Genomic DNA, 56,797 nt, shown 5'->3' with positions numbered 1-56,797 from the left:
AGCAGCAGGGTCCGCCGCAGCGAACCCGGCGCGGCCGCTGCCGGGCGCGCGTCAGCCATCGCTGTCCACGCCTTCGTCGCGGGCCTCGAGCAGGTAACCGACGCCGCGCACGGTCGTGATGCGCAGCGGCGCGTCGGCGAGCTTCCTGCGCAGGCGGCCGACATAGAGCTCGATCGCGTTCGGCCCAGCCTCGTCATCGAAGCCGAACAGGCCGTTGCCGATCTCATCCTTGCCGACCACGTGGCCCAACCGGCCGACCAGGATTTCCAGCAGACGGTACTCGCGGTTGGGCAGCTCGATGGGCTCGCCATCCAGGGTGACCCGATGCGCAGCATTGTCGAACTGGAAGCCGCCCACCTGCACCACCTCACTGGCCTGACCGCGGGCCCGCCGCAGCAGCACGCGGCAACGCGCCTCGAACTCGCGGAAGTCGAAGGGCTTGCCGAGATAATCATCGGCACCCACGTCCAGCGCCTGCACGCGGTCCTCGATGCCGTCGCGCGCGGTCAGCATCAGCACCGGCGTGCTGTCGCCGCGCTCGCGCATGCCGGCCAGCACGCGTAGCCCATCAAGCTTGGGCAGGCCGATATCCAGCACCACCAGATCAAAACTCTGGTAGCGCAGCACGCTTGCGGCGGCCAGGCCATCGGCCTGCCAATCCACCGCGTGCCCACTGCGGCGCATGCGACGGATGATCGCATCGGCCAGATCCGGGTTGTCTTCAACCAGCAGCAGGCGCATGGGGACAAGCGTGGGAGGGGAAGCGAATGCTACCGCATGCCGCCCGGCCTGCCCGCCGGGCATGGCCTGGCGCTACCCGGGCGTCGCGGGGGGGGATGGATGGACCGGCGCGATCGGGGAGCCTGCACGGGGGTAGCGCCGGGCCATGCCCGGCGAGCGCAGCGGCCGCTTTTACGCTGCAACGCACAAACCGCTGACAGGCGGATGACAGCTTGCGCGACCCAGACTGCGGCCGCGCACCATCCGGTGCCCACGATTGCCGCGCGCCTGGCGCGCACCTGGGAGGGTTTGTGGAATTCACGTTTGCCTGGCCGCGTTCCGCCGCCATGATGGCCCTGGCTGCGTTGGCCGCGCCGGCCTTTGCCGCTGATGACGAGCGGCCGGTCACCGCCACGCTGGGCGGTCGCCTGCATCTGGACTTCGCCACGTTCGACAATGACAACCGCGGTACGCCGAACAAGGATGACACCGAGATCCGCCGCGCCTGGCTGGATGTCTCCGGCAGGTTCTTCGTGGTTGACTACAAGATGGAAGCCGACTTCTCCGGCGACCGTGTGGAAGCCAAGGACGTCTACCTGGCACGCAGCTTCGGCAAGGCCGGCAAGCTGACGGTCGGCCAGTTCAAGCAGTACTTCTCGCTGGATGACCGCACCAGCTCCAACTACGGCAGCTTCCTGGAGCGCGGCAATGCCGGTACCACGCTGGCGCCGCTGTACCGGCTGGGTGCCTCGTGGCAGGCCAATCCGGGTGACTTCACCTGGGCCGCCAGCGTCTACAGCCTGGAGAGCATCGATGCCTGGCAGGTGAAGGGGCGCGCCGCCGGTGGCCGCGTGACCTGGGCGCCCTCGCCCAGCGACGGCGATGTACTGCACCTGGGCCTGTCGCTGGCCCGTGAGGCATACGACAACCCTGGCGCCAACGGTGTGCCGGCACTGCGCATCCGCCCGCGCCCCGCCGGCCATCTGTCCGATGAGAGCCGCCTGACCCTGGTCGACTTCTCCGCAGGCCGCGATACCGACGTCAACAAGTGGTCGCTGGAGTACGCCCAGGTCCGTGGACCGTTGTCATGGCAGGGCGAGTTCAGCGGTGCGACCTTCGATGACGGCGCCCAGCGCGGCGACGTCATGGCCGGCTACGGCATGCTCAGCTGGTTCGTTACCGGCGAGAGCCGCGCCTACGACCGCAAGACCGGCCGCTTCGCCAGGGTGAAGGACATCCGCCACAAGGCCGGTGCCTTTGAAGTGGCGCTGCGCTACGACCGGATGTGGGGCGCGCAGCACCTCGACGGCGCTCCCGACCTGCGCCGCGGCAGTACCGAAGCCTGGACGCTCGGCGGCAACTGGTACCTGCGCGACAACCTGCGATTCATGCTCAACGTCATCGAAAGCCGCAACCGTGACCGCCTGGCCGGGATCACGGTGGACCGCACGCGCGCCGTGACCGGCCGCCTGCAGTACGACTTCTGAGCCTCTTCCGCGCCCCCCTCCGCACCCGCCCCTCCCTTTCCCACGTCCTGTTTTCTCAAGGAGTCCGCAGATGATGCTGAGCATCCTCGGCTTTGGCATGGTCATTACATTCATGTACTTGATCATGAGCAAGCGGCTGTCACCGCTGGTGGCCCTGATCACCATCCCGATCCTGTTCGCGCTGATCGGTGGCTTTGGCGCCGGCATCGACGAAATGATGCTGGAAGGCATCAAGAAGATCGCGCCGACCGGCGTGATGCTGATGTTCGCCATCCTCTACTTCGGCGTGATGATCGACGCGGGACTGTTCGATCCGCTGGTGCGGGTGATCCTGCGCTTCGTCAAGGGCGATCCGATGAAGATCGTGCTCGGCACCGCCGTGCTGGCGATGCTGATCTCGCTCGATGGCGATGGCTCGACCACGTACATGATCACGGTCTCGGCAATGCTGCCGCTGTATCAGCGGCTGGGCATGAACGCGCTGAACATGACCTGCGTGACCATCCTCGCCGGTGGCGTGATGAACCTGACTCCGTGGGGCGGCCCGACCGCACGCGCCGCCACCGCACTGCACGTTGATCCTGCTGATGTGTTCGTGCCGCTGATCCCGTCGATGGTGATCGCCTGCGCGGGCGTGCTGCTGCTGGCGTGGTACCTGGGCCTGAAGGAACGCCGCCGGCTGGGCGTGGTGACGCTGCCCAAGGGCGGCAGCTGGATGGACAGCAGCGTGTCCGACGACAGCAATGCGCTGCCGACGGTTGAGGATGCCGAGGACATCAAGCGGCCCAAGCTGCTGTGGGTGAACCTGGTGCTGACCCTGGTCCTGATGACCGCGCTGATCGTCGGCGTGCTGCCGATGCCGGTGCTGTTCATGGTCGGCTTCGCCATTGCCCTGGTGATCAACTACCCGAACCTGGCCGAGCAGCGCCGTCGCGTGGTCAACCACGCCGGCAACGTGCTGTCGGTGGTGTCGCTGATCTTCGCGGCGGGCATCTTCACCGGCATCCTCAACAACACCGGCATGGTCGAGGCGATGTCGCACAGCTTCCTGGCGGTGATTCCGGATTCGTGGGGCCCCTATCTGGCGGTGATCACTGCCGTGGCCTCGATGCCGTTCACCTTCTTCATGTCCAACGACGCGTTCTACTTCGGCGTGTTGCCGATCCTGTCCGAAGCCGCTGGCAACTACGGCATCACGCCGGTGGAAATGGCCCGCGCCTCGCTGGCCGGCCAGCCGGTGCATCTGCTCAGCCCACTGGTGCCCTCCACCTACCTGCTGGTGGGCCTGGCCAAGGTCGAGTTCGCCGACCACCAGAAATTCACCCTGAAGTGGGCCATCGCCATCTCGCTGCTGTTGATGGTCGGCAGCCTGCTGTTCGGCCTGTATCCCCTCGCCGCCTGATCCCGTTACCAAGGAGCGTTCCGCAATGACTCTTCGCATCGCTTACGTCACCAGCGGCATGGGCAGTGTCGGCACTGCCATCTGCCAGAGCCTGGCCCGCGCCGGCCATACGGTTGTTGCCGGCTGTGCGCCGAACTCGCCGCGCAAGGCCAACTGGCTGCGCGAGCAGCGCGAGCAGGGCTTTGACTTCATCGCCTCCGAGGGCAATGCCACCGACTGGGCCTCGACCAGCGCCGCCTTCGCCAAAGTGCGCGCGGAAGTGGGAGAAGTGGACGTGCTGGTCAACAACTCCGGCGGCAGCCGCGACCTGCTGTTCCGGCAGATGACGGTAGAGGACTGGAATGCGGTGATCGCCTCCAACCTCAACGCGCTCTTCAACCTGACCAAGCAGGTGGTCGATGGCATGGCCACGCGGGGCTGGGGACGCATCATCAACATCGGTTCGGTCAGCGCCCACAAGGGGCAGATCGGCCAGGTGAACTACGCCACCGCCAAGGCCGCCATGCATGGCTTCAGCCGGGCACTTGCGGCCGAAGTAGCGTCACGCGGAGTGACGGTCAACACGCTCTCGCCGGGCTACATCGCCAGCCAGGCCATCAGCAGTTTTCCTCCGGATGTCCTGGACCGCCTGGCCGCATCGGTGCCGGTGCGACGCCTGGGCCGTCCGGAGGAAGTCGCCGGCCTGTGCGCGTGGCTGGCCTCGGACGAGGCCTCGTATGTGACCGGCGCCGATTATCCGGTCAATGGTGGGCTGTACATGGGCTAATGAGCCGCCCTGGGTGCGCCGCCAACGTGGCGGCGCGTACCCGCATGGGTGTTCCGTAAAGAAGCTTTCATGTTCCGTTCGCATAGTGGGGTGGCATCGCGCACGCACGCCGGTGCCCATCCCCCATGCAACGGACCACCATGCAGACTCGACACCTGACGATCGCCGTAGCGATCGCGCTTTCCGCCGCTGCCAGCGCCTTCGCCGCCGATATCGACGCCGCGCCCAGCGCGCAGACGCTGGATACCGTCTCGGTGATCGGCCAGGGCGAGACCCGTCAGGTGCAGCGCATCACCAGCGTCGACAAGCAGGTGCTCCCGCCAGGCACCAGCGGCCAGAAGATCCTCGATCGGCTGCCGGGCGTCTCGGTGCAGTCCAACGATGCGTTCGGCGCCAATGAGGAGTCGCAGACCATCAGCCTGCGCGGATTCGACAAGAGCCGGCTGGGCTATACCCTCGATGGCATTCCGCTGGGCGACAACAGCTACGGCAACTACAACGGCCTGAGCATCGCCCGTGCGCTGATCGCCGAAAACCTGGCCGGCGCCGAGCTGTCGCAGGGCATCGGTTCACTCGGCGTGGCCTCGACCAGCAACCTCGGCGGCACCATCCAGTACTTCTCGTCCGATCCGTCCACCGAGTTCGGCGGCCGTGCCAGCGTCACCGTCGGCGACGACAATCAGCGCCGTGGTTACCTGCGCGTGGATACGGGCGACCTCAACGGCTTCTCTGCGTATGTCTCCGGCGTTCACCAGGACCAGGACATGTGGGCCGCGCCGCATCAGAACCAGACCACCCGCCAGTTCAATGCCAAGGCCGTGTGGAACGTGGGCGACCATCGTTTTGGCGCGTTCGTGGCGACCTCGCGTGCCAGCCAGGCCAACTACGCCTACCTGTCCAAGGACATGCTGGCCCGGGGCCTGGGCTGGGACTGGAACATCTATGCGCCGGACTGGAACCGCGCGGTGGCCGCCGCCTACTGCGCGCCGGCTACGCGTGATCCGGCGCGATGTGCCTACAGCGGCGGCGTGACCAGCATCGACGATGCGTACTACCAGAGCCGTGCGCTGCGCGATGACAACCTGTACTCGATCGATGCCGACCTTCGCCTGGGCGAGCAGGGCCGCCTGAAACTGCTGGCCTACCACCATGACAACCGCGGCCAGGGTCACTGGTGGGCGCCGGGCCAGCCGTCGTACCCCGGCACCGACCGGATGCTGCCGATCTCCATCCGCAGCACCAACTACACGATCAACCGCGACGGCGTGACCGCAGCGCTGTCATGGACGGCTGGCATCCACGAGTTGGAAGCCGGCCTGTGGTACGAGCAGAACGACCACAACGTGTCGCGCAATTTCTACTACATCAGCGGTCCGTTCCTGGACGACCTGTACCTGAAGAATCCGGACCGCCTGCTGTTCAACCAGGACTACGACATCCGCACGCAGCAGTTCTACGTGCAGGACCGCATGCGCTTCCTCGACCAGCGCCTGACCGTTGATGTCGGCATCAAGAGCCCGAACACCCGCATGCGTGCCACGGCCCGCCCGGGCGTGGAAACCCGCCTGGCGTCCGGCACGCTGACGGCCAAGGAGTCGGTACTGCCGCAGCTGGGCGTGGGCTTCAAGCTCAACGCCAACAACGAGCTGTTCGCCTCATACGCAGAGAACATCGCCGCCTTCGTCGGTGGCGGCAGTGGCGGCCCGTTGCAGGTGGCACCGGAATCGTTCGCTGCCAGCGCCGACCTGGAACCGGAAAAGTCGAAGAGCCTGGAAGCCGGTTTCCGCACGTTCGGCGAGAAGTACCAGGCCTCGATCGCCGCCTACAACGTCACGTTCGACAACCGCCTGCTGTCACTGAACCCGTGCTCCAGCATCGAAGTGGGCACCCGACCGGAGTGCGTGACACGCTTCATCAACGTCGGCTCGGTGAAGAGCCACGGCGCGGAACTGACCTTCATCCTCAAGCCGGTCGATGGCCTGCAGTGGTACAACGCGCTGTCCTGGAACAAGACCACCTACGAAGATGACTACATCTCCGGCGGCGCGGTGGTGCCGGTGGCCGGCAAGATCACGGTGGACACGCCGCAGCGCATGGCCTCCAGCGAAATCAGCTGGAACCGCGATGGCTTCTTCGCCAGCCTGCGTGCCAAGTACACCGGCAAGCGTTATTACACCTACACCAACGATCAGTCGGTGCCGGGCGTGACCACCTTCGATGCGGGTGCCGGCTATGACTTCGGCCCTGGGCTGGGACTGCGCAACGTGCGGGTCTCGTTGAACGCGACCAATCTGACCAACAAGCGCTACGCCGGCCAGCTGAGCTCGTTCGCGCCGACCGACCCGGAAGGCAAGCGCTACGCGATCCACGCCAGCGCACCGCGGCAGGTGTTCATGACGGTGGCGGCAGAGTTCTAAGTCAGAAGCGGGCGCTGCGGCGCATCGAGTGTTCCTGCATGGCGCGGGCAGGCAGGCCCATGCAGGATCCGCCAACGCATGTCACTCCGGCGCCAGCTGGTCCATCCGTATCCGGTTGGCAAACAGGGAAAACGCCAGCATGCCGGCCAGGCCATTGGCCCGGCTGACCCAGTGCGGCAGCCAGCGTGGTGGCTTCAACACCCCGGCCTGGAACAACGGCGCGAACGCGATGGCGTCCTGCAGGCTCATCTTGCCCGCGAACAGCCACCGGCAGACCTGCAGGCGATCCTCGGCCAGCATGTGGCGGAAGAAGGTGTGCACCGATACCAGCCCGCGCAGGTACACGGTGTCCTTGGTGAAGGCCAGCCCGCCGCCGGGGGGCACCCCGCGGAACACGCGCTGGGCCGATGCGAAGCTCTCTTCCGGGTTCTGCCCGGCATCGCAGAAGTAGCGGAACACCTCGATGAAGTCGGCGCCCTCGCGGGCCATCGCGATGGCTTCGGTACGCAGGCTGATCCGCTTCAGGCGCTCGATGTCGATGCTGCCGGTGATCTGCTCGGCAAACGTGGCCAACCCTTCCTGGGTAGCCGTCACCCGCGGTGAGGACAAGGCCAGGCTGGGCAGCACCGGTTGCTCCCGGCCATTCAACGCGGTCAGCGAATGCACCAGCGCTTCGTGATGGAACAGCTGTGCACGATCGTAGGCGCTGAAGCGCGCACTGGTACGCAGGCGGATCCGCGTCGGTCCGGCGGCCGCCTTGGACACCAGTTCCGGGTCCAGCTGCACCTGGATGATCCGCGATTCGAAGAAGGCATCCAGATCGTTCTGCAGCTGCAGTTGCAGCGCGATCGCAGACACCGGCACCTGTTCTTCCGGCGCCAGCAGTTCATGGTCCAGCTCGGCCGCGATCTGGATGAAATGGCGCGCTGCATCGCGCGTACTCGGGCCATTGCCCGGCAAGGGCTGTTCGGGGGCGCCGAACAGCTGCACCGAACAGGTGTCCACCGCTGCGGTACCCAGGCCCTCCAGCAGGCGTGCGGCCAGGTCCCAGCTGTGCGCGGACTGCTGCACGTAGTGGCCCAACGGATGCCCCGCGTCGCAGTCGGCGGCGATGGCCGCCAAGGTGCGGCGTTCCTCGCTGAAATCCAGCTTCGGGTAGTCCACCTTCGGCAACTGCGGCTGCCCGCGCGCGACGCTGTCCAGGAACGGTGCCTGCACCGTCGCCGGCCAGCTGGTCAGGCCCAGCAGGCGGATGCCACCCACGGCCTCGACCAGCCGCGCGTCGAGCGCCGCATGGTGGGCCACCTCGCGATCCAGCACGGCGGTCGTTTCCATGCGCGGACTATAGCGCCCTGCCCGGCCGTGCGCTGTCCTCCGCGGCCCCCGGCATCAGCGGAGGCGTTACCCCGGTATCCCGGGATGAATTTCCATGCAGCCGCGCCCATGGCCGGCTGCCTCATCAACGACGTCGCGGCTTTCCTGCCGGACGGAACTGCTGGCCCTTGCCTTTCCTGCCACCTCGTTCCTGCGCGGTCTCGGCCTGGCGCACGGCCAGCTTGGCGGCCGCAGCCGCCACTTCTTCCTTCAACTTGAAGTAGTTCAGCAGCCGGCTTTCCTCGATCTCACCCGCGTCGATGGCCGCCCGTACCGCACAACCGGGCTCCTGGTGATGCGAGCAGTCGCGGAAGCGGCACTGTTCGGCCAGTGCTTCGATATCGGCGAAGCCCCCTTCGGCCAGCGTCTCCTCGCCGGTCGGCTTGAGCTCGCGCATGCCGGGCGTGTCGATCAGGCAGGCGCCGGTCGGCAACGGCATCAGCGCACGATGGGTGGTGGTATGACGCCCGCGTGAGTCGTTGGCGCGCACCGCATTGGTCTTCATCCGCTGCTCGCCAAGCAGCGTGTTGGTCAGCGTGGATTTGCCGGCGCCGGAGGAGCCCACCAGCACCACGGTGCGGCCCGGCCCCAACCATGGCTGCAGCACAGCCACGCTGCCAGCATCCAGGCCATTGATGGCATGCAGGGCGATCCCCTGCATTTCCAGTTCTTCCAGCACCGCCAGCGCATCTTCGCTGTATTCGGTCTGGTCGGCCTTGGTCAGCACCACCACCGGTTCGGCACCACCGCCGCCCACCAGCAGCAGGTAGCGCTCGATACGCCGCGGATTGAAGTCCGCATCCAGCCCGCAGACGATGAACACCGTATCGATGTTGGCCGCGATCACCTGCTGGTGATAATGCTCGCCGGCGGCGCCGCGCTTGATCGCGGTGCGACGTGGCAGCAGCGCCACGATGCGGATGCCGTCGAGCAGCACCCAGTCGCCGACCGCCGGCCGCTCATGGCTGGGAAAGCGTGGCCGCTGCCATTCCGGCAGCGATTCGGCCTTGATCGCAGCGTCCGGGGCGTCGGCCACGACATAGTGCGTACGGTGCTGCTCGATCACCCGGGCCGGGCGGGCCTGCGGGTGCTCGGCCATCATGGCCTGCCAGTCGGCCTGCTGCGCCGGGCCCGGCCAGGGCCAGCCGATGGTCTGCAGGGCGGTGAAATCGGGGGTCTGGGTCATCGCCTCCATTCTACCCGTGCCAACGCCGCTCCAGCCCAGCAGCGGCGGGCCCTGGGGGCCTTGCCATGCAGTGCAGCAATTCCGCTACCATGGAACCTCCATGCCATCCGACGGCTCACCGACCATGTCAACCTCCGCGCCCAAGCCCCTGGCCACCCGCGAGCGCCTTTCCGAAGTGCGCTACGAAATCCGCGGAGAACTGGCCCGGCGAGCCCGGGAGCTGGAGGCGCAGGGCCGCAAGCTGATCAAGCTCAACATCGGCAACCCCGGCAATTTCGGCTTCCGCGCCCCGGAACACCTGCAGCGCGCGATCGCCGACGACATGGGTCGCACCGATCCCTATACCCACCAGCAGGGCCTGCCGGTGGCGCGCGAGGCGATCGCTGCCTACTACACCCGTCGCGGCGCTCCCGACGCGCACCCGGACCGTGTGTTCGTCGGCAACGGCGTCAGCGAACTGATCGACCTGTCGCTGCGTGCGCTGCTCAACCCCGGCGATGAAGTGCTGGTGCCGTCCCCGGACTACCCGTTATGGTCGGCCTCCACCATCCTCAACGACGGCCGGCCGGTGTACTACCGTTGCGCCGCCGAGAACGGCTTCCAGCCGGACCCGAGCGAGATCGAGACCCTGGTGTCCTCGCGCAGCCGCGCGATCGTGCTGATCAATCCGAACAATCCCAGTGGCGCCAGCTACCCGCGCGAACTGCTTGAACGCGTGGTGGACATCGCGCGCCGGCACAACCTGCTGCTGCTGGTCGACGAGATCTACGACCAGATCCTGTATGACGAGGCGGTGTTCCAGCCGGTCGCACCGCTGGCGGGCGACCATCCGTGCCTGACCTTCAGCGGGCTGAGCAAGGTGCATCGCGCCTGCGGCTGGCGCGTGGGTTGGGCGCACCTCAGCGGCGATGACGCACGCCTGGGCGACTTCCGCGCGGCGATGGACCTGCTCAGCGCGCTGCGCCTGTGCGCCAATGTGCCCGGCCAGTACGCCATCGAGGCTGCGGTGAACGGGCCCGACACCATTTCGGCACTGTGTGCCCCGGGCGGGCGCCTGTACGAAACCCGCCGCGCGGTGATCGAAGCATGCGAGGCCAGCGAGCATCTGTCGCTGGTGGCCCCCGCCGGCGCGCTGTATGCCTTCCCGGCGGTGGTCGGCGCTGCCGCCAAGGGCTTCGACGATCACACCTTCGCCCTGGACCTGATGGACAACGAGGGCGTGCTGGTGGTGCCAGGTTCCAGCTTCAACGTGCCCTACCGCAACCACTTCCGCGTAACCCTGCTGCCGGAGGCCTCGGTGATGCGCGATGTGTTCGCCCGCATCGACCGCGTGCTGGCCCGCCGCGCCGAGGATGCAACCAAGGTCGTACCGATCAAGCCACGCCGTTCGGTGGCCTGAGTCGTGGGCTTGTCCTATCTGGCGCTGGGCGACTCCTACACCATCGGTGAGGCCGTCGCGGTCGAAGGCCGCTGGCCCCATCAGCTGGCCGCCGCGATGCGCGCACAGGGCGTCGCGCTGGCCGATCCGCAGACCATCGCCACCACCGGCTGGACCACGGACGAGCTCGATGCCGGCATCGACGAGGCCGCCCCGCAGGGGCCGTTCGACTTCGTCAGTCTGCTGATCGGGGTCAACAACCAGTACCGCGGCCGCCCGCTCGACGAATACCGCACGCAGTTCCAGGCCCTGCTGCAGCGCGCGATCGGTTTTGCCGGCGGCCGTACCGATCGGGTGCTGGTGCTGTCGTTTCCCGATTGGGGCGTGACGCCGTTCGGCGCCAGCAGCGGCCGACACCGTGGCCGCATCGGCATCGAAACCGACGCGTTCAACGCGGCTGCGGAGCAGGTCTGCAGTGGCCTCGGTGTCGACTTCGTCGACATCACCGACATCAGCCGCGTCCACGGTCACGACCCGGCGATGATCGCCGAAGACGGTCTGCACCCCTCCGCGCGCATGTATGCATTGTGGAGCGAGCGCGCCTTGCCGGTCGCCCTGCGCCGGCTCGGCGACGCCGGCTGACCCGATGGACGGCACGCCACGGAATGGCACGCCCCTGCCCTGCTCCCCGCTGACCTCCCCGCAGGCCCGCGCGATCGCCGAGGCGTTCCGACCTGCACAGGCCTGGGGCAGCCGCCGCGACTATTACTACACCCGCGGCAAGCTCGGCAGCGATCCGTTGTACGACGGCGTGCTGCAACAGCTGCCCGAGGATGGCCAGCCGGTGCTGGACCTGGGTTGCGGACTGGGCCTGTTCGCGCATGTGCTGCGCCAGCGCGGGCGCGGCCAGCCCTACCTCGGGGTGGACGTGGACGCCGCCAAGATCGAGCGGGCGCGGCAAGCCGGTGAAGGCCTGCCGGCCGTGCGCTTCGAATGCCTGGATGTGCAGGCTGCGCTGCCGTCGCACGTCGGCCATGTACTGCTGCTGGACGTAGTGCAGTACCTGGATGCCGGACCGCAGCAGACGCTGCTGCGTGCCGCAAGCGCGCGGGTGTCCCCCGGAGGACGGCTGCTGCTGCGCACGCCGCTGGCGACCGGTGATGGCCGGGACCGCACCACGCGGGTCGCGGACCGCCTTGCCTGGCTGGTGGGCTGGATGGGTACCCGCCCGCGGCACTATCCCCAGCCGAAGACCCTGCTGGCGACACTGAGCGAAGCGGGATTGCGCGTCGCCGCACCACGGCCGCTGCACGGGCGCACACCGTTCAACAGCTGGCTGGTGGTGGCCGAACGGCCTGGGTGACGCCGCGCGTGGCCCGGCGGGTTCCATGCGCGCCGCTGCGCTCGCCGGGCGTGGCCCGGCGCTACCGGATGCCTGCCCATTCCCCTGGTAGCGCCGGGCCGTGCCCGGCGGATTCCGTGCGTGCCGCTGCGCTATACCGAAGGCAGCGTTGCCTTCAATCCACGCTGATCCAGTGCCTGCAGCACGCGTTCGATGATTACCAGGTTGTGGCCATGGGCGGCCCCCTCATGCAGCAGCACGATGGCGCCCGGGCGAAGATCCGGCAGCAGGCGCTCCAGCACGCGCTCGGGCGTACAGCCGACACCATCGAAGCCGCGGGCGCTCCATCCCACCCGCACCAGGCCCAGGCGGCGCAGCACCGGGCCCACGAACGGATTGGTCATGCCCACCACCGACCGGTACCAGCGCACCGGCGTGCCCGACAATGCCTGCAGCGCATGCTGGCAGCCTTCGATCTCCGCACGCATCGCCTTCGGTCCCAGCCGCCAGAAGCGCGCCTGCGGATGGCTGAAGCTGTGGTTGCCCAGATCGTGCCCGCGGCGCAGGATCTCGGCCACCAGCGCCGGCTGGGCCAGGGCCCGCTCGCCGACCAGGAAGAATGTCGCCCGCGCCTGATGCCGATCCAGCAGATCAAGCACGGCCAGCGTGTCCGCACCGGGACCGTCATCGATGGTCAACCAGACCGCGTCGTCCGCCTGCGCCAGGCGGCTCAGCACCGGCGTGTAGAAGCGGCTGTTGGGCAGGAACACCGGCACGATGAACAGCGCGTGGCTGGCCACCATCAGCGGCAGACCCCAGTGCCATCCCGCCAGCACCCAGGCCAGGATCACCCCCAACTGCGACGCCACCAGCCAGGGCAGCCAGCGCCATGGCCGGGGCGGAATGCGATGCAATGTTCCTGCGCTGCTCATACCCCATGATGCCATGAGGGGTAGAATCGAAGATTCGAATTACTGGACCCCCGACTTCCCATGTCTCTCGATCCTGCCCTGCGTTCGCGCATCGAATCCCTCCTCAACGCCAACCGCGTCGTGCTGTTCATGAAGGGCCAGCCGTCGATGCCGCAGTGCGGCTTCTCGGCCAAGGCCGTGGGCGCGCTGCAGGACCTGGGCGTCGAGTTCGCTCACGTCAACGTGCTGGCCGACCAGGAAATCCGTGAAGGCATCAAGGCCTACGGCGACTGGCCGACCATCCCGCAGCTGTACATCGACGGCGAACTGGTCGGTGGCAGCGACATCGTGCTGCAGATGGCCGCCAGCGGCGAACTGAGCAGCGTGCTGGGCCTGCCCGCGCCGGACCGCACCCCGCCGCGCATCACCGTCACCCCGGCCGCGGTGGAGATGCTCAAGGGCGCGCTGGCCGACGCCCCGGGCGCCGCCCTGCAGCTGAGCATCGATGCAGCCTTCCAGCCCAACTTCCAGCTCGCTCCGCATGACGAGGCTGCGATCGCCGCCGAATCCAATGGACTGCGCGTGCAGTTCGACCTGGCCAGCGCGCGCCGTGCCGAAGGCATCACCATCGACTGGGTGGACGACATCCGCGGCAAGGGCCTGGCCATCGACAACCCGAATGCACCCAAGCCGGTGCAGGAAATCAGCGTGCGCGACGCCGACGACCTGGTGCGCGCCGGCAACGCGATCCTGGTGGACGTGCGCCCGGCTGACGAGCGCGCCATCGCCGCCGTCGGCGTGCCGTTCAAGGTGTTCGACGGCAACGGCCGCGCCGAGCTGGAAGCACTGCCGAAGGACACCGCACTGGCCTTCCTGTGCCACCACGGTGGTCGCAGTGCGCAGGCTGCCGAGCAGTTCCGCGCGCTTGGCTTCACCAAGGTCTTCAACATCACCGGCGGCATCAACGCCTGGTCCGAAGAGGTGGACAACGGCGTGCCGAAGTACTGATCGGCTGCAGCGCGGAACAGGAAAACGCCGGCGCACGCCGGCGTTTTCCGTTTCCTGCCTGTCGCGCGCGTGGCCGGCCCCGCCCGGTCAGCCGGCAAACCCGCCTTCGGCCAGGTAGTCCAGTTCCTCCGGCGTGGGAATGCGGCCCAGCACGGCGTTGCGGTGCGGGAAGCGGCCAAAACGGCGGATGATGTCGCGATGCAGGTCGGCGTACTGCAGGTATTCCTTGTCACCCAGCACGTCGAACATGGCCACCGAACGGTCCTGGTCCAGCGGATCCTCGGAATGCTCGAACGGCAGGTAGATGAAGGCCCGCAGCTTCGGAACCAGCTGCAGGTCCAGCCCTTCCTCGATGGCACGCATGGCGTAGTGCCGGGCCAGCCCATCGGTGGCGTAGGAGTGGGCGGTGCCACGGAAGCAGTTGCGCGGGAACTGGTCCAACAGCAGCATCAGGGCCAGCGCACCCTCGGCGCTGCCCAGCCAGTGTTCGCGCGCACGCGCGGCCGCAGCGAAATGCTCATCGAGGAACAATCGGCGGAACTGCGCGTCGAACGCATCGTCGCGGGCGAACCACTTCGCAGGGCCCGCCTCCTTCCAGAATTCCACCACCTGCGCGGCAACGTCCATTACCTACTCCCGGGCCCGGACGTCCCGCGCCCGGCCCTCATCATCATTCGTCGAAGCGCAGATGGCGGACCGACTTGCCGTTGCGCCGGATAAGCTTAAGCGCCTCGATGCCGATCTGGATATGGTTTTCCACGAACTGGGAGCTGACCTTGGCATCGGAGGCTTCGGTCTTGACCCCGTCGGGAATCATCGGCTGGTCCGAAACCAGCAGCAGGGCGCCGCTGGGGATGTGGTTGGCGAAGCCGGCGGCGAACACCGTGGCCGTTTCCATGTCGATGGCCATGCAGCGCATCGCGCGCAGCCGTTCCTTGAATGCCTCGTCGTGTTCCCAGACCCGCCGGTTGGTGGTGTAGACGGTACCGGTCCAGTAGTCGTGCCCCAGATCGCGGATCATGGTCGAGACCGCGCGCTGCAGGGCGAAGGCCGGCAGTGCCGGTACTTCCGGTGGCAGATAGTCGCCCGAAGTGCCTTCACCACGGATCGCGGCGATCGGCAGCACCAGGTCGCCCAGCTGGTTCTTGCGCTTCAGGCCCCCGCACTTGCCCAGGAACAATACCGCCTTGGGCATCACCGCCGACAGCAGGTCCATGATGATCGCGGCATTGGGGCTGCCCATGCCGAAGTTGATCATCGTGATGCCATCGCTGGTGGCGCTGGCCATGGGCCGGTCCAGGCCGACGATGGGCGCACCGGTCAGTTCGGAGAAGGTGTGCAGGTAGCCGCCGAAGTTGGTCAGCAGGACGTGCGGGCCGAACTGGTCCAGGGGCACGCCGGTATAGCGCGGCAGCCAGTTGTCGACGATTTCCTGCTTGCTCTTCATGCTCGGTCCGGAACGGCGGGGACCGCCTATTTTCGGCCAGTGGGGCGACGCCGTCGAGGCACGCGGTCGCACCCTGTGAAGAAGGTCACTTGGCAAGCCCACCGCTGCCCGGCTAGCGTCAGCGGTTGCTTACGTAGCCGAGGGGATCTGCATGACGTCGACGTTGTTGCGCGCCGGGCTGGGGCTGGCGCTGGTTACGCTGGCCGCCGCGCCAGCACTGGGCGCCTCGCGCTTCATGGCCGATCCTTACCCCAGCACCTATCGGGCGCAGCCCGATGCGCCGGTGCTGATCCACAACGCAACGGTGCTGACCGGCACCGGCCAGCGCCTGGACAATGCCGACGTCCTGCTGCGTGAGGGCCGCATCGTTGCTGTCGGCCAGCAGCTGCAGGCCGAGGCCGATGTCACCCGCATCGACGCGCAGGGCAAGTGGGTCACCCCCGGGCTGATCGACGTGCACTCGCACCTGGGCGTATATCCCAGCCCGGGGGTGGGCGCCCACAGCGATGGCAACGAGATGACCGCACCGGTGACGGCCAATGTCTGGGCGGAGCATTCGGTGTGGCCGCAGGATCCCGGCTTCGCTGCCGCCCTGGCCGGCGGCGTGACCAGCATGCAGGTGCTGCCCGGCTCGGCCAACCTGGTCGGTGGCCGCGGCGTGACCCTGAAGAATGTTCCGGCCATCACCTACCAGGCGATGAAGTTTCCCGGCGCGCCGTGGGGCCTGAAGATGGCCTGCGGCGAGAACCCCAAACGCGTCTATGGCGAAGGCAAGGGTGTGACGCCTGCTACGCGGATGGGCAACGTCGCCGGCTACCGCGCAGCCTTCATCGATGCCGCCGACTACATCACCAAGAACACGCCCAAGGCAGCCAAGCGCAAGCGCTGGTTCGGCAGCGACAAAGGTGACAGCGCGGGCGATGCCGGTGGCAAGCGCGATCTCAAGCTGGACACCCTGGCCGGCGCGATCCAGGGCGACATCCGCGTGCACATCCACTGCTACCGCGCCGATGAAATGGCCACCATGCTCGACCTGGCCAAGGAATTCGGTTTCAAGGTGGCAGCGTTCCACCACGGCGTGGAGGCCTACAAGCTGGCCGACCGGCTGGCGGCGGACGGCGTCTGCGGTGCACTGTGGGCCGACTGGTGGGGCTTCAAGATGGAAGCCTTCGATGGCATCCCCGAGAACATCGCGCTGGTGGACCGGGCGAAGAACAGCTGCGCCATCGTCCATTCCGATTCGCCCGAAGGCATCCAGCGCCTGAACCAGGAAGCCGCCAAGGTCATGGCCGCCGCGCGCCGCGCACGCATGGCCCCGATCACTCCTGAACATGCGATCACCTGGATGACCGCCAATGCCGCCAAGGCGCTGGGCATCGAGAGCCAGACCGGCACGCTGGAGCCCGGCAAGATGGCCGACGTGGTGGTGTGGAACGGCAATCCCTTCAGCTCCTACGCATTGGCCGAGCAGGTCTATGTCGATGGCCGCCGCCTGTACGACCGCAGTGCGTTGCCGGCAACGCCGCAGTCGGACTTCCAGCTCGGGCAGGAGGTGCACTGATGGCCGGTTCCATGCAGATGGCAAGGTCTTCCAGCCGCAACCGGGCATGGCTCGGCGCTGCGATCATGGTGCTGGCAGCCATCACCGGCACGGCATCGGCACAGGATCTGCTGGTGCGCGGCGCGACGGTTCACACCGCCGGCGCACGCGGCAGCCTGCAGCACGCCGATGTGCTGGTGCAGGGCGGCATCATCCGTGCCGTGGGTACGGGCCTGGCCGCACCGGCCGGCACGACCGTGGTTGAAGCCGATGGCCGCCCGCTCACGCCCGCGCTGTTCGGTGGCATCGCCGAGATCGGCATCGAGGAAGTCTCGGGAGAAGCGAGTACGGTCGACAGCAGCCTGAAGATCGGCGAGCAACCGCTGCGTCCGGAGTTCGACGTGACCCTGGCCTACAACCCCGCGTCGGTGCTCATTCCGGTGGCGCGACTGGAGGGCATCGGCTTCACCGCGCTGGGCGCCGTCACCGGCGGTGGCTTCGTGGCGGGCCAGGGCGGGGTGATGCGGCTCGATGGCAGCGCCGACCCGCTGGGTCCACGTGCGCTGTTCCTGCGGCTGGGCGCCGCAGCGTCGGAACTGACCGGTCATTCGCGTGCAGCACAGTGGATGCTGCTGCAGCAGATGGTGGATGAAGCGCGCGGCCAGGTCGCCGCCGATTCACCGCACGCCGTGCTGACACCGGCCGGTCGCCGCACACTGTCGCGCTATCTGGCCGGCCAGGGCCGCATCGTGGTTGAAATCGATCGCGCTGCCGATATCCGCCAGCTGCTGCGCTGGGCTGCACGCGAAAAGGTGAAGATCGCCCTGTCTGGAGCCAGCGAAGCCTGGCAGCTGGCGCCGGAGCTGGCTGCGGCCGGGGTGCCGGTGTTCGTCGACGTGCTGGCCAACCTGCCGGCCAGCTTCGACCAGATCGGCGCCACCCTGGAAAACGCGGCACGACTGCAGCGTGCGGGCGTGCCCGTCAGCTTCGTGCAACGTGGCGATGCCTCGCACAACGCACGCAAGATCCGCCAGCTCGCAGGCAATGCGGTCGCCCATGGCCTGCCTTGGGCCGACGGGCTGGCAGGCCTGACCCGGGTTCCCGCACAGGCGTTCGGGGTGGCCGACCAGATCGGCAGCATCGAGCCCGGCAAGCGCGCCGACCTGGTGCTGTGGGAAGGCGACCCACTGGATGTGGCGCACTATGCCGAACAGGTCTGGATGGGCGGGCGGCCGATGCCGATGCGCTCGCGCCAGACCGACCTGCGCGACCGCTATCTGCAGCGCAACGCGCAGCCCTGACCGACGAGGAAAGCCCCATGGCCCCGCTGCACTGGTACTTCGATTTCGTCTCGCCCTACTCCTACCTGCACTGGCAGAAGGTCAAGCAACTGCCCCAGTTCGCACAGGTACAGCCGGTGCCGATCGCCTTCGGGGCGGTGCTGCAGCAGCTTGGCAATCTCGGCCCGGCCGAGATCCCGGCCAAGCGGCGCTTCATCTACCGCCAGTTGCTCTGGAACGCGCAGGCGGAAGGCGTGACGCTGCGCTTCCCGCCTGCCCACCCGTTCAACCCGCTGGCCGCCCTGCGGCTGTGCCTGGCCGCAGGCGGCGGCGCGCAGGCCGTGGACGTGCTGTTCGACTGGATCTGGCGCGAGGGCAACGCCGCCGACAGCGCCGAGGCGCTGCGCGAACCCGGCGCGCGGCTGGGCATCGCGGATGTGGCGGCCGCCACGGCAACCGCAGAGGTCAAGGAGCAGCTGCGGCGCAACACCGAGGCTGCGCTCGCGGCCGGCGTGTTCGGCGTACCGACCTTGGCCATCGGCGACGAGCTGTTCTGGGGCAATGACGCGCACCCGCTGATGGCCGCTGTGCTGGCCGATCCGGACCTGCTGAAGCAGCCGGAATGGCAGCGGGTGGAGGCCCTGCCGATCGCGGTACAGCGCAGACGCTGAACAGGGCGCCTGCGCTTCCCTCGCGCGCGGGCTCCCGTTTTGAGATATTTTTCACACTTCCGAACCAACAACCGCCCTGGAGGGGGAGCCGCGGATGCGCATCGGAATCGTCGTCGACTCGGCCTGCGACCTGCCGCAGGCGTTCATTGCCGAACACAACATCGTGCTGCTCCCGATCACCGTACGGATCGGCGAAGCCGTACTCGCCGACCACCGCGACGAACAGGCCACGCTCAGCTTCCTGCACGCACACGTGGCCGAACATGGTGCCGAGGCGGAGACCATCCCCTTCAGCGTCAACCAGATCCGTGACCTGTTCCTGCAGCAGCTGGTGATCGACTACGACCACGTCTTCTGCATGACCATCACCAAGACCCGCAGCCCGATCCACGACAACGCCCTGCAGGCCAGCTTCGCCATCCTCAACGACTACAAGCCGGTGCGGCAGGCCGCGGGCTACAACTCGCCCTTCGCACTGCGCGTGCTCGACACCCAGAACCTGTTCGCCGCGCAGGCGGTGACGGCGGTGGAAGCGGTGCGCCTGCGCGACAGCAACGCCAGCGTGCAGCAGATCCGCGAGCGGCTGGAGGAACTGGCCGGCAACGTGCATGGCTACATGGTCACCCGTGACCTGTATTACATGCGGGCCCGCGCGCGGCACAAGGGCGACCGCAGTGTCGGCCTGCTCAGTGCCGCGCTTGGCAGCGCACTGGACATCAAGCCGGTGCTGCACGGCTACCGCGGTGAGACCGGCCCGGTGGCCAAGATCAAGGGCTTCGACAATGCCGTGCAGAAGCTCTTCGCTGTGGTTGGCCAGCGCGTGCGCAGTGGACTGATGACACCGACAGTCTGCGTCAGCTATGGCGGTGAGCTGGAGGAGCTGCGCGCCCTGCCCGGCTATGCGCAGCTGACGGACGTCTGCGCCACCCACGGCGTCACCGTGTACGAATCGGTGATGAGCCTGACCGGCATGGTCAACGTCGGCAAGGGCGCCGTTACCGTGGGCTTTGCCGATGGACCGCATCGGTTCGAATGAGGGCGGGCGACGCCTGCATGCAGGTGCGCCGGATGTACACAAGCATTGCACCGCGTCTATGCCAGCCTTGCCGCACTTCAAGGAGATCACCATGCCTGCGCAGTACCACATCAGCCTTCCCGACCCGTCCAAGGCCCGCGGCAACGACCCCGACCTGTCCTTCCATTCGCAGGGCGCCGCCGGCTTTGCCGAAGAACTGCAGGACGCCCTGCGCAGCGGCGCGCTGTTCGAGCGCTGGAAAGCCAAGCAACCCGATCCGGATGCAGTGGAGCCGCAGTGGGGCGTGACCGACCCGGACGCCACCGTAACCGGTGAGCAGAAGGACCTGCGCATCAACCTGGTGGCCACCACCCGCATCGACAGCGATGTGTTCAAGCAGCGCCTGCGTCTGCTGGCCGGCCATCACTGGGAACTGCGCGACGTGCGTTGAGCGGCGAACACGCTGGCGTCTGCTGGGCTTCGCCCGTCGAAGCCCTCATCGCGCGGACGTCGGGCGGGCCTGGCCGTATTCGGCCCGCAGCGCATCGCCACGGATGAAGTCCGTCATCAGCTGGAAGTACCCGGCCGGCTGCCGTGTCGATACACGTTCCCCGGCCGCATCCAGCTCGAACTCGTACATGCCATGATCGGCGTCTGCATACACGGCCGTGTAGATCGGCCGTCCCTGGCCCTGCAGAACCGCAAGACGCCTGAGCGTCTCTACCGGCGGCGCATCGCGGTCCTGCCCGCCAAAGATCCACAACTGCGGCACCTGCAGATGCGTGAGCACCGGTAAAGGGTCGTAATGGGCCGGCACCCCGTCCAGCAGCCGCGGCCCCTGCTCGCGCGCAGTGACCTCCGGAGTCGACAACAGATACCCGGCAATGTTCCCGCGTACCGCAGGGAACCAGGGCGCATGCTGGTAACGCTGCTTCACCTCCGCCAGTACATCGAATCCCTCGCTGAATCCGCTTTCGACGATGGTCGCCACCGCATCGGCGATCTGCATCGCCTGCGCAGTGGCTTCCGCGCCCTGGCCGGCCCGCTGCATGTCGAAGGCGATCGCCTCGCGGTCTTCCTCCAGCGGCGAGACCGCCAGGCCGAAGCTGATCACGATGAAATCCACAGGCTCGATGCGTGCCGCCAGCGGCGCCACCCAGCCACCCTGGCTGCCGGCCTGGTAGCCGACCCGCTGCGCACGTGCCCCCGTCAACCGGCGTGCTTCGCGCGTGGCCAGGATCAGATCATTGGCCAGGGTCAGGTAGTTCTGCGTGTACCGCCCGCCAGAGCGTCCCGTGCCCCGCTTGTCGTACGCGAACACGGCGATGCCGGCACTGGCGAACTCGCGCTGCAGCGAGTAGCGCTCCAGCGCGGAGCTGTTCTCCGCACCATGCACCAGCACCACCAGTGGAACCGGCGCATCGCCCGGAGGCAGCGTCAGCCGCCCCTGCAGCGTTGCGCCGGCACCGCTGAAACGGGTGTCGATCTGCCGCAGCGGAATGCGCTCGCCCTTCATTCCATCGACGCTGATGCCGCGCTTCCCACAGTCCGTGAGCACCATCCGGTGCCCGTCCGGCTGCCCGGTCCAGCCGCGGGTACTGGTCCAGGCATCGCCCGCGGTGCGCTGCAGTGCGCCGCTGCGACCATCTGGCGTGCGCCAGCGCAGCTGATCGCCCGCACCCGGGCCGATGTCCAGCGTACTGCCATCGGCCATCCGGTAGCTCGCAGCGGCGCAAGGCGACGCCGCCGTGGCCGCGACCGCCTGCGCACTGAAGGCCATCGCGCTCCACGCGGCCAGCGACACCAGGGTTCTGTGCATGTCTGCTCCTCTCCACACTGATGGGTGACGGTGAACCGGCTCCCGCGTGATCGCCAGCGCGGTGCGACGGAGTGCGGGTACCGCCGACGAAGGCGCGTCCGCGGGCGACAGCCACCAGCGGCGGAACCGCGTTCCCCTGGCGAATGCGCGGGGCGGGGTCTAGCGGCGGTCTGCACCGGCCGGCGCTGCGCCCTGCATCGCCACACGATTGCGTCCCGCGCGTTTGGCCACATACAACGCCGCATCCGCATCGGCGAGCAGCTGCCCGGCATCGGCTGTTGCCGGCGGATGCAGGAATGCGATGCCGATGCTGATGCTGACCCGCCCTTCCGGCAGCTGCAGCGCTTCCACCGCGCGTCGCAGCCGCTCGGCCAAGGCCTGTACGCCGTCCAACGCCGTGCCTGGCACGATCACCGCGAATTCCTCACCGCCGTAACGCGCCACGCTGTCGCCCGCACGCCCGGCGCTGTGCTGCAGCAGCGCCGCCACGGCCTGCAGGCAACGGTCGCCGGCGGGATGACCATGGGCATCGTTGAACGCCTTGAAATGATCGATATCGACCAGCAGCAGCGCCAGTTCGCTGCCGCTCCGCCGCGCCCGGTTCCATTCGGCCTGCAGTTCGGCATCGAACTGGCGGCGGTTGGCTACGCCGGTCAGGCCATCCTGGCGCGCGAGCTGGTCGAGCCCGGCCTGCCGTTCCAGCAGATCGATCTGCAGAAGCGCACTGCGCAGGCTGAACCCCAACGTGGCCAGAACGAATCCAGCCAATGCCAGGGGCCTGGCATGGTCCACCACCAGGGTGCCCACCACCAGCAGCAGCAGCGGCAGGATGATCGGGCCGCCGGCCTGCACCAGCCGGGCCAGCCGCGGCTGCAGCACGAATCCGGTAGCTGGCGACCGCCGCAGTGCCAGCAGCGCGAGCAACAGGAACGGCACGTCGATCAGCAGATCGTTGTAGGCGCCGAAAGACTGTTCGGAGGTGAAGTGGTTGATGTAGTAGGCCACCAGCAGATAGGCCAGCGCGTACAGCGCCAGCGCGCGGAACACGCTGCGTCGCTCCGGGACATCACAGGACACCCAGCGCACGATGGCAAAGACAGCGATGCACAGGTTCTGGATATCGAACATGCGCTGCATGTTGGCCAGCGCCTGGTCGTCGATGCCGACATGGTCGGCAAATGACTGGGTATGCACGAAGAACAGCACGCCCAGCAGGGCCGCCATGATTCCGTCGATCACGCTGATGGCCCAGCGCTCCCGCCGCGAGCGGGCCAGGATGAACACCAGCGGCACGCCATACAGCACGTACAGCAGCAGGCTGGCGCCCGGGGTGATGTCGGGGCGGTCGGCACGGAGTGCATCGAGCATGTTGATGCCCATGCCCCCCGCCCACAGCAGCAGTGCCAGCGCGATGGCACGCCAGCCCAGCGCGGCGCGATCCGCACGCGCGCGCCACAGGCATGCGGCGGCGGCCAGCAGCGGCGCGCCGGTGAGGAACACGAACGAACCCAGGCCTGCCGGCCCCGGCCACAGGGCCACGACCAGGCCATGGCCGAACACGTACAGCAGCGCCAGCACTACCGGCATGCATCCCCCACTGCGCAAGCCTGTCTGCACGCACGATAGCGCGACAGGCCGCCATGGAGGCGTGATCCACGCCACACCTGCTTCCCCTGCCCCTGCGCCGGGCATGGCGCGGCGCTACATCGACGCAGGCGGTCCGTCGCGCCGGGGCATGCGCGGTTGCGTCCCGGGACCGCAGCTGTCACGCGGGCTATTCAGCCGTGCAGCGCGCGGGCGTGGTGAGCGATGTGCTCGCCGATGAAGCTGGCGATGAAGTAATAGCTGTGGTCGTAGCCATCCTGCAGGCGCAGGGTCAGCGGATGGCCGACGGCGTCGCAGGCCTGCTGCAGGCGCTGCGGCTGCAGCTGGCTCTGCAGGAACTCATCGGCCCCGCCCTGGTCCACCAGCAGCGGCAAGCGTTCGCTGGCCGCAGCGATCAGTTCGCAGGCATCCCACGCGGCCCAGTCGGCGCGGTTGTCGCCCAGATAGGCCTGGAACGCCTTCTGTCCCCAGGGCACCTGGCTGGGGGCAACAATCGGCGAAAATGCCGACACGCTGCGGTAACGCCCCGGATTGCGCAGCGCGACCACCAGTGCACCGTGACCTCCCATCGAGTGACCACTGATCGCGCGTGCCCCGGTCACCGCGAAGTTCGCCTCGATCAGCGCCGGCAGTTCCTGCGCCACATAGTCATGCATGCGGTAGTGCTTGGACCACGGCTCGCGGGTGGCGTTGAGGTAGAAGCCGGCACCCTTGCCCAGATCGTAGCCCTCCGCGTCGGCGACATCGTCGCCACGCGGGCTGGTGTCGGGCGCGACCAGAATCACGCCATGTTCGGCCGCATAGCGCTGCGCGCCCGCCTTGGTGATGACGTTCTGTTCGGTGCAGGTCAGTCCGCTCAGCCAGTACAGCACCGGCAGCGCCTGCGTTTCCGCCTGCGGCGGCAGGTAAACGGCGAACTGCATGTCGCAGCCCAGCGTGGACGAGGGATGACGGTACACGTCCTGCCAACCGCCGAAGCAGGCACGATGTTCGATGCGTTCCATGGTGTCTCTCCAGAAGGGTGGCAGCCCTGATGGCATGCCACCCGGAATGGCTCAGTAGTGCACGACCGAACGGATCGACTTGCCTTCGTGCATCAGATCGAAGGCATCGTTGATCCCGTCCAGATCCATGGTGTGGGTGACGAACGGCGCCAGTTCGATGTCGCCCTTCATCGCGTCCTCCACCATGCCCGGCAGCTGGCTGCGACCCTTGACGCCACCGAAGGCCGTGCCCATCCACTTGCGGCCGGTGACCAGCTGGAAGGGACGGGTGGAGATTTCCTGGCCGGCGCCGGCCACGCCGATCACTACGCTCTGGCCCCAGCCACGGTGCGCGCATTCCAGCGCCGCGCGCATCACGTTGACGTTGCCGATGCACTCGAAGCTGTGGTCCACGCCCCAGGTGGTCATTTCAACAATGACCTGCTGGATCGGCTTGTCGAAGTCCTTCGGATTGATGCAGTCGGTCGCACCGAACTCACGCGCCAGCTCGAACTTGGACGGATTGGTATCCACCGCGATGATGCGGCCGGCCTTGGCCTGGCGCGCGCCCTGGATCACGGCCAGGCCGATGCCGCCGAGGCCGAACACTGCCACGCTGTCGCCTTCCTGCACCTTGGCCGTGTTGTGCACCGCACCGATGCCGGTAGTGACACCGCAGCCGAGCAGGCAGACATGTTCCGGGTTCGCCTGCGGATTGATCTTCGCCAGCGAGACTTCGGCCACCACTGTGTACTCGCTGAACGTCGAGCAGCCCATGTAGTGATAGATCGGCTCGCCGTTGTAGCTGAAGCGGCTGGTGCCATCGGGCATCACGCCCTTGCCCTGGGTCGCGCGTACCGACACGCACAGGTTGGTCTTGCCACTCTTGCAGAACAGGCATTCGCCGCACTCGGCGGTGTACAGCGGAATCACGTGGTCACCCGGCTTGACGCTGGTCACGCCCTCGCCTACTTCCACCACGATGCCGGCACCTTCATGGCCCAGCACCACCGGGAACAGACCTTCCGGATCATCCCCTGACAGGGTGAACGCATCGGTGTGGCAGACGCCGGTGTGGGTGATCTTGACCAGCACTTCGCCGGCCTTCGGCGGGGCGACGTCGATCTCGACGATCTGCAGCGGCTGGCCGGGAGCAAAGGCGACGGCGGCACGGGATTTCATGGTGGGATTCTCCAAAGACAGGCAGTAACAGATGGACGACGCTATGCTGCGCCGTTGCTTATTTCAGGTACGAGCGGATCAGCCCGCTCATCTCGCGCACGCGCTCGGCGCGCTGTTCATCGGACGCTGCGGGTTGTCCGAACTCTTCGCGCAGGTGGGCTTCCATCACCTCGGACATCAGCCCGTTGACCGCCCCGCGGATGGCGGCGATCTGCTGCAGCACGGGCCCGCAGTCGGCGCCGGCTTCCAGCGCACGGTCCAGTGCATCGCACTGGCCGCGGATGCGGCGCACGCGGGCCAGGACCTTCTTCTTCTCTTCGGGAGAGTGCGGCATGGCAGGGCCACCCAGGAACTATACTGGGGGATAGTATACACAGGTGGCGGAAAGGTACATCCTGCGCCTCAGCGCAGGCGGTGCGCGGGTACGCCCTCGTGCGTCATCTTCACCGGCAGGATGCGGCCCTGCGCGTCGAAGTACAGGCGATCGATCGCGGTGACGCGGGCATTGCGGTCGGTCTGGTCGAGCGGCCGGCGGTGGTAGACGATGTACCACGTGTCATCGCCGGGCGCGTGGATCAGGGAGTGGTGCCCGGCGCTGGTCGCGATGGCCGGGTCCTGCTGCAGGACCCGGCCGATGCGTGTGAACGGCCCGGTCGGCGCGTCGGCGATCGCATAGGCCACCGAGTAGTCCGGCTCGCCCCAGCCGCCTTCGGACCACATGAAGTAGTAGCGACCGCCCCGCTTGAACATCAGCGGACCTTCCACGTACTCCGGCGCCGGCGTGATCTCCTTGAACAGCGTGCCGTCGTCCCAGGGCAGCAGGCCGCTGAAATCCGCCTTCAGGCGCACGATGTTGGCGTGCTTCCAGCCGCCATAGATCATGTACCAGGCACCATCGTCATCCTTGAACACATACTGGTCGATCGGCTGCGCGCCATTGTGGAACGCGCCCACCAGTGGCTTGCCGAGCAGATCGCGGTAAGGCCCTTCGGGCTGGTCGGCCACGGCCACGCCGATGCCACCGGTCTCGCCGTCGTTCTGGATGTCATTGGCGGAAAAGAAGAAGTAGTAGCGCCCGTCGTTGGCCACCACCGAGGGTGCCCACAACGCCTGCCTGGCCCAGGGAATGTTCTCGATGGACAGCACGCTGTCGTGCCGGCGCCAGTGCACCAGGTCGGGCGACGAAAAGGCATCGAAGGCAACCTGTTCTGCATAGGGCCGCGAGCGCGTGGGGAAGATCCAGTAGGTGCTGCCGAATACGGCCGCCTCCGGGTCCGCGTACCAGCCCGGCAGGATCGGATTGCCGGACATCACCGGTGCCTGGCTGTCACGCGCATCCGCGATGCCGACGCCAGTGGCTGCGAGCAGCACGGCCAGTGCGGCCCCCCTCCCCCATTCGCGCAGTCCCATCAGAGCCACTCCCATGCAGGTTCGATCGCTCGAGTCTAGAACGATCGCCGGCGCCTTTCCGCGACACGCTGCCTCAAACCGCGCACCCTCTTGATCGACGGGAATCATCGGCGCATGGTGCCTGGCACAACGCAGGACCCGGGCCATGATCCCCTTCATCATCAATCTGGACGTTCCGGACCTCGCGGCCGCCGAGGCGTTCTACACACGCGCCTTCGGCCTCCATGCCGGGCGCCGTCTCGGCCCGGAGGTGCTGGAACTGCTGGGCGGCCCGACCCCGCTCTATCTGCTGCAGAACGAAGCGGGCAGCGCGGCTACCGTCGACGGTGACGTGCGGGATTACGAACGTCACTGGACCCCGCTGCACATCGACTGGATCGTGGAGGACCTCGACGCCGCCCTTGCCCAGGCGTTGGCGGCAGGCGCGGCGCTCGAGCAGGCGCCACGCGAGCGTTCATGGGGGCGCATCGCAGTACTGGCGGATCCGTTCGGACACGGCTTCTGCCTGATCCAGTTCACCGGCCCCGGCTACGACGCCTTGCTGGATTGATCGGCGGAGTGCACCGGGCCCGCCGCCAGCATCAACGCACGTAGGCGAATGATTCGTCCAGCCGCTCGAATCCGATCAGCTGCTGCACCAGCGCCTGCGCCTGATCCTCATCGATCTCTCCCTGCTCGATCTCTGCGCTGCGTGCAAACAGGGCCTCCAGCGCAGTGGCCTGGTCGTCCCGCAGCCACGCGCGATGCGAGCCCAGCCAGCGCTGGAGATTGTCGGCCAGGTCACCGTGCGACAACAGCGTGTAGGGGGCCTCGTAGTCCGCCACTGCCTCCACCATCTTGCGGAACAGGAAATCCTGAAGGTTGCGGGCCAGTACGTCAGCGCGATCATCGTCGTGCCACACCAGCAGCACCGGCGGCTCGTCGCAGCCCGGCGCATTGGTCCAGAAGCAGTAGCTGTCACCGGCCCCCGTGCGGGCGAACGGCAGCAGCTGCAGATCCTGGCGCAATGGGTTGTAGTGATCCTCTGCAGTCAGCTCCTGCCAGGCCTCGAGCAGTTCGCCACGCTCAAGCGGCTCGTAATCCTGCGCATACAGCAGAATCGGCGGCACCGGTTGCAGCTCCGGAAGGAACACCTGCGCCCATTGCGGATGGGTCGCCCCCCAGCTCAGCCGGTCTTCCGTATCGAGCCGGTGGTAGAGAGCAGGAAAGGTCTGGCCGGTGGCCAGTTCGATCTCGGCAAGCGTATGCATGAACGTCCCTGTGATTGGATCGGCGCGCACTTTACCTCGACAGGCAGCGTCCGCGCAGGCATGGATCTATTCGCGCAGCATGTCCACGAATGCGCGCAAGGCCGACGCCATCTGCCGTTGCTTGGGGTAATACAGCACGAAGCCGGGAAACGGTTCGCTCCAGTCCTGCAGTACCGCCACCATCCGCCCGGCCTCGATGTGTGGGCGCGCGGCATCCTCAAGCACATAGGCCAGGCCGAAGCCATCCAGCACCGCGCGCATGATGGTGGTCTGCTCGCTCAGCGTCAGTCGCCCACGCACGTCGATTTCCAGCGACTGCCCATCGCGGTCGAACTGCCACTTGTACAGGTGACCGCTGGCGAAGCGGAAGCGGATGCATTCGTGCTGCAGCAGGTCGCGGGGATGCTGCGGTGCCGGGTGCTGGCGCAGATACTCGGGCGAGGCCACGATCATGCCGTGCAGGGCCGGGCCCAACGGCACGGCCACCATGTCCTCGGGCACGAACTCATGCAGGCGCACGCCGGCATCGAAGCCTTCGGCAACGATGTCCACCAGCCCATCGTTCTCGGTCAGCTCCAGGCGCACATCGGGGTGCGCGCGCAGGAAGCGGGTCAGGCGTGGGCCGAGCTGGGTCGGCACTGCGGCGCGGGCCGCGTTGATGCGCAGCAGGCCCGTCGGGCTGTCCCTGAACTGGTTCATTTCCTCCAGCGCCTCGTGCACCTGGCCCAGCGCCGGCTGCAACCGGTCCAGCAGGCGCTGCCCGGCCTCGGTCAGGGCCACGCTGCGCGTAGTGCGATGGAACAGGCCCACCCCCAACCGCTCTTCCAGTGCCCGGATCGCATAGCTCACCGCCGAGGTCGACAGGGCCAGTTCGGCGCCGGCCCGGCGGAAGCTGCGGTGGCGGGCCACCGCCGCGAAGGCGGCCAGGTGGGTGAGATTGTCAGTGGCCATGATTGTGCAGTCTGCCTTGATGAATCATGCCGATATCCACGCTTTGTGGGCGGGTATGAGGGGCGTATTGTAAAACGCCTTTCCACAAACCCCGCCAAGGATTCCCCATGTCCCTCGCCCATGGTTATGCGGTGCATACCAATACCGCTCCGCTCGAGCCCTTCACCTTCGAACGCCGCGCCGTCGGCGCCAACGATGTCCGCATCGAAGTGCTGTACAGCGGCATCTGCCACTCCGACCTGCACCAGGCCCGCGACGACTGGGGCGGCGCGGAGTACCCGATGGTTCCCGGCCACGAAATCATCGGCCGCGTGGTCGAAGTCGGTCCGGCCGTCACCCGCCTCAGCGTCGGCGATATCGCCGGCGTCGGCTGCATGGTGGATTCCTGTCGCCATTGCGATGCCTGCGACCACGACCTTGAGCAGTACTGCGAAAAGGGCCCGACCTATACCTACAACAGCCGCGACCGCAATACCGGTGAGCTGACAATGGGCGGCTACTCCGACCACATCGTGGTCGAGCAGCGCTTCGTGGTGAAGGTCTCCGAGACGCTGGACCTGAAGGCCGCCGCGCCGCTGCTGTGCGCCGGCATCACCACCTACTCGCCGCTGCGCCACTGGAAGGTCGGCCCCGGCCAGAAGGTGGGTGTGATCGGCCTGGGCGGTCTGGGCCACATGGGCGTGAAGTTTGCCAAGGCGATGGGCGCCACCGTAGTGATGATCACCACCACCCCGGAAAAGGGCGCCGACGCCAAGCGCCTGGGCGCGGACGAGGTGCTGGTCTCGCGCGATCCGGCGCAGATGAAGGCGCACGCCAACAGCTTCGACTTCCTGCTCAACACCGTGCCGGTCAGCCATGACACCAACCCGTACATGAGCCTGCTCAAGCGCGATGCCACCATGTGCCTGGTCGGCGTCATCACCGAGCTGGACCCGCCCCTGATGGGTGCCAGCGTGATCTTCGGCCGCAAGCACGTCACCGGCTCGGCCATCGGCGGCATGGCCGAGACCCAGGAAATGATGGATTTCTGCGCCGAGCACAACATCGTCAGCGATGTTGAGGTGATCGACATCAAGGATGTCAACCACGCGTGGGAGCGCATGGCGAAGAACGATGTGCGCTATCGCTTCGTGATCGACATGGCCAGCCTCAAGGCCTGACGGCCCGGCTGATGGAATGAAAAACCCCGGCGTCGAGGCCGGGGTTTTTTCTGCGCGCAACACCCGCCGGGCATGGCCCGGCGCTACCGGAATCATGGCGGGCATGGCCCGGCGGCCGCATTCAGTACGCGAATTCCCGGAACACCGGGTCCACGTTGCCGTGCCAGCGACCATGGAACAGCGCCAGCTTGCGCTCGGCCGGTGTCAGGCCGGATTCGACGATCTCCTGCAGCACATCCAGGAACTTGCTCTCGTCCTGGCCATCGGCATTGCGCGCGGCGCGGCGCTTCAGGCCTTCAACGGAAATCTTCACCGCCTCGCGCGCCAGATCGCGCACGGTGCCATCGCGGAACGGCAGGTTCATCGCATGCTTCGGCACGCCGTCGCGCAGGACATGGCGCTCGGCCAGGGTGAAGTCACGCACCAGATCCCAGGCCGCATCCAGCGCGGTGTCGTCGTACAGCAGGCCGACCCAGAACGCCGGCAGGGCGCACAGGCGGCTCCACGGACCGCCATCGGCGCCCCGCATCTCCAGATACTTCTTCAGGCGCACTTCCGGGAACGCCGTGGTCGTGTGGTCCGACCAGTCGCGCAGGGTCGGCAACTCGCCCGGCAGCACCGGCAGCCGGCCCTGCATGAAATCGCGGAAGCTCTGCCCGCTGGCATCGTGGTAGATGCCATCGCGGTAGGAGAAGTACATCGGCACGTCCAGCAGGTAATCGACGTAACGCTCATAGCCGAAGCCATCCTCGAACACGAAGTCGAGCATGCCGGTGCGGTCGGCGTCGGTGTCGGTCCAGATGTGCGATCGATAGCTCAGGTAGCCGTTCGGCTTGCCTTCGGTGAACGGCGAGTCGGCGAACAGCGCGGTGGCGATCGGCTGCAGTGCCAGCGAAACGCGGAACTTTTTCACCATGTCCGCTTCGCTGGCGTAGTCCAGGTTGACCTGCACCGTGCAGGTACGGGTCATCATGTCCAGGCCGAGCGAACCGACCTTGGGCATGTACGCGCGCATGATCCTGTAGCGGCCCTTCGGCATCCACGGCATCTCATCGCGCGCCCACTTCGGCTGGAAGCCCATGCCCAGGAAGCCCAGCTGGAGCTCGCCGGCCACCTGCGCCACTTCGTTCAGATGGGTACCGGTCTCCACGCAGGTCTGGTGGATGGTCTCCAGCGCCGCGCCGGACAGTTCCAGCTGGCCGGCCGGTTCCAGCGTCACCGACGCGCCATCGCGCAGCAGGGCGATGGTGTTGCCGTTTTCCTGCACGGGTTCCCAGCCGAAACGGACCAGGCCGTTGAGCAGGGCCTCGATGCCACGCTCGCCTTCAAAGGCCGGCGGTCGCAGGTCGTCCAGGCGGAAGCCGAACTTCTCGTGCTCGGTGCCGATGCGCCACTGCGCGCGGGGCTTTTCGCCGGAGGCGATCACCTCCACCAGCTGCGAGCGGTCGGTAATGGGCGTATCGGCGACGTGGCTGGGGCTCGACAAGGGGAAGACTCGCTGTACGGTGACGGGGGATGTGGGGCTGGGAGCCTTCCATCGCAAGGGCGCACTATAGCGTGGCGCCCCGTCGCAGCATGCGACGGAGACGGGTTTCAGCATCCTACCGACGACCTCTTGACCCTCGTACACTGCAAGGCATGACCCGTCATTCGCGCCATCCGGAACGACACAGGGCCGACCGCGTCGGCTGGCTGCGCGCCGCCGTGCTCGGCGCCAACGACGGCATCGTTTCAGTGGCAGGGCTGGTGGTCGGCGTTGCCGCCAGTGGCGCATCGGCCAGCACCCTGCTGGCCACCGGCCTGGCGGGCACGGTCGCAGGGGCGATGTCGATGGCCGCCGGCGAGTACGTCTCGGTGCAGACCCAGGCCGACACCGAAGGCGCCGACCTGGCGATGGAGAAGCGCGAACTGCAGGACGATCCGCACAGCGAGCTGGAAGAGCTGGCCGCCATCTACCGCCATCGCGGCCTGGCCCCGGCGCTGGCGCGGCAGGTGGCCGAGCAGCTCACGGCCCATGATGCCCTCGGTGCGCACGCTCGCGACGAACTGGGCATCACCGATACCCTGCGCGCCCGGCCGCTGCAGGCCGCACTGGCCTCCGCCGCAGCCTTCACCTGTGGGGCGGCCCTGCCGGTGCTGACCGCACTGCTGGCACCGGCCGACTCCGTGGCAGGGGTGACCACCGCCAGCACCCTGCTGGGCCTGTGCGTGACCGGCGCGATGGCGGCCCGCGCCGGAGGTGCGCCTGCCCTGCGCGGCGCCCTGCGCGTCATGTTCTGGGGCGCACTGGCAATGGCTGCAGCGGCCGGCGTCGGCCGGCTGCTGGGAGCCCACGTGACATGACCACGATGCTGCCCGCCGCAACGGCGCTGCTGGCCGAGATGTCTTCGCTGGCCGGTTGTGATCGCGCCGAGGGTTATGCCTGCGTCACCGCACGGCGCGAGCATGGCGCCAGCTCGGTGGAGATCCCGCAACCGCAGTTCGCGATCCTGCTGGAAGGACGCAAGCAGGTACGTACCGCACACCAGACGCTGGAGTTCGCGCCCGGCGACATACTGCTGCTGACCCAGCGTTGCCGCATCGACGTGGTCAACCGTCCAGACCCGCGCAGCGGCCGTTACCTCAGCGCCATCGTGCCGCTGTGTGCGGAAGTGCTGGCCGCGGCGCGGACACTGTGGAACGAGGAACTGCCCAGCGCCGGTCCGTCGATGGCGCGGTTGTCGCTGGCCGAACATGGCGCCGTGCTGCGCCGCTGGCGGCAATCGCTGCAGGACGGTCATTACAGCGACGCCCGGCTGGCCCTGGCCTCGATGGTGCTGACCCTGTGCCGGCAAGGCCACGGCAACCTGTTGCTGCCCACTGCACCGACGCTGGGTGAGCAGATACGGGATCGCGTCGCCGCTGAACCTGCGCGCGACTGGCAATCGCGTGATCTGGAGGAGCAGTTCGCACTCAGCGGCGCCACCCTGCGTCGCCGGCTGGCGGCCGAGCGTACCAGCCTGCGCCAGCTGCTGACCGAGGCACGACTGGCCCACGCCATGCAGTTGCTGTACACCACCGACCTGCCGCTGAAGACCGTGGCCGCACGCGCCGGCTACCGTTCGGCAGCCAGTTTCAGCAAGCGCTTCGCCGAGCAGTACGGACTGGCTCCTACAGACATCTGAGGGGGTCAGGCAGGGCTGCGCCCTGCACCCGCAGAGGCAACGGCCGAAGCAACAGCAACAGCGGGCTATCCGTGGGAGGGCGGGGCACTGTGGATGGCCAGGACACGCCGTAAACCCATCCATGGGGGCTCGATGGCGCCATCCATGGCGCCAACGGTCCTGCCCACCCACAGTGCCCCGCCTTCGACAGATTCCGGCGGCTGATCGAACGAATTTCCGGGGTCAGATCCGTTTTCCTGCGGAAAACGGATCTGACCCCAAGCGCATTTCCGACAGATCGCAGAAGACTGTCGAAGGCGGCGTGGGTCCGGTTGCGGGGGCGTAAGCGCCATGGATGGCGCGACCGAGCCTACAGGGACGTATTTACGGCGTCCCCCGCAACCGGGCCCACCCCGCCATCCCACGGACAGCCCGCTGTTGCTGTTGCTTCGGCCGCTGCCTCTGCGGTGCAGGGCGCAGCCCTGCCAGTCCCCTTCCCTTCCCTGAGCATTCCGCGCAGCGGTTTGAGCGCCGCGCGCACGCCGGCCACGGCACGCTAGCCGCAACGGAACCGCCCGTCCTCCATCGAGAACCCTCATGACCCTGCATCACCTGCCGCTGCGCGGCGCCCTGCTGCTGGCCCTGGCTGCGCTGCCGCTGACCGCACTCGCCGAAGCCACCTCACCCGCACCCACCCGGCAGATGCCCGGCGTCTATCACCACCGCATCGGCACCCTGCAGGTCACCGCCCTGTTCGATGGCGTGGTCGCACTCGGCCGGCAGGAAGTGGTCGACGTGCCGCCGACGCTGGTCACCCGCCTGCTGGAAGGCCGCTATGTCCCCGAAGACAGCAAGGGCCTGCAGACCGCGGTCAATGCTTACCTGATCCGCCAGGGCAATCACCTCACTCTGGTCGACACGGGCACCGCACAGTGCTTCGGTCCCGGCCTGGGCCAGGTACTGGGCAACCTGCGTGCCGCAGGCGTGGATCCCGCCGAGGTGGACGACATCCTGCTGACCCACGCCCATCCTGACCATCTGTGCGGCGTGCTCGACGCGCAGGGCAGGCCGGCCTATCCGAACGCGACGGTGTGGCTGTCCAGGGCCGACGCGGACTACTGGCTCAACCCGGCCAGCGAAACCACCGCACCGGAGGGCGTGCGCTTTGCCTTCCCGCTCGCCCGAACCGCCGTGGCGCCTTATCAGGCCAGCGGCCACCTGCGTACCTTCGAGCCTGGCGATGCCCTCCCCGGCGGTGCCCTGGCGATGGATACCCATGGCCACACCCCCGGCCACGTCTCTTACCGGTTCGACAGCCAGGGCCAGTCACTGCTGGTGTGGGGCGACGTGCTGCACTTCCACGCGGTGCAGTTCGCCCACCCGGAAGCCGCGTTCGAGGCCGATTCGGACCGCAAGGCGGCCACGGCCAGCCGCCGCAGTCTGTTGCAGCAGGCCACCGCCGGGGCGTGGTGGGTGGCGGGTGCGCATCTGCCTTTCCCGGGCCTGGGCCACGTGCGCAGGGAAGGCCAGGCCTATGCCTGGGTGCCGGCGGAGTATTCGCCATTGTGAGGGTGTGCCGACCAAGGTCGGCCCCCACCGATCCGGTAGCGCCGGGCCATGCCCGGCGGGCGAGAGGTTATTCCAGGCCCAGCCAGCCACCGATCACGGCACGGGCTTCGTCCACGCCGGTGCGGTCCTCACCGGAAAACACCTGCACGCTGACGCTGTCGCCGTAGGCCGACTGCAGTTCCTTGCGCACCTTCTGCAGCGTCTGCATCTGCTGGCCACGGCCCAGCTTGTCGGCCTTGGTCAGCAGCGCATGCGCCGGCAGGCCGCGCTGTACGGCGTAGGACAGCATCTGGCGGTCGTAGTCCTTCAGCGGGTGGCGGATGTCCATCACCACCACCAGCCCCTTCAGTGCCTCCCGGGTACGGAAGTACCTGTCGATGAAGGCCTGCCAGTGCGCCTGCAGCTCCAGCGGCACCTTGGCGTAGCCGTAGCCGGGAAGGTCGACCAGGCTTGCTTCCGGGGTGATCTGGAAGAACACCAGCTGCTGCGTGCGGCCGGGGGTCTTGGAGACGCGGGCCAGGGCATTCTGCCGGGTCAACGCATTGAGGGCGCTGGACTTGCCGGCGTTGGAGCGGCCGGCGAAGGCCACTTCGGCCCCTTCGTCGGGCGGCAGCTGCCGCGCGTTGTGGGCCGAGAGGTGGTAACGGGCGCGTTCAAGGAGCAATGACATGCGCATAGGATCGCATGTTGCGGCGCCGCGCGCCCGTGCCGACGGCCCCAGCGGGGATTTTGCTGCACTGCTTCGTTGACCGTGCGTGGAAACGCCGTTGATAATCCGGGCGATGCCGGCGGCCACCGCCCGGCCCGGTCCATACGGAGCTTTAGCATGCGCCACGCTCGCGTTCTTGCCGTATCCGCCCTTGCCACTGCTGTCGTTGTTGCCGCCGCTGCGTTCGCGCAGACCACGTTGACCCCGCTGCCCGACAACGGGCCGATCAACACCGCCTCGCTGGAGGTGGATTTCAGCAAGACGACCTGGGGCGATGCCAAGGCTGGCCAGGGCAAGGCTGCGGCCTGCGCGGCCTGCCATGGTGCCGACGGCAATTCCACGGTCGAGATGTACCCGTCCATCGCCGGGCAGAGCGAGCGCTATGTCGCCCAGCAGATGGCCCTGATCGCCAACGGCCAGCGCAGCTCCGGTGCGGCAGTGGCGATGGTGCCGTTCGTGCAGAACCTCACCCCGCAGGACATGCGCGACATCGGCGCGTTCTTCGCCACGCAGAAGGCCACCGCCGGCATCGCCGACGACACGGCGGTGACCGAAGGCCCCTACAAGGGCATGAAGTTCTACCAGATCGGCCAGCAGCTGTACCGCGGCGGCGACGCGTCGCGCGGGCTGCCGGCCTGCATGGCCTGTCACGGCCCCAGCGGCGCCGGCAACCCGGGCCCGGCCTACCCGCATATCGGTGGCCAGCACGCCAGCTATGTCGCGCGCCGCCTGCAGGAGTACCAGGCCGGGCAGACCAACGAAACCGACAAGGCACACTTCCAGATCATGGCCGCGGTGGCACAGAAGCTGACCGAACAGGAAGTGCAGGCGCTGTCCAGCTACCTGCAGGGCCTGCACAACCGGGCCGACGACGTGGCCACCGAAGCCACGCCGGCACGACCGGCCGCCGCCCCCTGACCGCCACTGGTCGGCCCGGGCCGCCACCGCGGCCCGCGCCTGCGGTATGTTTCCTTCACGCCGGCGACTGCGCCGGCGTTGCTTTTTCAACGGAGATGCGTGTCGATGAGGTTGATTCCCCGCCTGCTGTTGTCCCTGCTGGTGCTGCTGCCGATGGCCGCCAGTGCCGCCCCTGCCGCAGCCCCGCTGGTCGAAGGTCGCGACTACGAGCGCATCGCCCAGGCCGGTCCGTTCCAGCCGCTCGCCGGCAAGATCGAAGTGGTCGAGGTGTTCGGCTACACCTGCCCGCACTGCGCGCGTTTCGAACCGCAGCTGGAAGCCTGGGCGGCCAAGCTGCCGGCGGATGTTCGCTTCACTCCGGTGCCTGCGGCGTTCGGGGGCGCCTGGGATGCCTGGGCGCTGGCCTATTACGCCGCCGAAGAAGTCGGCGTCGCCAAGCGCAGCCATGCGGCCGTGTTCAAGGCACTGCACGAGCAGGGCACCCTGCCGATGCAGAATGTCTCGGCCGATGAGCTCGCCACCTTCTACAAGGGCTACGGCGTGGCGCCCGAGCGCTACATCCAGGCCCTGCGGGGCGACGCCGTGCAGAAGAAGGTCGATGCAGCGCGGGCATTCGCCCAGCGTACCCGCATCCCCGGTACCCCGGCGCTGATCATCAACGGCCAGTATCTGGTCCGCGGCAACAGCTTCGACGACCAGCTGCGCATTGCCTCGGCGCTGATCGCCCAGGTCCGCGCCAACCGCGGCCGCTGAACCAACGCCCACTCCCGACACGGCGCTGTCGCCGCCGCGTGTCATCATTTCCCCCTGGCCGGCGCCCGCCGCCGGCCCCACCATTCCAGATGCTGGAGACGCTTCCATGAAGATCCGCTACGCCCTCGCACTCGCAGCGCTGCTGCCGATCCTGGCGGCCTGCAAGGCCGACGACGGCACCGCCAACACCTCCGCCGCCCCGGCCGAGCCGACCACCGCCCCAGCCAGCACCGAGCCCGCTGCGGCACCGGCCGCTGACAGCGCAGGCGCGGCCCCGGCAGCCGAAGGCGAGAAGGCCGCCGAAGCCGCTCCGGCGGCCGCTCCGGCCCCGACCACCACCGCACTGACCGGTCCGGCGCCGGTGGCCGGTGAGGACTACCAGGAAATTCCGAACGGCCAGCCCTTCCAGCCGGTTGCCGGCAAGGTCGAAGTGGTCGAGATCTTCGGCTACGTCTGCCCGGCCTGCGCCGCCTTCCAGCCGCTGGTCGGCCCGTGGAAAGCCGGTCTGCCGGGCGACGTGAACTTCGTCTACGTGCCCGCCATGTTCGGCGGCACCTGGGACGACTACGCCCGTGCCTTCTATGCCGCGCAGACGCTGGGCGTGCAGGAGAAGACCCACGAGGCGCTGTACGCCGCCATCCACTCGCAGAAGACCCTGAAGGGCGAACGCGGCCGTGATTCGGTCGAGGACATCGCCAAGTTCTACGCCGGCTACGGCGTCGATCCGAAGCAGTTCGCCGCCACCATGGGCAGCTTCGCGGTGAATGCCAAGACCAACTCGGCCAAGCAGTTCGCGCAGCGCAGCCAGATCAGCGGCACCCCGTCGATCATCGTCAACGGCAAGTACCTGGTGAAGGGCAAGAGCTTCCCGGACATGCTGCGCATCGCCGACCACCTGATCGCCCGCGAGCGCGGTGCGGCCCAGGCTCACTGATCCAAGAGAAGCTGTCCCCGGCCGTGAATTCCCCCTCTACACGGACCCTGCGTCTGCTGACGGCCAACATCCAGGCCGGCTCCAGTACCCGCCGCTACAGCGACTATGTGACCCGCAGCTGGTCACATGCGCTGCCGGCGGGTCGCAAGCGCAGCAGTCTTGATGCGATTGCCACACTGGCGCGTGGGCACGACATCGTTGGCCTGCAGGAAGCCGATCCTGGCAGCCTGCGTTCGGGCTTCACCAACCAGACCCACTACCTGGCCCAGCGGGCCGGCTTCAACTACTGGAGCCACCAGCCGAACCGGCGCATGGGCGGGGTTGCATCCAGTGCCAACGGCCTGCTGAGCAAACTGGAGCCGGTGGAGGTGCAGGACCACGCCCTGCCCGGCCGCATCGGCGGGCGTGGCGTGCTGCTGGCCAGGTTCGGTGATGGCAGGGACGGCCTGGCCGTGGCCGTGGCCCACCTCTCGCTGGGTGCCGGCTCGCGGATGGCACAGCTCGGTTTCATCGCCGAGCTGCTGTCCGACCACCCCAACGCCGTGCTGATGGGTGACTTCAACTGCCTGGCCGAACGACCGGAAATGCAGGTGCTGTACCAGAAGACCCGGCTGCAGCCTCCAGGCTGCATCGTGCCGACGTTCCCCAGCTGGCGCCCGGACCGCGCCATCGACCACATCCTGGTCAGCAGCAGCCTGCAGACCCGCGCGGTCGAAGCCGTACCGGCGGCCTTCTCGGACCATCTGGCGCTGGCCATGGCCATCGACGTACCGGCCAGCGCCCTGCGCTGATCGGTAGCGCCGGGCCCTGGCCGGCGAACGGAACCCCATCCGCCGGGCCTGGCCCGGCGCTACCCGTAAAGCCCGGCGCTACCCCGCCAGCATCGCCGGCGCCGTCGACCGCCGCGCCGTCATCGTGCTCCCCACCGAAGCCACCACGGTGCAGCCGATCGCCAGCCACTGCAGTCCATGCAGGTGTTCGTGCAGCAGCAGCATCGCCCACAGTGCGGCCACCGCCGGCTCCATGCTGATCAGGATGCCGAAGGTTTCCTTCGGCAGGCGCTTGAGCGCCATCATCTCCAGCGACATCGGAATCGCACTGGACACCAGTGCCACCAGCAGGCCCGCCAGCAGGATCTTCGGATCGAGCAGGGCCGCGCCGGCATGGATCACCCCGACCGGCACCACCACCAGCGACGCCGCCAGCAGGCCCAGCGACACCGAATGGCCTGCATGCAGGTGGCCGGCGCGCTTGCCGAACACGATGTACAGGCCCCAGCACGCCGCCGCACCCATTGCATACAGCACGCCCACCGGGTCCAGTGCCGCCGCACCGCCCAGCGGTAACAGCAGGAGCAGGCCGACCACTGCGCATCCCACCCACAGGAAATCGATCGGGCGCCGTGACGACAGCATCGCCACGGTCAACGGCCCGGTGAACTCGATGGCCACCGCGATGCCGAACGGGATCGTGCGAATGGCCATGTAGAACAGCAGGTTCATCAGGCCCAGCGTGAGCCCGTAGCGCAGGATGGTGATCGCATCCGCGCGGCGGGTCTTCCAGCGCCAGGGTCGCCAGAACAGCAGCAGCAACAGTGCGGAGAAGCCCACGCGCAGCGCGCTGGTGCCCTGCGCGCCGATCAGCGGGAACAGGTGCTTTGCATAGGACGTGCCAACGGACAGCGCCGTTACCGAGCCGAGCACCGCCAGCGCCGGCAACATCGGCGCGAATCGTGAAGTCTGCATGCGTCCAGTCTATTGCGTCGACGGCGAGCACTTGGCTCAATTACCGGCCCGTCCATGCAACTTCTGCTCACCATGGCCACTGCCCCCGTGCTGGACAGCTTCGACCGCGCCATCCTCACCCTGCTGCAGCGGGACAACACGCTGCCACAGCGGGAGATCGCCGAAGCCGTGCACCTGTCGACGCCGGCGGTGCAGCGGCGGGTCAGGCGTCTGCAGGACAGCGGTGTGATCGCGGCCAATGTGGCCGTGGTGGCGGCGGCGCGGATCGGCCGACCGCTGACCCTCATCGTCGAGGTGCGCATGGTCAGCGAGCAGCGTGATCGCGTGGCGCCGTTCAAGCAGCGCGTGCAGGACGACCCGGCGGTGCAGCAGTGCTATGCCATCACCGGTGACGGCGATTTCCTGCTGGTGCTTTCGGCCACCTCGATGGAGGAATACGACGCCATCAGCGAGCGGCTGTTCGGTGGCGACGACAACATCGAACGATTCCGCACCGCGGTGGCACTGTCCACGCTGAAGCGCAGTTTCGAAGTCCCCCTGCAATGAACCGGCCTCGACACCCACCGCGCCATACTGGCGCGGCATGAATCCTTCGCCCCGCACACCCTCCACGTCTTCCGCCCGCCTGCTGCGCCGTTGGCTGCTGCGTGCGTTCCTGCTGGTCGTCACCGTCGTTGCCGCCCTGTCCGTCTGGAACAGCCGCTGGGCCGAAGCGCCGAAGATGCTGTGGTCATTGGCCCGGATGCCACCGGCCACCGAGCTGCCGGTACCGGTGGACGGCGTGCGGCCGGGCCAGATCGCCGATACCTTCGGCGCGCCGCGAGGGCGCGACCGCAGCCATGCCGGCATCGATATCTTCGCCGCGCGGGGTACCCCGGTCCGCAGCGCGACCCCGGGCGTGGTTGCCGAGGTGCGGGAAGGCGGCCTGGGCGGCCGTCAGGTCTGGGTGATCGGCCCCGGCCGCGAGCGCTACTACTACGCCCATCTGGAGAGCTGGGCCGCAGGCCTCGCCCGCGGCCAGGTCGTAGCCGCGGGCGATCTGCTCGGCCACGTCGGCGACAGCGGCAACGCCAAGGGCACTCCGCCGCACCTGCACTGGGGCATCTACGGCGCAGACGGCGCACGGGATCCTCTGCCACTGCTGCGCCGCTAAGCCGCCGGACGGCGGTCGTCCCACAGCAGCCGGACGATCCTGCCCGCGCGCCCCTGTTCATGATTTGTAAATAGGAATAGTTCGTATTAACATTCCTTTCGATTGCAGCGTCGCCAGGAAGGCGCGCCCGCCTTTCCCCTACCCTTAGCGCCTCGCCTCCTGGATGTCGGCCGAACGCGCATGCTCGTCCAGGAATCCCATGAACCGTCCTGCATTCCGTATCCCGCAGCCTCAGCGGCTGTCCGTTGCCGTGCTCGCCGCACTCTGCGCCATCGCCCCGACCGCCTTCGCAGAAACTGCCACCGATGCGACCACCCTCGACAAGGTGGTGGTCAAGGGCGAGCGCGCGGAGGGCTACTCGGTGCGCCGCACCTCGGCCGGTACCCGCTTCGACCTGACGCCGCGCGAGATTCCGCAGTCGGTCAGCATCATCAGCCATCAGCGCATCGAAGATCAGAACCTGGACGACATCATCGACGTGCTGGCCAACACTACCGGTGTGACCAGCACGCAATCGGACAGCGAGCGCACCGAGTTCTATGCGCGCGGCTTCTACATCGACAGTTACCAGTTCGATGGCCTGCCCACGCAGATGGTGCAGAACTGGAGCTACGGCGATTCCGGCCTGGACCTCGCCCTGTATGACCGCGTGGAGGTGGTGCGCGGCGCCACCGGCCTGCTCAGTGGCGCAGGCAACCCGTCCGCCTCGGTGAACCTGATCCGCAAGCATGCCGACAGCGCCGAGCTGGCCGGCAGCGTATCGGTGAACGTCGGCAGCTGGGGCCGTACCCGTACCACCGTGGACGTGGGCAGCGCGCTGAACACCAGCGGCACCGTGCGTGGCCGGGTGATCGGCAGCTACCTCGACACCGACGCGCAGATGGACCGCTATAACCAGCACAAGACGCTGGGCTACGCGGTGATCGACGCCGACCTGACTCCGGACACGCAGTTGAGCGTGGGCTACGACTACCAGCAGAAGCGCGCCAATGGTGCGACCTGGGGCGGCTTCCCGATGCTGTTCTCCGACGGCTCGGCCACCGGCTACGACGAATCGTTCAACGCCAGTCCGAACTGGACCTACTGGGACACCACCAGCAAGCGTGCGTTCGCCACCCTGCAGCACGCCTTCAGCAATGGCTGGAAGTTCAAGGTCGGTGCGACCCACGATGAGACCAAGGCCGACGACAAGCTGTTCTACCCGGCGTACAACGACTGGACCAGTGGTGCCTCGTTCTTCGACAGGACCACCGGCACCGGCATTTCGCCGTCGGCCGGCTTCTACAACACCGAGCGCAAGGTCAACGCAGTCGATGGCTATGTCGACGGCCCGTTCCGGCTGTTCGGCCGCGATCACCAGTTCATGGCCGGCCTGAGCTACAACAAGCGCGAGTACGCCAACTACGGCGACTACCAGATTGGCGGCCCCGGCCAGAGCTGGGACCCGTTCACCAGCTACCTTGGCTGGACCGGCGACATCTCCGAGCCGAACTGGAACCCGCTGGCGCTGGCCAGCGAAGGCACGATCACCCAGAAGGCCGGTTACATGGCCACGCGCCTGTCGCTGGCCGACCCGCTGAAGCTCATCGTCGGCGCACGCTACACCGACTGGAAGAGTGAAGGCGAAGGTGCGGACCGCTCGCACAAGGTCACCACGCCCTATGCCGGCCTGGTATTGGACATCAACGATACCTTCTCCACCTACGCCGCCTATACCGAGATCTTCCAGCCGCAGACACTGAAGGACCGCAACGGCAGCTACCTCGATCCGGTCGATGGCAAGAGCTACGAAGTGGGCGTCAAGGGCGCCTGGTTCGACAACCGCCTCAATGCTTCGCTGGCAGTGTTCCGCATCGAGCAGGACAACGTCGGCCAGGCCACCGGTGAGCCGGTGCAGGGCAGCCAGAACGAATTCGCCTACCGCGCCGCGCGCGGCACGGTCAGCCGCGGCTTCGAATTCGAACTGAACGGCGAGCTGGCCCCGGGCTGGAACGCGACCTTCGGTGCCTCGCGTTACGTGGCCAAGGATGCCAACGATGCCGACATCAACACCAACCTGCCGCAGACCGCGCTGAAGCTGTTCACCAGCTACACGCCGCAGTCGCTGCAGGCACTGACGGTCGGCGGTGGGGCGAACTGGCAGAACCGCATCTACTATGCGGTGCCGGCCTACGGCCGCATCGAGCAGAACGGCTATGCCCTGGTCAGCGCCTTCGTGCGCTACCGCATCTCGCCGGAGTTCAGCGTGCAGGCCAACCTCAACAACCTGCTGGACAAGCAGTACCTCTCGCAGATCAACGGCTACGGTGCGTACGGCGATGGCCGCAACGGCTCGCTGACGTTCACCTGGTCGTTCTGATCAGCTGCAGGTCGCAACCGCCCCGCTCCTGTAGCGCCGAGCATGGGCTCGGCGCTACCCGCAAGGCAGCGCCGGAGTGTCCGGCGCTGCCCCTCATCACATCAGAACCGCAGGTCCGCGCGCATGTACCAGTAGCGGCCACGCGGAATGTCATAGGTCGACGCGTCATAGCCGTTCAGCGAGCACGACAGGCAGATCGGCGGATCCTTGTCGAACACGTTGTTCAGGCCGGCGGTCAGCTGCAATCCCTTCATCCAATCGATCCTGTAGCCCACCTGCAGATCATGGAAGGTGGTCGCCGAGAGCGTATTGGTGCCCTCCACCTGGTTGCTGCACACCGGGAACGCCACGGCGTCGCCACAGTCTTCGGTCAACTCGGAGATGTGCCGCACCGTCCAGTTCGCGCTCCAGTTGTCCAGTGTCCAGCCGATGCTGGCGTTGCTGGTCCATTCCGGAATCGAGCTGTCGGCCACTTCCACGCCCGGCTTCTGTGGCTGCCGCTGGCCGGCCGCACCGGTGGCCTCGTAACGACCGACGAAGGTGTTCTTCCAGCCCAGCTTGAACTGGCCGATCGAGGTCTGCGGCAGGGTCCAGAACAGGTCCACGTCCCAGCCATCGGTCTTGATCGAACCCAGGTTGGTCAGTCGGTTGTTGAAGCTGCTGACCGCGCCGGTGCTGGCACGGGTGATGCCATCGCAGTACACCGGATCCAGCGTATCCACACACAGGTCCAGCTGGGTCTGCGCGTTGATCGCCTGGATCGCGCCATCGATGTTGTGGCGGTAGAACGTCACTTCCACGTCGAAGCGCTCCGACCAGGAGGTGTTGTTGCCGAACCACGGGCTCCAGACGAATCCGGCACTGAAGCTGCGTGAACGCTCCGGTTCCAGCTCGCGGTTGCCGCCGGTGGTCACCGAGATCTGCGAGTTGGCCTGCTGGAAGCCGGCCGGCACGCCCAGCGCGGCACAGTTGGCGGCGCTGCCACGCGGCGGCGTGCCGCCCAGGCCGATCGAGCACGGATCGAACAGCTGCAGGTCCGCGCGCGCGGCCGATCCGTACAGTTCGCCGATCGACGGCGCGCGGAAGCCTTCGGCATAGGTGGTGCGCAGCACGAAGTCATCGGTCACCTGCCAGCGCAGGCCGTACTTGGGCGTGAACTCACCACCGAAGGTGGAGTAATCCGAGTAGCGGCCTGCCAGACTCAGGTCGAGCTTCTTGCCCAGTGCCGAATCGGCGAAGATCGGCACGCTCAGTTCCAGGTAGGCTTCATTGACGTCGTACGAGCCGGAGGTCGGCTGCGACGGCACGCCGTTGTAGTGACCGATCACCGTCAACGGGTCGGGCTGGTACCAGCCTTCGTACTTGCGGTACTCGTAACCGGTGGCGAAGGACAGCGGGCCGGCCGGCAGGTTGAACAGATCGCTGGACAGATTGGCGGTGAACAGACTCAGCTCGTTCTGGCTGCGGTCGCGTACCACCGGCTGGATCCAGCGCAGCATGTCCGGGGTGATGGAACCGGCACCGCCGAAGATGTTCAGCGGCACGCAGCCCGGCGTCGCCGCACATGCGGCAGGATCGCCCAGCGCCAGGTTGACGTTGTAGATGTTGTAGCTGCCGTAGTTGGTCTGTTCGGCCTTGTTCTTGCTGTACATGCCGTTGACGTCCCAGAACCAGCTGCGGTCGGCCGCCTGGAAGTTGCCGACCAGGCCGGTGGCGAAGTACGTGGTGTTGACCTCCTGCTCGAACACGCGCGCGCCACCTTCCACCGGGCGGCGGCCGACCAGGCTCATGTTGCCGGACGACACCAGGTCGAAGCCGAACGGGTTGTAGGGATTGAGCGCCGAGATGGTGATGTTGTCGGCCAGCGGATTGCCGGTGGCGCCATCGGGGCCGAAGAACAGCGGCTCGGGGCCAGCCTGGTTGGTCGACTCGCGACGGTTGCCCAGTGCCTTGACGTACCACTGCACGTTGTCGGTGATGTCAAAGCGGAACTGACCGAAGAGGCCCTTCCGCTCCGACGGCGTCAGCACCATGTTGTACTCGGCGAAGTTGAAACGGTCAGCGCTGGTGAAGCAGTGGTAGTCGTCAGTGCGGTTGCAGCCGGCACTGCCGTCATAGCGTGGATTGCTCACGCCGGTGTTGGGCACGATGTTCTGCTGCGCGCCCGTGTTGGGGTCGACGAAGGCGAAGCGGCCCTGCGGAATGGCACCGCTGCCGAAGGCCAGGCCGGTACCGGGAATCGGGAAGCGCGACTGTTCACGGTCCTTCGCATACACCGGATCCTGCTTGGTCCAGCTGGCGCCGAGGAACAGACTGAAGCGATCACCGCTCTTGCCCCAGGCCAGGTCCACGCCCTTCTGCGTGCCGTCGCCCTTGCTGTATTCGCCGTAGTTCAGGGTCACCTGGCCGCCATCGAAATCACGGCGGGTGATGATGTTGACCACGCCGGCGATGGCATCGGAGCCGTACAGCGACGACGCGCCGTCTTCAAGCACTTCGATGCGCTCGACGATGGCCAGCGGAATGGTATTGAGATCGGTCGCGGCGCCGACACCCGACGCCGATGACTCATTGACCCAGCGGATGCCATCGACCAGCACAAGCACGCGCTTGGCCCCCAGGTGGCGCAGATCGACCTGCGCCGAACCCGCACCGACGCCGCTGCCATCCGGGGGGAAGCCGAAGTTGCCGGACGAATTGAACTTGGCATTGAGCGCCGAACCGGAGCCGGTGAGCTGCTGCAGCACTTCGCCGATCGAACTCAGGCCGGTGCGCTCGATGTCGCCGCGCGTCAGGGTCTGGATCGGAACCTGGCCCTCCACTTCAGCGCGCTTGATGCGGGTACCGGTGACCTCGACCGCGTCCAGGTTGGTGGTGGACTGTGCGGCGGCGCCCAGCGGTGCCAGGGCAGTCACGCACAGGGCGACGGCAACCGCCAGGGGGCGGTGGTGCAGGTGATTCATTCGCTCTCTCTCCAAAGGAATGTCGGGACATTGGCTGCCGTACGCCCCTCCTGCATGGCGGCAGCGTCTCCTTTGTAAACAAGTAGTCAAAATCACGGCGTGATGACCGACACCCTTTCACGCGGGCTTGACGCGATTGACGGGCAATCGCATCAGATAGCGACAGATTCTGTGTCGTGTTCCAGCCTTGGCGCGCTGACCACGCGCCTGTTGCGACAGCAGGTGCCGGCATCCGCGGAGTGCTCCAAAGCACTCTTGGTGGAGGGGCTGTCCATCGACAGCCCCTCGTCCGCTGCTCAGCGCACGAACGCAACGCGCTCCATGCCGGTGGCCTCGGCCGCCGCCAGGATGCGTGCCATCCCTTCGTACTCGGCCGCCGGATCGGTCGCGATGCGCAGCTCCGGCAGGTTGCCGGCATGCTCACCCGCCTGCGCCTGCAGGCGCGACTGCAGATCGGCAATGGCCAGAGGCTGGCCGTTCCAGCTGAGCTGGTTGGCTGCATCCAGACGCAGTTCGATCGGTGGCGGCGGGTCCGGCCGGGCGACCACGCGATCGGTCGCCTGCGGCAACTGCACTGCGATCGGCCGGGCCACGATCGGTGCGGTCACGATGAAGATGATCAACAGCACCAGCATCACATCCACCAATGGCGTGACATTGATCTCCGCCAGCGGGCCATTCCTTCCTGCGCTACTGAACGCCATGTGCCGCTCCCTGCAGCCGGGCGGTTCGCCCGGCTCTGACGTTACGCCGGCATCCCGCTGCTGCGGCAGAGGCTCCATGCACCTGCATTCAGCTGCCGTTGCCTTCGCCTGACGTGCACGCGATGCGAAACTGAATTCAGCCAGTGCCCGCTATGCTGGCGCCATGACCCGACGCTCCTCGACCGCTCTGTCCCTGCTCCCGCTGGCCACCCTGCTGCTGATCGGCTGCGCGGGTGCCCAGTCCCTCGATGCCCAGAACGCGCAGCTCAAAGCCGCCATCGCCGCGGCCGAACGCGGCCAGTTCGATCCCGGCCAGGCCGCCGCGCTCAGCCGCCATCCGGCCTATGGCTGGCTGGAGTACGCCAATCTGCGGCGCAACATCGACACGGTCGACACTGCGCAGGCGCAGGCCTTCCTCAAGCGTTACGAGGGCCAGGCCGTGGCCACCACCTTCCGCAGCGTGTGGCTGCCCTCGGTGGCACGCCGGCAGGACTGGCCCACCCTGCTCGCCAACTGGGCGCCTACCGACAATCTCGGCCTGCGCTGTGCGCAGTTGACCGCCCGACAGGTGACCGGCGGCGTCGATCCGCAATGGATCAGCGACGCCCAGGAGCTGTGGCGCCGGAACGGCAAGTCGCTGCCCGACGGCTGCGATGCGGTGTTCGCCGTGCTGCAGGCCCAGGGGGGCCTGAGCGACGCACTGCGCTGGGAGCGCATCGACGCGGCCGCCGACGCGCAGCAGCCGGCGGTGATGCGCAGCGCCGCGCGTGGGCTTCCCGCCGCCGACCTGGCGCTGGCCAACACCTATGCTGCGTTCGTCGACAAGCCCAATGCCAGCGCACTGAACTGGCCGCGCAATGATCGCAGCCGGCGCATCGCCACCGATGGCCTGGTCAAGCTGGCCAAGGCCGATCCGGATGCCACCGAGCAGCAGCTGCCGCAGTACGCGCAGGCCCTGGGCCTGAGTGCCGAGCAGCAGGCCCAGGTGCGCTACCAGATCGCGTTGTGGACGGTCGCCTCCTACCTGCCTGATTCCGCGCGGCGCCTCAATGCAGTCCCCGACGCCGCCTACGACGAGCGCCTGCATGAATGGCGCGTGCGCGAAGCGATGTCGCGTGGCGACTGGCCGGCGACCCTGGCAGCCATCCGCAAGATGGCGCCGAAACAGCGCAACGATCCACGCTGGCGCTATTACGAAGGACGCATGCTGGAGAAGACCGGGCAGGCACAGCAGGCACAGTCGCTGTTCCGGGAGGCCGCGCGCACGCCCACCTTCCACGGCTTCCTCGCGGCCGACAAGCTGCAGCAGGGCTACACGCTGTGCCCGTGGAAACCCAACGACAGCGAACAGGCCAAGGCCGCAGTGGCTCGCGATCCTGCCATCCAGCGCGCAGTGGCGTTGTTCCAGATCGATCGCGCGGGCTGGGCGGTGGCCGAATGGAACAGCGCGCTGTCGCGCTTCGATGACACCCAGCGCCGACTGGCCGTGCGGGTGGCCCAGGACAACGGCTGGTTCGACCGCGCGGTGTTCTCCCTCGGCAAGCAGCCGCAGGAACAGCGCCTGTATGACCTGCGCTTCCCGCTGCACCATGACGCCACGATCCGCCGCGAATCGGCGCGCAATGCCATCGATCCGGCCTGGGTCGCTGCGGAAATCCGCGCCGAAAGCATCTTCACTCCGCGCGCGCGCTCGCCTGCCAATGCGATGGGCCTGATGCAGGTGCTTCCGGCCACCGGTGCCGCCGTGGCAAAGTCCATCGGCCTGACCGGCTACGGCGGTGCCGACAGCCTCTACGACCCCGACACCAACATCGCCATCGGCACCGCCTACCTGCGCCAGCTGATGAACAAGTACGACGGCCTGCCCTATGTGACCATCGCCGCCTACAACGCCGGTCCGACGCCGACGGCACGCTGGCAGAGCCAGCGCCCCGGTTTCGATCCCGACCTGTGGATCGAGACGATCAGCTACAAGGAAACGCGCGAGTACGTCGCGCGCGTGCTGGCCTTCAGCGTGATCTACGACTGGCGCCTCAACGGTGACGCCCTGCCGCTGAGCGACCGCCTGATGGGACGCCTGGTCGACAAGCGCAAGAGCTTCAGCTGTCCGGCGGACGCGGGCCAGGGCGGCGACTGATTCGGCTCTGCGCGCCGGGCATGCCATCATCCCCGCCATGAAGATCTATCTTGTCGGCGGCGCCGTGCGCGACCGCCTGCTGCAGCGTCCCGCCGGCGACCGCGACTGGGTGGTGGTCGGTGCCACGCCCGCGCAGATGGAAGCGCAGGGCTTCAGCGCCGTGGGGCGGGACTTCCCGGTGTTCCTGCATCCGCAGACCGGTGAGGAATACGCCCTGGCCCGCACCGAGCGCAAATCCGGCCGCGGTTATCGCGGTTTCGTGGTCGATGCCGATCCGGCGGTAACGCTGGAAGAGGACCTGCAGCGCCGCGACTTCACCATCAATGCCATTGCCTGCGACGAAGACAGCGGTGCGCTGGTCGATCCTTACGGCGGCGTGCGTGACATCGAGCAGCGCGTGCTGCGCCACGTCGGTCCTGCCTTCGTTGAAGATCCATTGCGCGTGCTGCGCGCGGCCCGCTTCATGGCCCGCTTTGCCCCGCTGGGGTTCACCGTTGCCCCCGAAACCATGGCGCTGATGCGCGAGGTCGCTGCCAGCGGTGAGCTCGACGCGCTGGTACCAGAGCGCGTCTGGCAGGAACTACGAAGGGCGCTGGCAAGCGAACGGCCTTCGGCGTTCCTGCGCACCCTGCACGAGGCGCACGCACTGGGCCCGGTCCTGCCCGAGCTGGAAGCGCTGTATGGCGTTCCGCAGCGTGCCGAGTTCCATCCGGAAATCGACACCGGCCTGCACCAGGAGATGGTCAGTGACATGGCAGCGGCACTGGCCCCGGGCGATGACCTGGTCGGCTTCGCCGCGCTCACCCACGATCTCGGCAAGGGCCTCACCCCGCCGGAGGAATGGCCGCGCCACATCATGCATGAGCAGCGCGGCATCACGCCGTTGAAGGCGCTGTGCGCCCGCTTGAAGGTCCCGGCCGAACACCAGCAGCTGGCGGAAGCGGTCTGCCGCGAGCACTTGAACGTGCACCGCATCGACGAGCTCCGCGATGCCACCGTGCTGGAACTGCTCGGTCGCTGCGACGCGCTGCGCCGGCCCGAACGCATCGCGCGCATCGCAGTGTGCTGCGAGGCCGACAAGCGCGGACGGCTGGGATTCGAGGACAGTGACTACCCGCAGGGCGAAACGCTCAAGCGCCTGCATCAGGCGGCGCTCTCGGTACAGGCACGGGATCTGGATACGACGCACCTGAAAGGCCCGGCGATTGGTGAAGCATTGGCCAGGGCGCGGGTGAAGGCGATTGCGGCGGCACGGTAATCCCCGCCATTCTTAGGTTCTTCTCCCGTCTGAGGGGAGAAGGCTCATGGCCGACACGCCAGATCGTGGTTATCGAGACTACAAACCGGGGCAGGTCAATGCCGACGCGGCCGATCTTGCGTCAAGTCTTTGGAGCAGCCCACGCCTCAGACTCCGACAGCTTTCGCCCTAAGGCCGCCATTGCCTCATCCGGGAACTTGGGAAGTCGGCCCGTGCTGAAGGTCTTGAACTTTTCGCCTTGGTCCAAAGCCGGGCCGGCATCGTTCATGTATCGGCGAATGTGCTCCCAAAGCTGCAGCAGCTCGAAATCATCTCCCCAGCCCTTGAAACCGATGTTCATTTCACAGGCCACCTTTCGTGGATCACTCTCTTGACCAAAGACCAACGTCAGAATGTAGGTCCAGCGGGCAGAGCTCGCGCCCGGCGTAACCTCAAGAACCCGGTAGGTACGTGGCTTTAGATTGGCCCAACTATGGCGCTCGAAGACAATAGGAGCAAGTTCAAATATTCGAACGAATGACGGCATCTTTGGAACCGCGACCCACACATCCCGAGTCGCTCTATTAAATATAACTGGAAAATCGGAAGGCATAAATACCAAGACGCGAAACAGAACGCTGAAAGAGCTAATCCCGAACGCCGCACTCAGAAGACCTGCAAAAACAACACCAATTGTAAATCCAAAATTACTCCATGCAGCTTCACCAATCCGCCCAAGGACATACACACAATATCCACTTATTAGAATAAGGCAGAACGCTGGAAGAAGTCCAAACCAAGCAAGCACCGAAGCACCAAGCGAGCCTCTGAGTCCACCCACCATTATTCCATCGTCATATGCAGCAATCACTGAATCTGACGACGAAGGGCCTGTATGCACCCTGTTGGAATCAATGCTCTCAAGGATTCGTCTCGGCTGGGCCACCCCAACATGGGCTTCCCCTCGACTTCGCATACGCGCGAAAGCAGTGTCAAAGTAGGGCTCATCCCCCTCCCACTCCGGCACAACAACCTCTCCATACCTTTTAGACGAAGCACTCATTCAATCACCATATTCTCTTGAACGATAACATCCCCATCTTCAAGAGCATCTCGTACAGTCAACGCTACGGAAAGCATGGAGAATCTTCCGCTTTCGACATGTCCTGAAATCGCCAGAGCATCAAGGGCTGCATGATCAACTGTCCCCTTCGACACCCCCCGGCCCCAATTTTCTCCAGGACGACCGGTTGCATCTGTCGAGTAGACGACAATGGTTTCAGCACCAAAATTACTTCTACCACTGATATGAACATGAACTCCGAGCCGTTTTCGCATTTGCTCAACCAGCTTCAGCTTCACGACGAACTCTCTAGTAAATTCAGCATCAGACTGCTGGGCGGTTACCCTCCTGACAGCTTCACCAATGATGACATCACCGATGCTTGTGATGTTCTTGAGGCTCAGCGAGCTCCGGAACTGAGCATCAATCTCGATCCCGAGCAATACTTTATTTAGCTCCCGCAGCTCGATTTCATTTGTGGGCCACCTAGTGGCGACGCCGCCACCCCAAATGGATCTTGCCGCCCAGTCCTCTATGGGATGAGTCATAAATAGCGAAGCGACGAACCCCAAAGCAAATCCAATCACCACGAAAATTATTCCCCAGCCGAGCCAAGATGTCGAAACACCGAAGCCTTGGACAACGAGCGAAACAGCATAGATACTAAACGCAACGCCTCCAGCGAAGAAAGATATCGCCTGAAGAATATGCGCTATGAAGACCCCGCGACCGTTCTTCAGATCATCTGCCGAGGCCATAAAGCTCTGCGCAGAATCAATAAACGACCCAATCGCTGCAAATAGCGCAACGGTCATTTCCAGCCGCTTCGACAGAACTTTCTTCAAAATATTCTGTGCGTACGATTTAGCAACATCAACAAAGGCGGAAACGACGCCTAATCCCGCCGAAAAGAAACTGAAGATGGCATCTCTGCGCTCCTTCGCTGTGCCAACCTCCATCTTCTTCCATGCTTTGGCTACTTCCATCGCGTGAATGATGCCGGCACCGGCACTCATCACCGTGGGCACATCGGCAATCACCTTGGGGGTGGCCGAAGCCAGGCTCATCAGACCGCTGGACCCCATCGTGATGGGAGCAGCCGCAACTACAACTCCCGTCATCATCGATCCCGGTGCTGGCCGCGCATTTGCCACGGATTGCCCCGGCTGGACCGTGGATTGAAGCGCGCGCAGTTGCTCTTCACTCTGGTTGGTCCACAGATGCAGCTTCACTCGCGTATCAGCCGCTTCACCGGCACCTGCCAGCTGGAGAGAGCTTCCGCTTCCAATCACCAGGCTCTTCACGCCATTGCGCTTGCCGGCCGGCGTGTCGGCCGCAGCCGCAGTGAATGCCCTTGAGACCTCCCGCCACGCGCGCCCTGCCATCCGCAGAGGGGCATCAACAATCAGATGTGTAATCTGCGGGGCTGCTCGTTTGACCATACTGCTCAACAAGGCCATGACACGGTCGTACAGAAGCGGGGAGAGCGTCTTCTTCACTTTCCCTGCGCCAAGCGCTACGGCGCCCACCATCGCGATCAGCGGGCTGGCATACGCACGTGCAAGAATCCGCAGCGTGTCAACGTGCTTCACGGCCAACGCGGCCGCCTTCCCGCCCTGGTTGGACTCGCTCAGCTTCTCTGCCAGATCAAGCAGATTGTTGAGAACCTCAGTGGCCTTGTTTCTCTGGCCCTCTTCGACGCTCCACCCGGAAAACTGCTCAAACGCGTCTTTCTGATTGCCCAGCATGGCCCTGACCAGCAGATTGTCCTTGTTGCTGGGATCATCCTTTACGAAGGCGGCGTACCACTCCACAGCCTCGTCGTCGATGGGCCCGCCGTGCAACAGGTTGGCGACCACCTGGCTGTAATAGATGCCATCTTCGGGGCTCGTCTCATCGAAATCGAACCCGGTGACCAGCTTGCGGCCATTCCACGACAGAAGATCGCGGTGATCCCCCTGGATGTGCTTGCGCAGTGCCTTGTCTTCAGCGGAGTACCTACCAAACTCCTTCAGGTAGTCTTCCCAGCCCAGTGACTTTCCGGTGACGGTGTCGCGAGTTTTGCCGGACGCCTTCTTCTTGATCTTATCGATCAGCTCAAGCGCGTCGGCCTCAAAAGCGCCGCCGGCTACGTGCACAGTCCCGTAGCCGTTCTGTCCGCTTGAGGCGACGCCTTTACCCCACGGGCCGTTCATGGGAATGGCGAGCGGCGACCAGCTGGCGGACGAAGGAACGATGCCTGCCTTCTGGCGGGCCTCGAACTCTGTCTTCGTTATCATTTCCGCACGAAGATCCATTGCAGACATCGCAGGCGGATTGCGATCACGGAAGTCAGCCTCCCGCACCCTGGCCTGCTCAACCAGCATCTGCTGAAGCCCCACCAGCGTCACTGCAGTCTGCAGGCGTCGGGCACCGTCCTTCTGCGCCATCAACCACGTCACAGCCTTGCTGGGCAGTGTCAGGCGCAGATGCGCGGCTTCGTGGGCCATGCCGACCGGGTCGCTGACACCCAGGATCAGAGGCTGCCTGGCGGCTGGATCCCTGGATGCGCCCGCGATTGCAGCCGCCGCCGCGGCAACGTCCTTGGCGGACTCGCACCGCTCTTCGGTCTGCGCATCTTCCGAAGCCGGCTTCTCCGGGACCTTGCCATTCTTGTCCAGCGCTACCTGCCCTGGACGATGGGGATTTCCGCGCAGGCCTTCAAGCATGCGACCGCGCTCGACGTCGTAGTCCGCAATTGCGCCCTGTATCGCACCATCCGTGAGCGCCAGCGCACGGCTGCTTTGACCGGTGGACGCGTTCAGGCGAGTAAAACGCTGGTTCAGAAGCTCCGGGTCTGCCGCGTAGTTCTGCCTTACCTTCACGGATAGCGGCACTTCGCTGAAACCTATCCAGACCTCACCAGCACGGGAGGGCTCTTTGATGTTGATCAGCATAGCGGCGGCATAGCCCGCCGCGCGCTCACAACTGAAGCGCGGCATTTCCTCTGGCAGAGGTGGATTCTCCAACGGAATGGGGCTGACATAGCCTGCCTCGTCGACAGCGTAAGCCTCCCAACCTTCTCCACCGATCAGCGCATGCATTGCTGGAGTCTGATAGTAGACGTAGACGTACCCTGTCCTCAGCGCACGCATGACATAGTCGGAGAACTTCAGGTCGGGCGCGGAAATCCCGGCCATCAGTTGACGTGTCTGCACGGCTGATCTGGCCGCGTATCGTGCTTCCGCCAGCCCCGGCCGGGTAAGCAACACGGGCAGACCAGACTTGACACATGACGCGCAACCGCCAGCACCGCACGTCTTGGTTCTCCTGGCAGCGGTGATGGCGTTGCTCGAATATTGATCGCTATCACCTGAAGCCATGAATGCTCCCTCCTTGAGTGGCCTCCAGATAGCGAGCGCCGGATCCGCCTTGTCGGACAGACAGTGCCATGGCGTCCCACCTGCTATCGGGAATCGCAGCAAGGGCCAAAGCGAGATTCGTGGCCTGTGCCTGGGATGTGGCAACAAGTTGCCGAAGCTCCGGCGACCTGAGAACGTGATTGTCTACCTGCAAAGCGTACGCTCCGAGGAGCACTCGATCATGCAGGCTTTGGGCGCCAGCGGCCTGCGCCTCGGATAGCGCGAACTCGGCCAGATCGAAGTAGTTCGCCGGAACGGTTGGTGCGAATCGCCGCCATCCTCTGAGCATGCTCTGCACAGCCTCGCACTCGTCAAGCATGCTCCCATCGAACTTCCATAGGAGCTCAGTGCGCTCCCGCTGTGGTGTCATTGACACGCGGAGTTCAGCGACACTCGAATCTCGCCCCAACACCAGGATCTGCGTCATGGGTCCTGCCATGAAGGCCTGCTGGGCGGCGTCCAGGCGGCGCCAGAGCCACTTGAGTACCCGCCGATCCGCAAGGCGCAGATACCGGCGTCCCTGCCCGGCTACTCGAATCGTACAGATCGTGGCCCAATGTCTGGCCATCTCATCAGGCTCGGAGTCGAAGCCGACCCAAGGCCCAATGGCGAACCCGTGCTCTGCCTCACTATCGGGGTTCCGCTGCTCTTCCATTGCCTCAAGGCAGGTGGCGTGCAGCAGCGCGACGCCATCAGAGCTTGCTTCCAGCAGAAGCAGGTACGGAAGGCGCGACGGCGTTTTGTCACGAAGCGGCACATTGATTCTGAGTTTGGTTGCTCCCAGCTCCGCGACAAGCCCATCATCAAGTGGGTCGCGCACCAATGGATCGATGATTGCGCCTGCCCAGCGCGGCTGGCGCGGACCATGCAATCTTTCACCGACATCCCGGATCAACGATTCAAGCGAGTGATGATTCATTTCAGATAGTTGCAGCGCCGGCAGCTGCCAGCTGACTGTCCTTGGTTGGGCACGCTTTGAGATCTGCGGCAAGCACGGGGAGTTGCCCCACCACACTCGCCGGCCCCAGCCATTCGCGCTGGCTCGCCTTGAATTCCACCTTGCCCGGTGCGCCCAGTTCGATGTTGTCGCCCTCGATCCGGATGTAGGCCCCGGCCGCCGTCGCCAGCAGATGCTTGCTCGGTGCCGACAGCTGCACGTCCGCTTCGGTGCTCGCGATGCGCACCTGCGTCTTTGCGGCCACGATCGCCTGGTTCTTGTGCGCACGCGCACTCACCTTGCCCTGCGCCGCATGCAGCGCGATGCCGCGCTCCTGGTTCGGGCTCTCGCCGCTGGGTTCCATGCCGGCGGTGTACAGCACCAGCCCGCCGGCCACGGCCATCGTCAAGGAGCCCTGCGTCATCCAGTTCAGTGCCACGCCGCTGGCCAGCGTGGTATGCGTGCCACTGACCCATACCTGGTCGGCCGGGGTCAGGCTCAGCACGCCGGCCACGCCACTGCCCAGCAGGACCGGCGCACTCCAGCCCGGCGCTTCACCGTCGCCACCGGCAATGCTGCCCGCCGCGCTGCCACTGTGGGTGGCGCGCAGGGTCTCCTGCAGTTCGGTCAGCGTCGTGTCTACCGGCAGTTCGGCCGCCTCGCCAGGCAGCTGCGCCTGCTGCTTGCCTGCCGACTCGGCCAGCTGCTGCAGCAGCTGCTGGCTTTCCTGCAACTGGCTCAGTGCCTGCGGCGCCGCCAGCTGCGGCG

At 66.6% G+C, this 56,797-nt stretch carries 51 protein-coding genes (1 of these 51 cut by a window edge); 27 read left to right on the top strand and 24 right to left on the bottom strand.

Translation table 11 applies throughout. From position 1 onward, the window contains the following. Both IMX13_RS16990 and IMX13_RS16985 read right to left on the bottom strand, forming a co-directional pair. Nucleotides 1-59 carry the 5' portion of a sensor histidine kinase gene (locus IMX13_RS16990; protein ID WP_065181726.1) on the bottom strand. It extends 1,333 nt beyond the left edge of the window, so the window shows 59 of its 1,392 coding nt (coding positions 1-59); the start codon lies at nt 57-59; the stop codon falls past the left edge of the window. Further along, nucleotides 52-741: a response regulator transcription factor gene (locus tag IMX13_RS16985; RefSeq protein WP_053517418.1), complete on the bottom strand. Its 690-nt coding sequence runs from the start codon at nt 739-741 to the stop codon at nt 52-54. Before IMX13_RS16985 ends, IMX13_RS16990 begins: the two co-directional genes overlap by 8 nt. 326 nt (nt 742-1,067) lie before the next feature. On the opposite strand from IMX13_RS16985, the gene IMX13_RS16980 reads away from it, so the two are divergent. From IMX13_RS16980 to IMX13_RS16965, 4 genes are all read left to right on the top strand, one after another. Beyond that, the gene (locus IMX13_RS16980) at nt 1,068-2,207 is read left to right on the top strand and encodes a porin (RefSeq protein ID WP_065175123.1); all 1,140 of its coding nucleotides are present in this window, start codon (nt 1,068-1,070) and stop codon (nt 2,205-2,207) included. Between the two features lie 73 nt (nt 2,208-2,280). Next, complete coding sequence (locus IMX13_RS16975) at nt 2,281-3,609, top strand: CitMHS family transporter (RefSeq protein WP_053517450.1); 1,329 nt, start codon at nt 2,281-2,283, stop codon at nt 3,607-3,609. Nucleotides 3,610-3,634: 25 nt separating this feature from the next. After that, a complete protein-coding gene (gene phbB / locus IMX13_RS16970) occupies nt 3,635-4,375 on the top strand; it encodes an acetoacetyl-CoA reductase (protein ID WP_053517420.1) in 741 nt (246 codons plus the stop codon). Nucleotides 4,376-4,515: 140 nt separating this feature from the next. Continuing rightward, on the top strand, nt 4,516-6,792 hold the full coding sequence (locus IMX13_RS16965) for a TonB-dependent receptor (protein WP_193396789.1): 2,277 nt from the start codon (nt 4,516-4,518) through the stop codon (nt 6,790-6,792). A gap of 81 nt (nt 6,793-6,873) precedes the next feature. Here IMX13_RS16965 and IMX13_RS16960 read toward each other — a convergent pair whose 3' ends face one another. Both IMX13_RS16960 and rsgA read right to left on the bottom strand, forming a co-directional pair. Further along, on the bottom strand, nt 6,874-8,127 hold the full coding sequence (locus IMX13_RS16960; protein WP_065175125.1) for a flavohemoglobin expression-modulating QEGLA motif protein: 1,254 nt from the start codon (nt 8,125-8,127) through the stop codon (nt 6,874-6,876). 124 nt (nt 8,128-8,251) lie between these two features. Next, nucleotides 8,252-9,361 (bottom strand): ribosome small subunit-dependent GTPase A, encoded by a 1,110-nt coding sequence (gene rsgA / locus IMX13_RS16955; RefSeq protein WP_065175126.1) that lies wholly within the window; start codon nt 9,359-9,361, stop codon nt 8,252-8,254. A 115-nt stretch (nt 9,362-9,476) separates the two neighbouring features. Here rsgA and IMX13_RS16950 point away from each other — a divergent pair, with 115 nt between their 5' ends. The 3 genes from IMX13_RS16950 to IMX13_RS16940 are packed head-to-tail and all read left to right on the top strand — an operon-like array spanning nt 9,477 to nt 12,093. Further along, nucleotides 9,477-10,751: a pyridoxal phosphate-dependent aminotransferase gene (locus IMX13_RS16950; RefSeq protein ID WP_193396788.1), complete on the top strand. Its 1,275-nt coding sequence runs from the start codon at nt 9,477-9,479 to the stop codon at nt 10,749-10,751. Between the two features lie 3 nt (nt 10,752-10,754). Beyond that, a complete protein-coding gene (locus IMX13_RS16945; RefSeq protein ID WP_065175127.1) occupies nt 10,755-11,372 on the top strand; it encodes an SGNH/GDSL hydrolase family protein in 618 nt (205 codons plus the stop codon). Between the two features lie 4 nt (nt 11,373-11,376). Continuing rightward, on the top strand, nt 11,377-12,093 hold the full coding sequence (locus tag IMX13_RS16940) for a class I SAM-dependent methyltransferase (protein WP_053517426.1): 717 nt from the start codon (nt 11,377-11,379) through the stop codon (nt 12,091-12,093). A 131-nt stretch (nt 12,094-12,224) separates the two neighbouring features. Here IMX13_RS16940 and IMX13_RS16935 read toward each other — a convergent pair whose 3' ends face one another. Continuing rightward, complete coding sequence (locus IMX13_RS16935; RefSeq protein WP_053517427.1) at nt 12,225-13,004, bottom strand: polysaccharide deacetylase family protein; 780 nt, start codon at nt 13,002-13,004, stop codon at nt 12,225-12,227. A 60-nt stretch (nt 13,005-13,064) separates the two neighbouring features. Here IMX13_RS16935 and grxD point away from each other — a divergent pair, with 60 nt between their 5' ends. Continuing rightward, nucleotides 13,065-13,991, top strand: a complete 927-nt coding sequence (gene grxD, locus IMX13_RS16930; protein WP_193396787.1) for a Grx4 family monothiol glutaredoxin — start codon at nt 13,065-13,067, stop codon at nt 13,989-13,991. An 87-nt stretch (nt 13,992-14,078) separates the two neighbouring features. Here grxD and IMX13_RS16925 read toward each other — a convergent pair whose 3' ends face one another. Both IMX13_RS16925 and IMX13_RS16920 read right to left on the bottom strand, forming a co-directional pair. Beyond that, nucleotides 14,079-14,618: a DUF924 family protein gene (locus IMX13_RS16925; RefSeq protein ID WP_065175129.1), complete on the bottom strand. Its 540-nt coding sequence runs from the start codon at nt 14,616-14,618 to the stop codon at nt 14,079-14,081. 43 nt (nt 14,619-14,661) lie between these two features. After that, the gene (locus IMX13_RS16920; protein WP_053517431.1) at nt 14,662-15,438 is read right to left on the bottom strand and encodes an AMP nucleosidase; all 777 of its coding nucleotides are present in this window, start codon (nt 15,436-15,438) and stop codon (nt 14,662-14,664) included. A gap of 151 nt (nt 15,439-15,589) precedes the next feature. Between IMX13_RS16920 and IMX13_RS16915 the strand changes: the two genes are divergently transcribed. The 5 genes from IMX13_RS16915 to IMX13_RS16895 all read left to right on the top strand — a co-directional run bounded on the left by IMX13_RS16915 (nt 15,590) and on the right by IMX13_RS16895 (nt 20,395). Continuing rightward, a complete protein-coding gene (locus tag IMX13_RS16915) occupies nt 15,590-16,999 on the top strand; it encodes an amidohydrolase (protein ID WP_193396786.1) in 1,410 nt (469 codons plus the stop codon). Nucleotides 17,000-17,016: 17 nt separating this feature from the next. Further along, nucleotides 17,017-18,279, top strand: a complete 1,263-nt coding sequence (locus IMX13_RS16910; protein WP_164152840.1) for an amidohydrolase family protein — start codon at nt 17,017-17,019, stop codon at nt 18,277-18,279. A gap of 17 nt (nt 18,280-18,296) precedes the next feature. After that, entirely contained in the window at nt 18,297-18,929 is a 633-nt protein-coding gene (locus IMX13_RS16905) for a DsbA family protein (protein WP_065181734.1), read from the top strand. A 94-nt stretch (nt 18,930-19,023) separates the two neighbouring features. Continuing rightward, complete coding sequence (locus IMX13_RS16900) at nt 19,024-19,965, top strand: DegV family protein (protein WP_053517434.1); 942 nt, start codon at nt 19,024-19,026, stop codon at nt 19,963-19,965. A 91-nt stretch (nt 19,966-20,056) separates the two neighbouring features. Beyond that, the gene (locus tag IMX13_RS16895; protein WP_053443843.1) at nt 20,057-20,395 is read left to right on the top strand and encodes a hypothetical protein; all 339 of its coding nucleotides are present in this window, start codon (nt 20,057-20,059) and stop codon (nt 20,393-20,395) included. Nucleotides 20,396-20,440: 45 nt separating this feature from the next. Here the strand turns inward: IMX13_RS16895 and IMX13_RS16890 are convergent, their stop codons facing one another. The 6 genes from IMX13_RS16890 to IMX13_RS16865 form a co-directional block, all read right to left on the bottom strand. Further along, on the bottom strand, nt 20,441-21,763 hold the full coding sequence (locus tag IMX13_RS16890) for an alpha/beta fold hydrolase (RefSeq protein ID WP_227255491.1): 1,323 nt from the start codon (nt 21,761-21,763) through the stop codon (nt 20,441-20,443). A 159-nt stretch (nt 21,764-21,922) separates the two neighbouring features. Next, nucleotides 21,923-23,350 carry a GGDEF domain-containing protein gene (locus IMX13_RS16885; protein WP_111186171.1) on the bottom strand — a complete coding sequence of 476 codons (1,428 nt, stop codon included), beginning with the start codon at nt 23,348-23,350 and terminating at the stop codon, nt 21,923-21,925. Between the two features lie 191 nt (nt 23,351-23,541). Further along, nucleotides 23,542-24,372 carry an S-formylglutathione hydrolase gene (gene fghA / locus IMX13_RS16880; RefSeq protein ID WP_065181736.1) on the bottom strand — a complete coding sequence of 277 codons (831 nt, stop codon included), beginning with the start codon at nt 24,370-24,372 and terminating at the stop codon, nt 23,542-23,544. A gap of 51 nt (nt 24,373-24,423) precedes the next feature. After that, on the bottom strand, nt 24,424-25,533 hold the full coding sequence (locus tag IMX13_RS16875) for an S-(hydroxymethyl)glutathione dehydrogenase/class III alcohol dehydrogenase (RefSeq protein ID WP_065175135.1): 1,110 nt from the start codon (nt 25,531-25,533) through the stop codon (nt 24,424-24,426). 58 nt (nt 25,534-25,591) lie between these two features. Next, nucleotides 25,592-25,867, bottom strand: a complete 276-nt coding sequence (locus tag IMX13_RS16870; RefSeq protein WP_053517440.1) for a metal/formaldehyde-sensitive transcriptional repressor — start codon at nt 25,865-25,867, stop codon at nt 25,592-25,594. A gap of 68 nt (nt 25,868-25,935) precedes the next feature. After that, nucleotides 25,936-26,943: a glycoside hydrolase family 43 protein gene (locus IMX13_RS16865; protein ID WP_206733989.1), complete on the bottom strand. Its 1,008-nt coding sequence runs from the start codon at nt 26,941-26,943 to the stop codon at nt 25,936-25,938. Between the two features lie 145 nt (nt 26,944-27,088). On the opposite strand from IMX13_RS16865, the gene IMX13_RS16860 reads away from it, so the two are divergent. Then, nucleotides 27,089-27,493 (top strand): VOC family protein, encoded by a 405-nt coding sequence (locus tag IMX13_RS16860; protein ID WP_053517441.1) that lies wholly within the window; start codon nt 27,089-27,091, stop codon nt 27,491-27,493. Nucleotides 27,494-27,524: 31 nt separating this feature from the next. Here IMX13_RS16860 and IMX13_RS16855 read toward each other — a convergent pair whose 3' ends face one another. Continuing rightward, nucleotides 27,525-28,193 carry an SMI1/KNR4 family protein gene (locus tag IMX13_RS16855; RefSeq protein ID WP_111186173.1) on the bottom strand — a complete coding sequence of 223 codons (669 nt, stop codon included), beginning with the start codon at nt 28,191-28,193 and terminating at the stop codon, nt 27,525-27,527. Nucleotides 28,194-28,259: 66 nt separating this feature from the next. Continuing rightward, entirely contained in the window at nt 28,260-29,144 is an 885-nt protein-coding gene (locus tag IMX13_RS16850) for a LysR family transcriptional regulator (protein ID WP_193396785.1), read from the bottom strand. Between the two features lie 107 nt (nt 29,145-29,251). Between IMX13_RS16850 and IMX13_RS16845 the strand changes: the two genes are divergently transcribed. Beyond that, nucleotides 29,252-30,304, top strand: a complete 1,053-nt coding sequence (locus IMX13_RS16845; RefSeq protein ID WP_111186174.1) for an NAD(P)-dependent alcohol dehydrogenase — start codon at nt 29,252-29,254, stop codon at nt 30,302-30,304. A gap of 121 nt (nt 30,305-30,425) precedes the next feature. Here IMX13_RS16845 and IMX13_RS16840 read toward each other — a convergent pair whose 3' ends face one another. Continuing rightward, on the bottom strand, nt 30,426-31,790 hold the full coding sequence (locus IMX13_RS16840) for a glutamate--cysteine ligase (RefSeq protein ID WP_065175138.1): 1,365 nt from the start codon (nt 31,788-31,790) through the stop codon (nt 30,426-30,428). 152 nt (nt 31,791-31,942) lie between these two features. Here IMX13_RS16840 and IMX13_RS16835 point away from each other — a divergent pair, with 152 nt between their 5' ends. The 3 genes from IMX13_RS16835 (at nt 31,943) to IMX13_RS16825 (ending at nt 35,016) form a co-directional block, all read left to right on the top strand. Next, nucleotides 31,943-32,647, top strand: coding sequence for a VIT family protein (locus IMX13_RS16835; RefSeq protein ID WP_065175139.1), 705 nt, complete (start codon nt 31,943-31,945; stop codon nt 32,645-32,647). After that, on the top strand, nt 32,644-33,468 hold the full coding sequence (locus IMX13_RS16830) for a helix-turn-helix transcriptional regulator (protein ID WP_111186175.1): 825 nt from the start codon (nt 32,644-32,646) through the stop codon (nt 33,466-33,468). Before IMX13_RS16835 ends, IMX13_RS16830 begins: the two co-directional genes overlap by 4 nt. Nucleotides 33,469-34,044: 576 nt before the next feature. After that, nucleotides 34,045-35,016, top strand: coding sequence for an MBL fold metallo-hydrolase (locus tag IMX13_RS16825; protein WP_111186176.1), 972 nt, complete (start codon nt 34,045-34,047; stop codon nt 35,014-35,016). 67 nt (nt 35,017-35,083) lie between these two features. On the opposite strand, the gene yihA is transcribed toward IMX13_RS16825, so the two are convergent. Then, nucleotides 35,084-35,686 carry a ribosome biogenesis GTP-binding protein YihA/YsxC gene (gene yihA, locus IMX13_RS16820; RefSeq protein WP_053519877.1) on the bottom strand — a complete coding sequence of 201 codons (603 nt, stop codon included), beginning with the start codon at nt 35,684-35,686 and terminating at the stop codon, nt 35,084-35,086. A gap of 156 nt (nt 35,687-35,842) precedes the next feature. On the opposite strand from yihA, the gene IMX13_RS16815 reads away from it, so the two are divergent. The 4 genes from IMX13_RS16815 (at nt 35,843) to IMX13_RS16800 (ending at nt 39,121) form a co-directional block, all read left to right on the top strand. Further along, nucleotides 35,843-36,643, top strand: a complete 801-nt coding sequence (locus IMX13_RS16815; protein WP_065175142.1) for a c-type cytochrome — start codon at nt 35,843-35,845, stop codon at nt 36,641-36,643. A 105-nt stretch (nt 36,644-36,748) separates the two neighbouring features. Then, the gene (locus IMX13_RS16810; RefSeq protein ID WP_193396784.1) at nt 36,749-37,396 is read left to right on the top strand and encodes a thiol:disulfide interchange protein DsbA/DsbL; all 648 of its coding nucleotides are present in this window, start codon (nt 36,749-36,751) and stop codon (nt 37,394-37,396) included. A 106-nt stretch (nt 37,397-37,502) separates the two neighbouring features. Further along, a complete protein-coding gene (locus tag IMX13_RS16805) occupies nt 37,503-38,330 on the top strand; it encodes a thiol:disulfide interchange protein DsbA/DsbL (RefSeq protein WP_180875851.1) in 828 nt (275 codons plus the stop codon). A 23-nt stretch (nt 38,331-38,353) separates the two neighbouring features. Beyond that, nucleotides 38,354-39,121, top strand: a complete 768-nt coding sequence (locus IMX13_RS16800) for an endonuclease/exonuclease/phosphatase family protein (RefSeq protein ID WP_053519867.1) — start codon at nt 38,354-38,356, stop codon at nt 39,119-39,121. Nucleotides 39,122-39,199: 78 nt separating this feature from the next. Here the strand turns inward: IMX13_RS16800 and IMX13_RS16795 are convergent, their stop codons facing one another. Next, nucleotides 39,200-40,075, bottom strand: a complete 876-nt coding sequence (locus IMX13_RS16795; protein ID WP_193396783.1) for an EamA family transporter — start codon at nt 40,073-40,075, stop codon at nt 39,200-39,202. A 72-nt stretch (nt 40,076-40,147) separates the two neighbouring features. On the opposite strand from IMX13_RS16795, the gene IMX13_RS16790 reads away from it, so the two are divergent. The 3 genes from IMX13_RS16790 to fhuE all read left to right on the top strand — a co-directional run bounded on the left by IMX13_RS16790 (nt 40,148) and on the right by fhuE (nt 43,587). Beyond that, nucleotides 40,148-40,621, top strand: a complete 474-nt coding sequence (locus IMX13_RS16790; RefSeq protein ID WP_111186178.1) for an Lrp/AsnC family transcriptional regulator — start codon at nt 40,148-40,150, stop codon at nt 40,619-40,621. A gap of 37 nt (nt 40,622-40,658) precedes the next feature. Further along, complete coding sequence (locus IMX13_RS16785; RefSeq protein ID WP_053519870.1) at nt 40,659-41,228, top strand: M23 family metallopeptidase; 570 nt, start codon at nt 40,659-40,661, stop codon at nt 41,226-41,228. Nucleotides 41,229-41,427: 199 nt separating this feature from the next. Next, complete coding sequence (fhuE, locus tag IMX13_RS16780; RefSeq protein WP_193396782.1) at nt 41,428-43,587, top strand: ferric-rhodotorulic acid/ferric-coprogen receptor FhuE; 2,160 nt, start codon at nt 41,428-41,430, stop codon at nt 43,585-43,587. A 101-nt stretch (nt 43,588-43,688) separates the two neighbouring features. On the opposite strand, the gene IMX13_RS16775 is transcribed toward fhuE, so the two are convergent. Both IMX13_RS16775 and IMX13_RS16770 read right to left on the bottom strand, forming a co-directional pair. Continuing rightward, nucleotides 43,689-46,550, bottom strand: a complete 2,862-nt coding sequence (locus tag IMX13_RS16775) for a TonB-dependent receptor (RefSeq protein WP_193396781.1) — start codon at nt 46,548-46,550, stop codon at nt 43,689-43,691. Between the two features lie 296 nt (nt 46,551-46,846). Continuing rightward, nucleotides 46,847-47,254, bottom strand: a complete 408-nt coding sequence (locus tag IMX13_RS16770) for a biopolymer transporter ExbD (protein ID WP_111186180.1) — start codon at nt 47,252-47,254, stop codon at nt 46,847-46,849. Nucleotides 47,255-47,417: 163 nt separating this feature from the next. Here IMX13_RS16770 and IMX13_RS16765 point away from each other — a divergent pair, with 163 nt between their 5' ends. Together IMX13_RS16765 and IMX13_RS16760 are read left to right on the top strand one after the other, a co-directional pair. Continuing rightward, nucleotides 47,418-49,391: a transglycosylase SLT domain-containing protein gene (locus IMX13_RS16765; protein ID WP_193396780.1), complete on the top strand. Its 1,974-nt coding sequence runs from the start codon at nt 47,418-47,420 to the stop codon at nt 49,389-49,391. 37 nt (nt 49,392-49,428) lie between these two features. Beyond that, the gene (locus IMX13_RS16760; RefSeq protein WP_193396779.1) at nt 49,429-50,649 is read left to right on the top strand and encodes a multifunctional CCA addition/repair protein; all 1,221 of its coding nucleotides are present in this window, start codon (nt 49,429-49,431) and stop codon (nt 50,647-50,649) included. Nucleotides 50,650-50,770: 121 nt separating this feature from the next. Here the strand turns inward: IMX13_RS16760 and IMX13_RS16755 are convergent, their stop codons facing one another. From IMX13_RS16755 to IMX13_RS16740, 4 genes are all read right to left on the bottom strand, one after another. Beyond that, a complete protein-coding gene (locus tag IMX13_RS16755; RefSeq protein WP_193396778.1) occupies nt 50,771-51,691 on the bottom strand; it encodes a DUF6708 domain-containing protein in 921 nt (306 codons plus the stop codon). Beyond that, the gene (locus IMX13_RS16750) at nt 51,688-55,053 is read right to left on the bottom strand and encodes a T6SS effector BTH_I2691 family protein (protein ID WP_193396777.1); all 3,366 of its coding nucleotides are present in this window, start codon (nt 55,051-55,053) and stop codon (nt 51,688-51,690) included. The genes IMX13_RS16755 and IMX13_RS16750 overlap by 4 nt, the downstream gene beginning before the upstream one ends. Further along, a complete protein-coding gene (locus IMX13_RS16745) occupies nt 55,040-56,011 on the bottom strand; it encodes a DUF4123 domain-containing protein (RefSeq protein ID WP_193396776.1) in 972 nt (323 codons plus the stop codon). The genes IMX13_RS16750 and IMX13_RS16745 overlap by 14 nt, the downstream gene beginning before the upstream one ends. Nucleotide 56,012: 1 nt before the next feature. Further along, the coding region (locus IMX13_RS16740) for a DUF2345 domain-containing protein (RefSeq protein WP_227255490.1) at nt 56,013-56,797 on the bottom strand (785 nt) is incomplete at its 5' end.

The organism is Stenotrophomonas sp. B2, from assembly GCF_014947095.1.
Lineage (GTDB): Bacteria > Pseudomonadota > Gammaproteobacteria > Xanthomonadales > Xanthomonadaceae > Stenotrophomonas > Stenotrophomonas maltophilia_P.
Note: the sequence above shows the minus strand (reverse complement) of the source record. Positions and strands in the feature narration are given on the sequence as shown.

Bases quoted from the DNA above. Each gene is read 5' to 3' on its own strand.
- IMX13_RS16985 (WP_053517418.1), bottom strand. From the start codon at position 741: ATGCGCCTGCTGCTGGTTGAAGACAACCCGGATCTGGCCGATGCGATC.
- IMX13_RS16980 (WP_065175123.1), top strand. From the start codon at position 1,068: ATGATGGCCCTGGCTGCGTTGGCCGCGCCGGCCTTTGCCGCTGATGAC.
- IMX13_RS16975 (WP_053517450.1), top strand. From the start codon at position 2,281: ATGCTGAGCATCCTCGGCTTTGGCATGGTCATTACATTCATGTACTTG.
- phbB (WP_053517420.1), top strand. From the start codon at position 3,635: ATGACTCTTCGCATCGCTTACGTCACCAGCGGCATGGGCAGTGTCGGC.
- IMX13_RS16965 (WP_193396789.1), top strand. From the start codon at position 4,516: ATGCAGACTCGACACCTGACGATCGCCGTAGCGATCGCGCTTTCCGCC.
- IMX13_RS16960 (WP_065175125.1), bottom strand. From the start codon at position 8,127: ATGGAAACGACCGCCGTGCTGGATCGCGAGGTGGCCCACCATGCGGCG.
- rsgA (WP_065175126.1), bottom strand. From the start codon at position 9,361: ATGGAGGCGATGACCCAGACCCCCGATTTCACCGCCCTGCAGACCATC.
- IMX13_RS16950 (WP_193396788.1), top strand. From the start codon at position 9,477: ATGTCAACCTCCGCGCCCAAGCCCCTGGCCACCCGCGAGCGCCTTTCC.
- IMX13_RS16940 (WP_053517426.1), top strand. From the start codon at position 11,377: ATGGACGGCACGCCACGGAATGGCACGCCCCTGCCCTGCTCCCCGCTG.
- IMX13_RS16935 (WP_053517427.1), bottom strand. From the start codon at position 13,004: ATGAGCAGCGCAGGAACATTGCATCGCATTCCGCCCCGGCCATGGCGC.
- grxD (WP_193396787.1), top strand. From the start codon at position 13,065: ATGTCTCTCGATCCTGCCCTGCGTTCGCGCATCGAATCCCTCCTCAAC.
- IMX13_RS16925 (WP_065175129.1), bottom strand. From the start codon at position 14,618: ATGGACGTTGCCGCGCAGGTGGTGGAATTCTGGAAGGAGGCGGGCCCT.
- IMX13_RS16920 (WP_053517431.1), bottom strand. From the start codon at position 15,438: ATGAAGAGCAAGCAGGAAATCGTCGACAACTGGCTGCCGCGCTATACC.
- IMX13_RS16915 (WP_193396786.1), top strand. From the start codon at position 15,590: ATGACGTCGACGTTGTTGCGCGCCGGGCTGGGGCTGGCGCTGGTTACG.
- IMX13_RS16910 (WP_164152840.1), top strand. From the start codon at position 17,017: ATGGCAAGGTCTTCCAGCCGCAACCGGGCATGGCTCGGCGCTGCGATC.
- IMX13_RS16905 (WP_065181734.1), top strand. From the start codon at position 18,297: ATGGCCCCGCTGCACTGGTACTTCGATTTCGTCTCGCCCTACTCCTAC.
- IMX13_RS16900 (WP_053517434.1), top strand. From the start codon at position 19,024: ATGCGCATCGGAATCGTCGTCGACTCGGCCTGCGACCTGCCGCAGGCG.
- IMX13_RS16895 (WP_053443843.1), top strand. From the start codon at position 20,057: ATGCCTGCGCAGTACCACATCAGCCTTCCCGACCCGTCCAAGGCCCGC.
- IMX13_RS16890 (WP_227255491.1), bottom strand. From the start codon at position 21,763: ATGCACAGAACCCTGGTGTCGCTGGCCGCGTGGAGCGCGATGGCCTTC.
- IMX13_RS16885 (WP_111186171.1), bottom strand. From the start codon at position 23,350: ATGCCGGTAGTGCTGGCGCTGCTGTACGTGTTCGGCCATGGCCTGGTC.
- fghA (WP_065181736.1), bottom strand. From the start codon at position 24,372: ATGGAACGCATCGAACATCGTGCCTGCTTCGGCGGTTGGCAGGACGTG.
- IMX13_RS16875 (WP_065175135.1), bottom strand. From the start codon at position 25,533: ATGAAATCCCGTGCCGCCGTCGCCTTTGCTCCCGGCCAGCCGCTGCAG.
- IMX13_RS16870 (WP_053517440.1), bottom strand. From the start codon at position 25,867: ATGCCGCACTCTCCCGAAGAGAAGAAGAAGGTCCTGGCCCGCGTGCGC.
- IMX13_RS16865 (WP_206733989.1), bottom strand. From the start codon at position 26,943: ATGGGACTGCGCGAATGGGGGAGGGGGGCCGCACTGGCCGTGCTGCTC.
- IMX13_RS16860 (WP_053517441.1), top strand. From the start codon at position 27,089: ATGATCCCCTTCATCATCAATCTGGACGTTCCGGACCTCGCGGCCGCC.
- IMX13_RS16855 (WP_111186173.1), bottom strand. From the start codon at position 28,193: ATGCATACGCTTGCCGAGATCGAACTGGCCACCGGCCAGACCTTTCCT.
- IMX13_RS16850 (WP_193396785.1), bottom strand. From the start codon at position 29,144: ATGGCCACTGACAATCTCACCCACCTGGCCGCCTTCGCGGCGGTGGCC.
- IMX13_RS16845 (WP_111186174.1), top strand. From the start codon at position 29,252: ATGTCCCTCGCCCATGGTTATGCGGTGCATACCAATACCGCTCCGCTC.
- IMX13_RS16835 (WP_065175139.1), top strand. From the start codon at position 31,943: ATGACCCGTCATTCGCGCCATCCGGAACGACACAGGGCCGACCGCGTC.
- IMX13_RS16830 (WP_111186175.1), top strand. From the start codon at position 32,644: ATGACCACGATGCTGCCCGCCGCAACGGCGCTGCTGGCCGAGATGTCT.
- IMX13_RS16825 (WP_111186176.1), top strand. From the start codon at position 34,045: ATGACCCTGCATCACCTGCCGCTGCGCGGCGCCCTGCTGCTGGCCCTG.
- yihA (WP_053519877.1), bottom strand. From the start codon at position 35,686: ATGTCATTGCTCCTTGAACGCGCCCGTTACCACCTCTCGGCCCACAAC.
- IMX13_RS16815 (WP_065175142.1), top strand. From the start codon at position 35,843: ATGCGCCACGCTCGCGTTCTTGCCGTATCCGCCCTTGCCACTGCTGTC.
- IMX13_RS16810 (WP_193396784.1), top strand. From the start codon at position 36,749: ATGAGGTTGATTCCCCGCCTGCTGTTGTCCCTGCTGGTGCTGCTGCCG.
- IMX13_RS16805 (WP_180875851.1), top strand. From the start codon at position 37,503: ATGAAGATCCGCTACGCCCTCGCACTCGCAGCGCTGCTGCCGATCCTG.
- IMX13_RS16795 (WP_193396783.1), bottom strand. From the start codon at position 40,075: ATGCAGACTTCACGATTCGCGCCGATGTTGCCGGCGCTGGCGGTGCTC.
- IMX13_RS16790 (WP_111186178.1), top strand. From the start codon at position 40,148: ATGGCCACTGCCCCCGTGCTGGACAGCTTCGACCGCGCCATCCTCACC.
- IMX13_RS16785 (WP_053519870.1), top strand. From the start codon at position 40,659: ATGAATCCTTCGCCCCGCACACCCTCCACGTCTTCCGCCCGCCTGCTG.
- fhuE (WP_193396782.1), top strand. From the start codon at position 41,428: ATGAACCGTCCTGCATTCCGTATCCCGCAGCCTCAGCGGCTGTCCGTT.
- IMX13_RS16775 (WP_193396781.1), bottom strand. From the start codon at position 46,550: ATGAATCACCTGCACCACCGCCCCCTGGCGGTTGCCGTCGCCCTGTGC.
- IMX13_RS16770 (WP_111186180.1), bottom strand. From the start codon at position 47,254: ATGGCGTTCAGTAGCGCAGGAAGGAATGGCCCGCTGGCGGAGATCAAT.
- IMX13_RS16765 (WP_193396780.1), top strand. From the start codon at position 47,418: ATGACCCGACGCTCCTCGACCGCTCTGTCCCTGCTCCCGCTGGCCACC.
- IMX13_RS16760 (WP_193396779.1), top strand. From the start codon at position 49,429: ATGAAGATCTATCTTGTCGGCGGCGCCGTGCGCGACCGCCTGCTGCAG.
- IMX13_RS16755 (WP_193396778.1), bottom strand. From the start codon at position 51,691: ATGAGTGCTTCGTCTAAAAGGTATGGAGAGGTTGTTGTGCCGGAGTGG.
- IMX13_RS16750 (WP_193396777.1), bottom strand. From the start codon at position 55,053: ATGGCTTCAGGTGATAGCGATCAATATTCGAGCAACGCCATCACCGCT.
- IMX13_RS16745 (WP_193396776.1), bottom strand. From the start codon at position 56,011: ATGAATCATCACTCGCTTGAATCGTTGATCCGGGATGTCGGTGAAAGA.